Origin of the sequence: Acidovorax sp. JHL-3 (assembly GCF_000526295.1) — a bacterium.
GTDB lineage: Bacteria > Pseudomonadota > Gammaproteobacteria > Burkholderiales > Burkholderiaceae_C > Acidovorax > Acidovorax defluvii.
This window is the reverse complement of sequence record NZ_JAFU01000001.1, coordinates 1-57671: the sequence shown is the minus strand read 5'-3', so window position 1 is coordinate 57671 and position 57671 is coordinate 1. Positions and strand designations below refer to the sequence as shown.

Below are 57671 nucleotides of genomic sequence, written 5' to 3'. Positions count from 1 at the left end.
CGGCGGCCAGAAAATCGCCAATGGCTGCGCGCTCTTGCGGTTGCAGGCGCGCGGCAAAGTTTTCGATGGGTGGCAGCAGGCGGCTGCGGTCGCCTGTCAGGATGCCCAGCACACGCTGGTAGGTGCTGCTGGCCAGAAACTCGGCCTCCGCGTCGGTGGGCGCCGCGATCAGGGGCACGCCAATCACCACATAGGGCTTGGGCCAGGCCGCAGACGGGCGATAGAGGCTGCGGTACAGGTCAATGGCCTGGTGCAGCATGCGCGGCGCAAAGTGCGAGGCAAAGGCATAGGGCAGGCCGCGTTCGGCTGCCAGCTGCGCCGAAAACAGGCTGGAGCCCAGCAGCCAGATGGGCACGTTGGTGCCCGCGCCGGGCATGGCAATGAGGCGCTGGCCCGGCTCGGCAGGCGCCAGCAGGCGTTGCAATTCGGCCACGTCCTGCGGAAAGTCGTCGGCCGTCTCCACGCGGCTGCGACGCAGCGCGCGCATGGTGGTGGGGTCGGTGCCGGGCGCGCGGCCCAGGCCCAGGTCGATACGGCCGGGGTAGAGCTCGGCCAGCGTGCCAAAGGCTTCGGCCACCACCAGCGGCGCATGGTTGGGCAGCATCACGCCGCCCGAGCCCACGCGGATGCGCTGCGTGCCCCCGGCAATGTGTCCCACCAGCACGGCGGTGGCCGAGCTGGCAATGCCGGCCATGTTGTGGTGCTCTGCCAGCCAATAGCGTTTGAAACCGAGCGATTCGGCGTGTTGCGCGGTGCACAGGGCGATCTGCAACGCCTGGGCGACGGTGCCGCCTTCGCGCACGGCGACCAGATCGAGCATGGAAAGAGCGGGGCGTGGGGTGGTAGTCATGGCCTGATTGTCGGCGCGGCGCGCAATGGCTGCTGCCGCTGCTGCGGGAGCCGGGTCTTTGTGCAAGGTCGTCGGCCGCCGGTGCGACGCAGGTGTCATTTTTTGGTAGCCAAAACACCGGCGGGCAAACAAAATGTTTCAAATCCATTGCCGCCGAACCTGGCGCGATGTGTGGCGGACACCTTGCATTGGGGGAAACATGGGTTTTTTCAGTCGATTTTTCAGGATTCGTGAGCAGGATTCCTCCAGCCCCGAAACCACCTGGGCCGTGGAAGACAACGGCAGCGAACTGGTGCTGGATGAGGAGTACGCCTCCATGCTGATGACCGAAATCGACATCGACGCGGCGATCATCAGCCACGAAGGCTGGCGTTTGCAGTTGCAGGACATGGTGCACGGCCGCTCCAGCGAGGTCATGCGCCCCGAGCACATTTGCCAGGACGACCGCTGCGACCTGGGCCGGTGGCTCAACGGTTCCGGCCAGGAACGGCTGGGGCATTACCCGGCGTTTGGCATGCTGGTGGCGCGCCATCGCTATTTTCACCAGCAGGCTGCCGCCGTCATCACCTGCTTTCAGGCGGGAGACCAGGCCCAGGCCCTTCAGCTGCTCAACGGCCGCTGCCGCCATGCCTCCAACCAGGTGCTGTTGCTGCTCAAAGAACTCAAGCGCGGGATGGGGCAATAAGCCTTGTCGTCAGGTGCCATGGCCCCCTCAACGGCGGCGTCGGTGTTGCAGCGGGCGACGGATGGTTCAGGCAAGGCAGGATCTGCTCCTGCGGTTCGTCTGGAGGCTGGCAATGTCTGGCAGGGCTGTGCCGTGCCACTGTGCCGAGGGCTGTGGCGATGGCCTGCTTGCCGCAGGAGTACAACGCCCCGGGCTGCGGCAGGGGCCTGTTCAGTAGCTGCGCCCGCCCTTGTACATCGCGTGCTGGCGCCGCTGCAGCGTGGCGGCTTCACCGAGCCGGGCCATGGCCGCGCCGGCATGCGCGTGCGTGATGGCCATGCCCAGCGCATCGGCGGCGTCGGTGCCGGGCAGGCCCGGCAGCTGCAGCAGGCGGCGCACCATCTCCTGCACCTGGTTTTTGGCGGCGCGGCCATGGCCGACCACGGCCTTTTTCATCTGCAGCGCGGTGTATTCGGCCACGGGCAGGTTGCTGGCCACCAGGGCGGTAATGGCGGCGCCGCGCGCCTGGCCCAGCAGCAGGGTGGACTGGGGGTTGACGTTGACGAAGACGATCTCGACGGTGGCCACGTCGGGCTGGTAGCGCGCCGCCACCTCGCTGATGCCGTCGAACAGCACTTTCAGCCGGCCGGGCAGGTCGCCCAGGGCCAGCGCGGTGGTGCGGATGGTGCCGCTGGCCACATAGCTCAGCCGGTGGCCGTCCACATCGATCAGGCCAAAGCCCGTGGTCTGCAGGCCGGGGTCAATTCCCAGAATTCTCATGTGCTATTAAATTAGTAGCTGATTGCGCTTGATGGATAAGCGCTACAGCCCATTTTGTCTATAAAACAGTGTGGCGGCGCCCGGCAGCGACTCAACCGCAGGGCCGGCCCTCAGACATGTATCGCACAGGGCCAGCGTGAAGGCGATGATAGGGGCAGGTGCCGAACCCGCCCCGGCGCCGTGCCGACCTGCATGCTGGCATGCCAAAACTGCCGCCGCATTGAGTCACCCCGGACCAGGCCCGGTCAAATCCGTGAAAATCAGCGGTTTCCTGCATTCATTTCGCAAAGATTTTCATGACCGAAGCCCATACCGCTCCCCCGCTGCCCGACCACCTGTCCATCGACCCGCGCAGCCCGCACCATGTGGCTGCCGTTTTCGAGCACGACATCGGCATCCGCCTGAACGACAAGGACCGTTTCGACGTCGAGGAGTACTGCATCAGCGAAGGCTGGGTCAAGGTGCCCGCAGGCAAGACGCTGGATCGCAAGGGCAAGCCGCTGCTGATCAAGCTCAAGGGCAAGGTGGAAGCGTTTTACCGTTGATGGCGATGCCCGCCACGGCACCTGCCGGTGGCGTGGACGGTGCGGCCCGCGCGATGCATCCGGTGGCCGAATCCACCCCGGTCAGCCCCTGGATCATCTACTGCGACGGCAGTGCCATGCCCAACCCCGGCCGCATGGGGCTGGGCGTGGTGCTTTGCGCGCCCGACGGCACCTGCCACACGCTGGCGCAGGCAACCCACACCACCGGTTGCAACAACGAGGCCGAGCTGCGTGCCCTGCTGTTGGCCCTGGGGGCGTTGCGGGAGCGCGGCGCCAGCGCGCTAATGGTGTACAGCGATAGCAGCATTTTGGTGGAGCAGCTCGGCGGCACGCCGGTGGCGCCGATTGCGCGGCTGCAAGACCTGTTCGATGAGGCGCGCACGCAACTGCAGTCGTTTGCGGCGGTGAGCCTGCAGTGGATTCCGCGCCACCGCAATGCAGAGGCCGATGCCCTGGCCCGCGCTGCGCTGGGGTGCGCACCCAAGCCGCCCGCCGAGGCTTTCGGCAAGCGGCGCAAAAGCAAGAAATAGGCACCGGTTGCGCCACCCCGGGCCCACGGGGCGCTCCGGTTGGGGCGCACTGCACTTGCGGTGAGTCGTCGGTGCTGGCGCTTGCCTTTACGCCTTTTCAGGGCAACTCTGCGCTGCCCATGCGGGCCACGATGGTGCGCGTGCGCCCCGCCAGGTAGGCCGAGCCTGGCGTCTTTTCGAAGCGCTTGGGCGCGGGCAGCATGACGGCCAGGCGTGCGGCCTCTTGCGGTGACAGGCGTGCGGCCGGCTTCTTGAAGTAATGCTGGGCTGCGGCCTCGGCGCCAAACACCCCGTCGCCCCATTCCACACTGTTGAGGTAGATCTCCAGGATGCGCTGCTTGCTGAGCAGTTGCTCCAGCAGCAATGCCAGCACAAACTCCTGGCCCTTGCGCAGCAGTGTGCGCTCGCCCGAGAGCAGCAGGTTCTTGGCCAGTTGCTGCGTGATGGTGGAGCCGCCACGGATCTTGGGTGCGCGCACGGGCTTGTCGGGCGCCCGGGCCTGGGCCTTGGCGATTTGCGCCTCGGCCTGGGCGTTGCGTTCCCAGGCTTTTTCGATGGCGTTCCAGTCCACGCCGTCGTGGTTGACGAAACTGTCGTCTTCCGAGGCAATCACGGCGCGCTTGAGGTGGTCTGAAATCTGGGTGTAGGGCATCCACTGCTGGCGCCAGCGCACCTGCCCCTTGCTGGCCAGCTGCGTCCAGATTTCGGAACGCTGAAAGGCAGTGGATTCCGGGGCGACCACGGCCATCGCTGCGATGCGCGCCACAAAGAACAGCTGCAGGGCCACCACGGCAATGACCACCAGGCCCAGCCAGCGCAGTAGAGCTTTCATGGTGGTGACCCGCTCACACCGTGGCCTGCAGTTCTTTGAGCACTTGCGCCGATGGCGGGCGCACGCCGCGCCACAGGGCAAACGCCTCGGCGGCCTGCTCCACCAGCATGCCCAGGCCGTCGCGGGGAACGGCGCCGTGCTGGCGCGCCCAGTCAAGAAAGCCTTGCGCCGCCGGGCCATACATCATGTCGTAGGCCATGCTGCCGGTGCGCAGCACATGGGCGGGCACAGGAACGGCGTCTCCCGCCAAGCTGCTGGCGGTGGCATTGATGATGAGGTCGAAATTGGCCTCTAGCGCTTGTGGCGTAAGCGCAAGTAGCTCTGCTTTTTGTAGCGATGCAAGGCAGGCATGGGCCTGCACCAGTGCCTGGGCCCGGGCCAGCGTACGGTTGGCCACGGTGATGTGGCGCACGCCCGCCTGCAGCAGGGGGCCCAGCACGCCGGCGGCGGCACCACCGGCGCCCACCAGCAGCACGTCGCGCCCGGCCAGTGCCAGACCGGCGTTGCGCGTGATGTCGGCCACCAGGCCCAGGCCGTCGGTGTTGTCGGCGTGGATGCCGTCGGGCGCAAACACCAGGGTGTTGGCGGCGCCCGCCAACTGCACGCGTTCGCTGCGTTGCGTGGCCAGGGCGGCGGCTTCGATCTTGAAGGGCACGGTAACGTTGCAGCCGCGCCCGCCGCGTGCGATGAAGTCGCGCACGCCCTGGGCAAAGCCGTCGATGGGCAGCAGGCAGCGTTCGTACACCAGGTGCTCGCCGGTCAGCTCGGCAAAACGGGCGTGGATGGCGGGCGAGCGGCTGTGCGCCACCGGGTTGCCCATCACGCAATACAGGTCAGCGGAAGAACTCATGGAACGCGGTGTGAAGGGGTGGGTGCGGACAGGGCGCGTTGTTGTCTGGCGCGCCACTGACTGCCGGAGGCCGTCGGAGGCCGTTCCTCAGGGGCTGCGGCCTTCGGGGTTGGCTTCGAGATTGGTTTCGAGGGTCTGGTCACGCGTGAACTTGAAGCGCGCCACCATGGCAATCTGGTCGGCCTGGCGGCGCATCTCGGCATTGAAGTGCCCGAACGGGCCAGCGGCCCGGGCAATGGCCTCGGCCTGCCGGTCCAGCGCGCGGTTGCCCGAGCCTTGCACGATCTCGGTGCCCAGAACGCGCCCATCGTGGTTGACGGTCACAATCATCGTCAACTCGCCATACAGCTTGCGGCCGCCTTGCTCGGGGAAGTTTTCGGTGCCCTTGTCCTCCACCTTGCTGCGCAGGGCCGAGTAATAAACGGCATATGCCTCTTCGCGTGTGGCGGGGCTGATGTAGCGCTTCTTGGGGCGCGCATTTTCTTGGTTGATGCGCTTTTCAATCTCGGCCAGCAGCTTCACGAGCTGGCGGCGTTTTTCTTCTTCGGAGACCTGGCTGCCGCTTTGGCTGGGCTTGCGCAGATCGGGCTCGGGCAGGCTGGCCAGCTGCTTGCGCAACTGCGCCAGCAACTGGTTTTGCTGCTCTTGCAGAGAATCCAGCCGACGCTGCGACTCTTCGAAATCGTCTCCCACCGCCGTGAGGGCCGAGTAAGGCAGGGGGCTGGTGGCCCGGCCCTTGTCGGCCTCGCCACCCCCGGCCATGTTGGCCTGGGCAATGGCCTGGGCCTTGTCGGGCCGCTCGCTGGACTTGGCGTTGACCAGGATGACTTCGAGCGGAGTGTCCTGGAACACGCGGTTGAAGCCTTCGGGGTCGATAAAACGCACCGACAGCAGCGCTGCGTGCAGCGCCACCGAAATGCCCAGCGTGAGCTGCAGCGTGGTGAAGCGGGAGAGGAATGGCTGGGGTTTCACGGGGCTGGATTTTCGGGGCTGGCGGTGTCGGCCTCGTTTACATCGACGGCGATGGCGATGGGGCCGGCCACGGCTTCGTCGTCCTCGGCATCTTCTACCGGGCCGTCGTCGCTGCTGTCGTCGGGATCGTCCAGGCGATCGATCACGGTGCCGTGCAGGTCCAGCGTGATTTCATCCACCTCGCCCAGCTTGACCTTCAGGCGCGCGCCACGCGGCAGGTTTTGCGCGCCCAGCACGGGAAACACCAGCGGGAGTTCGTCCGCCCGCACCAGAAAGCTGCCGCCCGGGCCTTCCTTGAACACGGTGGCGTTGAGCTCAGTGATGCCGTTCTGCTCCACGTATTTGAGCGTCCAGAAGCGCTCCATGCCGGCCTGGTAGCCGTTGTAGGCGCTGTAGGCCGCGTCAAAGCTGCTGATGATGGAGAACAGCTCGGCGTCCTTGGGCTTGAAGGGGGCCGCCAGGGCCGCCGTCTTGCCATTGCGCACGCAGGCAATGATCTGCCACTGGTTCACCAGATCGACATAGCGGCGAAGGGGCGAGGTGGCCCACGAATAGCTTTTCACGCCAATGCCGGCGTGCGGCAGCGCTTTGGTGCCCATGCGCACCTTCACGCCCGGCGCCATGCTGGCCTGGCTGCGGTAGATGCCGGGCACGCCCAGCTCGGCCATCCAGCTGCCCCAGGTGCTGTTGGCCACGATGGCGGCCTCGGCCACGATCAGGTCGAGCGGTGCGCCGCGCTGGCGCGTGGTGATCTGCACGGTTTCCGAGCCGTTGGGTTCGGCCTTGTCGTTCCCCACCAGGCGGAAGTTGTAGTCGGGCCGGTTGAAGTTTTCGGGCTTGCCGCGCACCACTTCACGCTGGGCCTTGAGACTTTTGGCCAGGCGGTGCAAAAATGATAGCTGATCGCGCACATCCAGCAAGCGCTGCGGGGTGTTTTCTATCTGAATGGATGGGTCGGTCAGCCAGGCTTCGGTGACGATGTGGTCGAGCTGGTCGTGGCGCAGGTTGGCCACCACGGGCACGCGCTCCAGCCTGGTTTCGGTGCCGGTGATCTCCAGCGTGGCTTCGTTCACCGTGACATACAGCGACACCGCCGGGTTGGCGCGGCCTTCGTCCAGCGTGTAGATCTGCACCACCTCGTCGGGGAGCATGGTGATCTTGTAGCCCGGCATGTAGACGGTGGACAGGCGGCTGCGGCCCAACTGGTCCAGCGGTGTGCCCGGCACGATGGCCAGGCCGGGGGCGGCAATGTGGATGCCCAGCACCACGCTGCCCGTGCCCAGGCCCTGCACCGACAGGGCATCGTCGATTTCGGTGGTCTGCGAGTCGTCGATGGAGTAGGCCTGCACCGGGGCCAGTGGCAGGTCTTCGGGCGGCTGCGGCGCTGCCAGTTGCGGGAAACCCGTGCCTTTGGGGAAGTTGTCGAGCAGAAAGCGCTTCCAGTGGAACTGGTAGGCCGAATCGATGGCGCCCGCCTTTTGCAGCAGATCGAGCGGCGCCAGGTGCGTGGCGCGGCTGGCCTCGACCACGGCCTTGTACTCAGGCGCGTTCTTGTCGGGGCGGAACAGTATCTTGTAGAGCTGCTCGCGGATGGGTTGCGGGCATTCGCCACGACCCAGTGCCTCGGCCCAATCGGCGATCTGCTGCACGATCAGTTTCTTTTTCTCAATGGCGGCCAGCGCCTGTTGCAGGATTTCGGCGGGCGCCTTCTTGAAGCGGCCCTTGCCGGCGCGGCGAAAGTAGTGCGGCGCCTCGTGCAGGGCCAACAGCGCACCGGCCTGCTGGGTCAGCGTGGCGTTGTCCGAAAAATAGTCGCGGGCGAGGTCGGCAAAACCGAAATCGTCCTCGGGGGCGAATTCCCAGGCCAGCGGCAGCTCGATGGTCTGGGCAAGCGCCTGCGCCTGGGCCATCAGCTCCGACGGCGCGGGCTTCTCAAATTTCAACAGGAGGTTCGCGGCCTTGACCTTGACCCGCTTGCCCGAATCGAGCTCGACTTGGGCCGAGCTTTCAGCTTCGGACAGGATGCGACCGGCCATGAATTTGCCGGCTTCTTCAAACAATGCGTGCATGGGCGGCATTCTCCCATGGGCGCGGCGGGGCGGATTATTGGTGCGCCCGGACCTGCTCAGGTGTGCGGCGCGGTGCAGCCCACGCACCAGGGTGCGAAGGTGTGCAGGTTCTGAGGGCGATGACCGGGTGTGCACCTATGATCCGTGGCTTTCCACCGTGCCCTGGTTGTATTGACATGCGTCTGGATGCCATTGCTGCACCGCTGACCCTGCTGGCAGTGGCCTTGCCGTTTCTTTTTTCGTATTCCCACCCTCCCTCGTCCAATTTCTGGCCGTTGGTGGCTGCGTGGGCTTGCGGCGCTGTGCTGGCGCTGGTGGTGGTGTGCCGGGCCTGGCGGTTGCGCCGCTTGCCGGGTGCGGCCCTTGCGGCCGACGGCCGTGTTTTTGTGGCATCGCAGCTGGCCGTGGGCCTGCTGTTGGCGGCCCTGCTGGGGGGGGTGGTTGGGTTGTTGCAGTATTTTCTGGGCGACCCCGGACTGGCGCCCTGGGTGCAGCCTTCCGAGCCGGGGCAGGCCATCGGCAACCTGCGCCAGCGCAACCAGCAGGCATCGTTGATGAGCCTGGGCGTGTGGGCCCTGCTGTGGCTGGTGGTGCAGATGCAGGCGCGCATGGGCGCCGAAAGTGGAGCGTCGGCAACGCCCCTGCAGCGTGCCTTGCTGGGTGGGGGCCGTGCATGGCCGTCCTGGCTGGTGGGCCTGCTGCTGGTGTGGGCGCTCACGCTGCTGGCAGCGGGCAGCGCGGCCACGGCATCGCGCACGGGGGCGCTACAGTGGGTGCTGATGATTGTGCTCCTGGTGCTCTGGCGTGGCACCAGTGGGCGCCTGGCCGTGGGGCTGGCGGTGATCGGGCTGTTGCTTTATGCCCTGGCAGGCTGGATGCTGCCAGCCCTCTTGCTGGACTGGACGGGCTTTACCACCGATGGGGTGTTTGCCCGGCTCGCGAGCGATCCGCAGTCCATGGGCAGCCGGCGGGAGCTATGGGCCAACGTGCTGTATCTGATTGCCCAGAAGCCCTGGACGGGCTGGGGCTGGGGGGAGCTGGACTATGCGCACTACATCACCCTGTTTCCGGGCGATCGCTTTTCGGTGCTGCTGGACAACGCCCACAACCTGCCGCTGCATCTGGCCGTAGAACTGGGCCTGCCGGTGGCCGCCGTGGCATGCGGCGCCGTGGTGGCATGGGTGGTGCGTGCCCGGCCGTGGCAGGAGACGGATGCGGTGCGTCAGCTGGCCTGGGGGGCGCTGGCCATCATCGGCTTGCACAGCATGGTGGAGTTTCCCCTGTGGTACGGCCCTTTTCAGCTGGTCACGGTGCTGGCGCTGGCCCTTTTATGTCGGCGGGCGCTGCTGGGCTGGGTGCGTTCGCCGGCACTTTTGAGCGGTGCTGCGGTGGTCTGGGTGACCGCAGGCGTGGTGGGTGCAGGCATTGCCTGGGACTACTACCGCGTCAGCCAGCTCTACCGACCCATGGCATTTCGGGCGCCGTCTTACCAGGGGGAGACCCTGGCCAAGGTGTCCGGCACCCCGTTGTTCACCGACCATGTGGATTTTGCGCTGCTGACCACCACCGCGCTGACGCGCGAGAATGCGTCGCAGGTCCATACGCTGGCCACGGAGTTGCTGCATTTTTCACCCGAACCCCGCGTGATCGAGAAACTGATAGAAAGCGCGCTGCTGCTGGGGCGGGACGATGAGGTGGCGTTCCAGCTACGGCGCTACCGCGTGGCCTACCCCGAGGACCATGCGCGCTGGGCGCGCGCCCAGCGCCTCGCCTCGTCAACGCCGCAATGAACCTTTGGCCTATGCCAGTTGCAGAAACTGCGCTACGGCTGGCAGGTGGTCTTCGAAGTCACTGAGTGCATGGTCGCCGCCTTCCAGCAGCGTCTGCTGGGCGGCAGGGTAGCGTGCCACCATTTCCTGCCAGTCGAGCACCTCGTCGCCCTTGGCGATGATGGCCATTTCGCGGCCCACGGGCAGGGTGTGCTCTGCGGACAGCGCCTGCAGTTCGGCAATGTATTCGGGCAGAAAGAAAAAACGCTCGGCCGGGTCATGCCACGCCGTTTGCTCTCCAATATGGCGCGCAAGATCCCGCGCGGGGTGGACAGCGGGATTGAGCAGAACACTCGGGCAGCCCGTGTGGCGCGCGACCCAGCTGGCATAGAACCCCCCGAGCGACGAGCCCACCACGGCCATGGTGGCCCGTGGCCAGGTGGCAATGCCTTGAGCCACCAGGTCCATGGCGGCGCGGGGCGAGGGCGGCAACTGGGGGCACCACCAGTGCACCGCAGGATGGTGCTGCGCTACGTAAGCTGCCATCCGGCGTGCCTTGGCCGACTGGGGGGAAGAGCGAAAGCCGTGCAGGTACAGCAGGTGCGTGGTGGTCATGGCGATTTCGGTGGGGTGGGGGCAGGGCTATTACTGCCTTTGGCGGGCGTGACGCCAGCATAAGATGGGTGCCTTGGGGTGCCACGCCGTGCGGCGCCCAGTTCGCCTGCGCACACCATGTCTGATTTTGCCCCGCTTTCCACCGCCAAACGCCTGGTATTGGGGGCAGGGGACAAGCCGCCCCCTGCGCTGGGCCGTTTTGAACTGCTGCGCGAGCTTGGGCGGGGCGCCCAGACCAGCGTGTGGCTGGCCTTTGACCCGCGTCTGCAGCGCCAGGTGGCTATCAAGCTCATGCCTGCGGTGCAGCCCGAGGATGCTTCAGCGCTGGATCAGTGGCTGCGCGAGGCGCGCCATGTGGCGGCGCTGACCCATCCCTTCATCGTGCCGGTGCTCGAAGTAGACGTGCAGGGGCTCCAGCCCTACATCGTGTTCGAGTATGTGCCGGGCCGCACCCTGGCAGAACACCTGGCGCAGCAGGGACGGTGCGCTCCCCACGAGGCCGTGGCGCTGATGGTGGATGTGCTGGAAGGCCTGCAGGCTGCCCATGCGTCCGGTATCGTGCACGGGAATCTGAAGCCGTCGAATGTCATGGTGGACAACCAGCGCCATGCGCGGGTGATGGACTTTGGAACGGCAGCGCCCGTGCAGGCCGCGGCCAGCGCGCAAGGGGTTGTCGGCACGCCGTCCTATCTGGCGCCCGAGTCCGCCGGGGGCGCTGCACCGTCGCCCGCGATGGATGTGTATTCGGCCGCGCTCGTGCTGGTGGAGCTGCTCACGGGCCACCCCTTGATGCCCCGTCAAGATGCCTGGCAGGCGCTGTACCGCAGCGCCAACGAATTTGCGACCCTGCCGGACGACCTGGGCCCGGGAGTGGATGGCGCCTTGCGCGCCGTAGTGCAGCGCGCTCTGGCACGCAGCCCGGGGGCGCGGTATGCCACGGCCGGGGATTTTCGCGACGCCTTGCGCGGCTGGGCGGCACCCGTCAGCGCCCCCACTGCCGCCAGCAATGCCACCCTCGATTTTTTGCTGCGGCGCATGCGCCACAAAAGCGATTTTCCTGCGCTCTCGGACTCGGTGGCCCGCATCCAGCGGGTGGCCAATTCCGAAGACGACAGCATCAGCGACCTGACGCACGAGATCCTCAAGGATGTGGCGCTGACCAACAAGCTGCTGCGCCTGGTCAACAGCGTGCACTATGCGCACGCCAGCCGCGGCACGATCAGCACGGTGTCGCGCGCTGTCAGCCTGGTGGGGTTCAATGCGGTGCGCAACATGGCGCTCAGCCTGGTGCTGCTGGACCACATGGAAGACAAGGCACATGCCAGCCAGATGCGCGAGGAATTCCTGCGCGCCATGATGGCGGGTTCCGTCGCGGCCGAGTTGTGCAGCCCGGGGCAGGTGGCTGAGGAAGCCTTCATTGGCGCCATGTTCCAGAACCTGGGGCGCATGTTGTGTGAGTTCTATTTCCCTGAGGAAGCGCAGCAGGTGCGCAGTGTGGTGGCGGCGGGGCGGCTGCAAGGCGGTGAGGAATCGGCCGCCGTGCAGGTGCTGGGCTTGGGTTTTGAAGACCTTGGTGCTGGCGTGGCGCGGGTGTGGGGGCTGCCCGAAAGCCTTCAGCGCTGCATGCGCAAGCCCATGGGGGCACCCCCGATGCGCTCGGCCGAGCAGGGTGTGGAGCGTCTGCGCTGGGTGGCCATGGCGGCCAACGAGGTGGCCAGCACGCTGCTGCACAGCGGTGATGCGCAGACGGAGGACCGGCTGCAGCAGACCGCCGCACGCTATGCGCGCACCCTGGCGCTCTCGCCCGAGGCTATTGCCGAGGCCACCCTGCGCGCGCGCCACAAGTTGGTGTCGCTGGCCCAGGCGCTGGATCTGCAGGTGGCGCCGGGCTCCGCAGCGGCCCGGCTGCTGACGCTGCCGACGCCCCAGGCAGATGCCGCCGTGCCGCAAGACGCGCTGGCCCTGCTGGAGTTGCGCGCTGCTGAGCCGCAGCCCCTGCCCGCCGTGCTGGAGTCGCAGGCCGCAGGCACGGTGTCGGTGGCCCAGGTCAACGAAGTGCTGGCGGCGGGCATCCAGGACATCACCAACGCCATGGTGGAGAACTTCCAGCTCAATGACGTGCTGCGCATGATCTTGGAAACCATGTTCCGTGCCCTGGGTTTCCGGCGCATGGTTTTTTGCCTGCGCGAGGCACGCACCGACCTGCTGACGGGGCGCTTCGGCCTCGGCGAAGACAGTGAAAGCGCCGTGCGCGCCATGAAGGTGCCACTGAAAACGCCCGGCGACCTGTTTGCAGCGGTCTGCGTGCGTGGTGCCGACACCCTGATCAACGACGCCACGCAGGCGCGTATGCAGGCGCGCCTGCCGCAGTGGTATGTGCAGGGCATCAATGCACCGGCTTTCCTGTTGCTGCCCCTGCAGATCAAGGGACAACCGTTCGCCCTGATCTATGCCGACCAGTCAGCGCCCGGGGGCATCGTGGTGGATGACAAGGTGCTGGGGTTGCTGCGCACCCTGCGCAACCAGGCCGTCATGGCCTTTCGCCAGGCAGGCTGATGCGGCCTGTGCGCGCCGGATGTGCCCGGCTGGCCGGCCGGGCCCGATAATTGCGCCATGGCCGCCGTTTTTGACAAGCCCTCTATCGCCCAGCGTTTCGTGCCCCTGTTTCATGGGTTTGACTGGCCGCTCGTCCTGGTGGTGGCCGTGCTGGCCAGCGCCGGGCTGCTGGCCATGTATTCATCGGGATACGACCATGGTTCGCGTTTTGCCGACCATGCGCGCAACATGCTGATTGCCGGCTCCATTCTTTTCGTGGTGGCCCAGGTGCCGCCCCAAAAGCTCATGGTCTTTGCCGTGCCCCTGTATGCCGCGGGGGTGGCGCTGCTGGTGGCGGTGGCCCTGTTTGGCATTACCAAAAAAGGGGCCCAGCGCTGGATCAACCTGGGCATTGTCATCCAGCCCAGCGAGATCCTCAAGATCGCCATGCCCCTGATGCTGGCCTGGTGGTTCCAGAAGCGTGAGGGGCAACTGCGGCCGCTGGATTTTGCCGCTGCGGGGTTGCTGCTGGCCATTCCCGTGGGCCTGATCATGAAGCAACCCGACCTTGGCACCTCGCTGCTGGTGCTGGCGGCGGGCCTGTCGGTGATCTTTTTTGCCGGCCTGTCCTGGAAGCTGGTGCTGCCACCGGTGTTGCTGGGCGCCGTGGGCATCTTGCTGCTGGTGTCGCTGGAGCCCCAACTGTGTGCCGAAGGCGTGCGCTGGTCTATCCTGCATGACTACCAGCAGCAGCGCATCTGCACGTTGCTCGATCCATCGCGGGACCCGCTGGGCAAGGGGTTTCACATCATCCAGGGCATGATTGCCATTGGCTCGGGTGGCATTTTTGGCAAGGGGTTCATGGCGGGGACGCAGACCCATCTCGAATTCATTCCCGAGCGCACCACCGACTTCATCTTTGCGGCCTTTTCGGAAGAGTTTGGCCTTGCTGGCAACCTGTTCTTGATCGTATGCTTTTTGCTGCTGGTGTGGCGTGGGCTGGCGATTGCCGTGGGCGCAACGACCTTGTTCGGGCGGCTCATGGCGGGAGCGGTGTCGATGATCTTTTTCACCTATGCCTTTGTGAACATGGGCATGGTCAGCGGAATCTTGCCTGTGGTGGGCGTGCCGCTGCCGTTCATCAGCTATGGCGGCACGGCCATGGTCACGCTGGGGCTGGCGCTGGGCATTCTGATGTCGGTGGCGCGGGCCCAGCACCTCGATCCCAAGGACGCGCGGCCGGCGCTTTGACCGCCGCCTCCATCGTTTGCCCGTTTACCCGCATCCATCTTGCGCGATGGGGGCTTGCGGGTTACAACCCGGGTGCCAACTGTGTTTTGGCATTTATCCGGAGGTACTTCCCATGGCGTCTAGGTTTGAGCTGAAAAAATCCAAAAACGACAAGTTCGTCTTCAATCTGCTGGCTGACAACGGGAAGGTCATTTTGACCAGCGAACTCTACGACTCCAAGGCCAGCGCGCTCAATGGCATTGAATCCGTCAAGAAAAACGCTCCCGACGATGGCCGCTATGGGCGGCTGAGCGCCAAGGATGGATCGCCCTATTACACGCTCAAGGCAGGCAACGGTCAGGTCATTGGCCAAAGCCAGATGTTCTCGGGCGAAAAGGCCCGGGATGACGGCATCGAATCGGTCAAGAGCAACGCCCCCGGGGCGGTGACAGACGATCAGACGGCTTGATTTCGCCGCAGGGGTGGGGTGGCGCGCCGCGTGGGTATGCGCCCCAGCTCCGCCTGGGGCAGGGCGGCGCGCCTAAAATGGCCGCATGTCCTCACGCTCCCCCTCTGCCGCGCCCCAGCGCGCGCCCACCCTGCAACGCATTGACGTTGCTCGCCAGTTGCTCCTGACGCCTTTTGGTCTGGACGAAAGTCATCTGGCGCGTGCGCTGGCGGAAATTCGCACCCACCAGGTCGACGACGCCGACCTGTATTTCCAATACACCCGCAGTGAAGGCTGGAGCCTCGAAGAGGGCATCGTCAAGACGGGTTCGTTCTCGATTGACCAGGGCGTAGGGGTGCGCGCCGTCAGCGGCGAAAAGACGGCGTTTGCCTATTCCGACGACATCTCCGAAGCCTCGTTGCTTGACGCGGCGCGAACTGTACGGTCGATTTCATCTGTAGCCCAGGCAGGTCGTGCGCGAGTAGCTCCTAAAAAAATAGCTAACGGTCGCAGCCTCTATCCTGGCGTGGACCCCATCTCCACGCTGGACAGCACGGCCAAGGTCGCCCTGCTGATGCAGGTGGAGCAGCGTGCTCGCGCCAAGGACCCGCGCGTGGCCCAGGTCATGGCTGGCCTGGCGAGCGAATACGACGTGGTGCTGGTAGCCCGTGCCGACGGCACGCTGGCGGCAGATGTGCGGCCGCTGGTGCGGCTGTCCGTTACCGTGATCGCTGAGCAAAACGGTCGCCGTGAAATGGGCTCGGCCGGTGGCGGCGGTCGCTTTGGTCTGGCGTATTTCGATGCCGAGCAAATTGCCCAGTATGTGGACGAGGCGGTGAACGCGGCCCTGGTCAATCTGGAGTCGCGCCCCGCGCCAGCGGGCGAGATGACGGTGGTTCTGGGCCCCGGCTGGCCCGGCATCCTGCTGCACGAAGCCATTGGCCACGGGCTGGAAGGCGACTTCAACCGCAAGGGCTCGAGCGCATTCAGCGGCCGCATCGGCCAGCGCGTGGCGGCCAAGGGCGTGACGGTGCTGGACGACGGCACCATCGCCGACCGCCGTGGATCGCTCAACGTGGACGACGAGGGCCACGCCAGCCAGCGCAATGTGCTGATCGAGGACGGCATCTTGAAGGGCTACATCCAGGATTCGCTCAACGCGCGCCTGATGGGTGTGGCACCCACCGGCAACGGTCGGCGTGAGAGCTATGCCCACATTCCCATGCCGCGCATGACCAACACCTACATGCTGGGCGGCGACAAGGACCCCCAGGAAATCGTGGCCAGCATCAAGAAGGGCCTGTATGCCACCAACTTTGGCGGCGGGCAGGTGGACATCACGTCCGGCAAATTCGTTTTTTCGGCCAGCGAGGCCTACTGGGTGGAAAACGGCAAAATTCTCTACCCCGTCAAGGGCGCGACCATTGTGGGCAGCGGTCCCGATTGCCTCAAGCGCGTCAGCATGATCGGCAACGACATGAAGCTCGATAGCGGCGTGGGCACCTGCGGCAAGGAAGGCCAGAGCGTGCCTGTGGGCGTGGGCCAGCCCACGCTGCGCATCGACGGGCTGACGGTCGGCGGTACGGCCTGAAGCCCACGCGGGCGGCGCCGCGGGTGGTTGCCTGGGCACATCGTGGCACCCGGCGGGCCACGCGGGGGGCGACAGCCTGAAGAGGCGGGCGCACAATCACACCATGCCTGCGTCGCTTTCCAGTTTGCAGCAAACACTCCAGTCATTTGGCGATATCAGCCGTTTTCTGCGTGAAGGCGTGGCGGACGAGGATTCCCGCCAGTTGCGGGACAGCCTGGGGGCGCTGTCGATGCACATTGAGGAGGCGACGCGCCTGCGCCGATCCGGCGCCGATGCCGGTGCCATCACCCGCCGCGTGGTGGAACTGGCCCAGTGCGCACGCGAGCACCAGCTTTTCCTCACGGGTTTGGGCTCTGCTTGGCATGCGTTGTACGAGTTTGGCGCTTACCAGCGCGCGCTGCGGGAGTTGCGTGACGCCGTCGCCGCATGGCAGCAGGAGCTGGAGCGCCACAGCGCGCGCGAGAGCGCCTGCTTTCGCCAGTTTGAGCTGCTCGCCTGGCGCACGCTGGGTGAAGCATTGCTGCTCATCGACATGTACGAGCACGACAGTGGTCCGCAAAGCGATTTGCCCGATGCATTGCCACAGCGGCTGTCGGGCTGGCAGCGGGTGCGGGCCTGGTTTGGGCGCCTGCGGCGATAGCTGACTGTCGCCAGTTTTTGCAGTCCACGCGCACAGTTGCCGCCGCGCCACAATGCCCCGGGCTTGCTGCGCTGCGACAAACACTGTGCTACATTGATTCACATGCAAGTACGCAGCGCGTTTTATTTTTGGTTTTGGATCTCAGTCCCCGGCGGATGAGAGGACAGCGCGCAAGCCCACAAACCTCCCCATACCAACCGCCGACGCTGTAAAGCCCGGCGGTTTTTGTTTTTCTGACCTTCTCCCATTTCAATCCACGAGGAAGCAACCATGACGGCCCACGCCACCCCTGCCAGCGATGCCTGGTACCGCAGCGTCGAGAAAACCAGCCAGACCGACGACGAACGTATCAAGGACATCACCGTGTTGCCACCTCCCGAACACCTGATCCGCTTTTTCCCCATCAGCGGAACGCCGGTGGAAGCGCTGATCACCCAGACCCGCAAGAACATCCACCGCATCATGGCGGGCAAGGATGACCGCTTGCTGGTGGTGATTGGCCCCTGCTCCATCCACGACCCCGCGGCGGCGCTGGAATATGCCCGTCGCATGGCTGCCGTGCGTGCCCAGTACGCAGACACGCTGGAGATCGTGATGCGCGTGTATTTCGAGAAACCCCGCACCACGGTGGGCTGGAAGGGCCTGATCAATGACCCCTATCTGGATGAGAGCTATCGCATCGACGAAGGCCTGCGCATTGCGCGCCAGTTGCTCATCGAGATCAACCGCCTGGGCATCCCGGCGGGCAGCGAGTTTCTCGATGTGATCTCGCCCCAGTACATCGGCGACCTCATTAGCTGGGGTGCCATCGGCGCACGCACCACCGAAAGCCAGGTGCACCGCGAGCTGGCCTCGGGCCTGTCTGCGCCCATTGGATTCAAGAATGGAACGGATGGCAACATCCGCATAGCCACCGACGCCATCCAGTCGGCCAGCCGGGGCCACCATTTCCTGTCGGTGCACAAGAATGGCCAAGTGGCCATCGTCAACACCAAAGGCAACAAAGACTGCCACGTCATCCTGCGTGGTGGCAAGGCCCCCAATTACGATGCCGCCAGCGTCGCCGCCGCCTGCAAGGACCTTGAAGCCGCCCACCTGCCCGCCACCTTGATGGTCGATTGCAGCCACGCCAACAGCAGCAAGCAGCACCAAAAGCAGCTCGATGTGGCGCGGGATATTGCAGCCCAGATCGCTGGAGGTTCGCGCAGCGTGTTCGGTCTCATGATCGAGAGCCATCTGAACGCCGGTGCGCAGAAGTTCTCGCCTGGCAAGGACCTGCCCAGCGCGCTGGAGTATGGAAAGAGCATCACCGACGCCTGCCTGGGCTGGGACGATTCGCTGCAGTCGCTGGCCGAACTCTCGGCGGCCGTGGTGGCCCGCCGCGCGCTCTGATACGAAGTTCATACCGTCGGATAACCAGCATCGGATAACCAGAGGCAGGGAGCCCGCAGCCAGTGCTTTGTCAAGACGATCCAGCGAAGCTGGACGACTGGGGCAGTCCCTGTGACGCTGCACCGCTGTGGCGGTGTAAGCTCAAACCTTTGGCGGGGCGCACCGGGTGTGCCGCCCCGGCCCTTGCATCCCCATTGCGCCAGAAAGGCAAGCATCATGCACAGCGAAGTGTCGGTCCAACTGACTGGAAACCAGGAATTCCGTTTTGATCTGGAGGGCCAGGAGCCCATGACGCACGAAGGCGGGCGCCGCTGGCTGGACGATCAGTTCACGGCCCTCGATTGCGAACCCCTGCGCGCCAGCGGCAAGGTGCTGCTGGCCGACAAGGTCTTGACCGTGGCGCTTGCCGCAGGCACCGCGTTGTTCAACGATCCCGTGTGGTCGCGCGACTTTGCCCGTGCCGCCAGTGCTGCGCTGGCCAAACCCGTGGTGCGGGTGGACGTGCCAGCCATGGCTGTGTCCTTCTGAAAATCAGGTCAAAATAGCCGCTAGCCCTTATCTGATAAGCGGTGGTAGCTATATTTATGATAGTGCACGCAGCAAGCGGTCGTGCACCCCGCCGAAGCCACCATTGCTCATGCAGACGATGTGATCGCCCGGCTTTGCGGCCTGCTGCACCTGGCTGACCAGGGTGTCGATGTCTGGCGCGGTCTGTGCGCGCTGGCCGGGGCCTACGCCCAACGGCGCCAGGGCGTCGGCGGCATCCCAGTCCAGCCCGGCCGTGTGGCAAAAGGCCAGATCGGCGTTCTCCAGCGCCCAGGGCAACTGGCTTTTCATGGCGCCCAGCTTCATGGTGTTGCTGCGCGGCTCGAACACCGCCAGGATGCGTGCATCGGCCCCCAGGCTGCGGCGCAAGCCATCCAGTGTGGTGCGCAGCGCGGTGGGGTGGTGCGCAAAGTCGTCGTACACCGCGATGCCGTTGACGGTGCCGCGCAATTCCATGCGGCGTTTGACATTCTGAAAATTGGCCAGCGCCTGTGCGGCCTGCGGCACGGGCACGCCCACATGGTGGGCCGCTGCAATCGCTGCCAGCGCATTGAGCTGGTTGTGCACGCCCGTCAGGCTCCATTGCACGCGCGCTACCGCAGCACCCTGGTGCAGCACGTCAAAATCCTGCGGGTCGCCCACGGCAGAAAAATCGCTCACTGCGGCACCGAAGCTGCTCACCGTGCTCCAGCAGCCGGTGTGCAGCACACGGGCCAGGCTTTCTTCGAGCCCGTTGACCACGATGCGACCTGAGGGCGGCACGGTGCGCACCAGGTGGTGAAACTGGCGCTCGATGGCGGCCAGGTCATCAAAGATGTCGGCATGGTCGAATTCCAGATTGTTCAGCACCGCCGTGCGCGGGCGGTAATGTACGAACTTGCTGCGCTTGTCGAAAAAGGCGGTGTCGTACTCGTCGGCCTCAATGACAAAGAGCGGGCGGGTGTCGAGCGCCCCGTCGCCTGCGATGAGGCGGTGCGTGGCGCCGAGGCGGGCGGACACCCCGAAGTTCAGCGGCACGCCGCCAATCAAAAAGCCCGGCTGCAGTCCGGCACTTTCCAGAATCCAGGCCAGCATCGACGTGGTGGTGGTCTTGCCGTGGGTTCCCGCCACAGCCAGCACGTGCCGACCCTGCAACACCTGTTCGGCCAGCCACTGCGGGCCGCTGGTGTAGGGCAGGCCGGCGTCCAGAATGGCTTCCATGAGCGGAAACTTGGGGCTGCCGTCGGCCAGCCGGGCGCGGCTGACCACATTGCCCACCACGAACACATCGGGGCGCAGCGCCAACTGGTCTGCTCCGAACCCTTCGATCAGCTCGATGCCCAAGGCGCGCAGCTGATCGCTCATGGGCGGGTAAACACCGGCGTCGCAGCCAGTAACCTTGTGCCCGGCTTCCCGCGCCAGTGCGGCCAAGCCCCCCATGAACGTGCCGCAAATCCCGAGTATGTGTATGTGCATGGGCGCAGATTCTAAGGTTCAAGCACAAAAGGCCCTGCAGCGCTTGTGTGGTAAGCGCAAGAAGCTATTAAAAACATAGTGTCTGCCAGGGTGGCTGGAGTGCAAAGGCCATATCTTCGTCGGGCCATGCGGGGCGGCGTGGCGGCTTGTCACGGGTTGGCGCCACAATAGCGCCTCCCAACGCCATCCCATTGCGCCATGCCAACACCTTTGAGCGCCGAAATCGCCAGCACCACTGCCCGGCTGGTCGTGGAAGAGGGCCTGGAGTGGGGCCCCGCCAAACGCCGTGCCGTGCGCCAGCTGGGCCTGCCGGCACGCACCCCCCTGCCCGACAACGATGAGGTGGAAGACGCAGTACGGGAATACATCGCCCTGTTTTGCGCCGACACCCAGCCCCGTGAATTGCGTGCCCTGCGCCAGCTGGCCCTGGTCTGGATGGAGCGCATGTCCGCTTTTCGGCCCCATCTCGGCGGCGCGGTGTGGCGTGGCACTGCCACCCGGCTGTCGGATATTTATCTGCAGTTGTTCTGTGATGACTCCAAATCAGCCGAGATCGCGCTGATAGACCATAACGTCGATTACGAGCCGCGCACCGTACCAGGCTTTCACGGCGATTCTGTCGAGGCCCTCAGCGTGGGCAGCAAGTGCCCTGAACTGGGTGAAATGATCGGCGTGCATTTGCTGATCTACGATCTCAACGATTTGCGCGGAGCCTTGCGCCCCGATACCAAGGGACGATCGCCACGTGGTGACATCACCGCGGTGCGGCGCCTTCTTCAGGAAAATGCCCCATGACTCTGCCATCCCTGCCATCTGCTGAATCGTCTGTTTCCTCTGAGTCTGGTCATGGCGTAACGCCCGTAAGCCGGCGCAGGGCTTTGTATGCTGGTGTGGCTGCCGCTGCCGCGCTGGGTGGTGCCGGCCTGGCCTGGTGGCGCCTGCAGCCCCGCGCTGTGCAAGCGGGCGCCGAGCAGGCACTTTGGACCCAGGCATTCGACACGCCCGAGGGCGCCCAGCTGGCCATGGGGGCGTTTGCTGGCAAACCCTTGCTGCTCAACTTCTGGGCGACCTGGTGTCCGCCCTGTGTAGAAGAGTTGCCCCTGCTCAACACCTTTCATCGCGAAAACAAGGCCAACGGTTGGCAAGTGGTGGGGTTGGCGATTGATCAGCCTTCTTCGGTGCGGAAATTTCTGGCGCGGCTACCGCTGGATTTCCCGGTGGGCTTGGCAGGGCTGGGGGGCTCGGAGTTGGGGCGCTCCTTGGGCAACCTGACGGGTGGCCTGCCCTTCACCGTGGTGTTCGGCGCGGAAGGGCGCGTGTTGCATCGTAAAATGGGCCAGGTTACCCCGCAGGACTTGCAAAAGTGGGTTGCCCTGCGCTGAATATACTTTCCGTAAAAATAGCCAGTCAAAACCGCTGAAAGGGGCTATGCCCCCGCTGTCGATGGTGAAAAATGCGCTCTAAAGACTGAAGTAGGCTGAAATTGGAGTAAATTCGCGCCTTATTCAGTTTTATAGCCGTTGGAGCTTCCATGGATTTGCGAAAACTCAAAACCCTCATCGATCTGGTATCCGAGTCGAATGTGTCTGAACTCGAGATCACCGAAGCCGAGGGCAAGGTCCGTATCGTCAAGAGCGGCGGCGCTGTGGTGCAGCAGTATGTTCCGGCTCCCATGCCCGCTGCGGCTGCAGCAGCCGCGCCGGCCACCGTTGCCGAGCTGCCCGCACCGGTGGCTGCAGCGCCCACTGGCCATGTGGTGAAGTCGCCCATGGTGGGCACTTTTTACCGTTCGTCCAGCCCCGGTGCCAAGGCGTTCGTCGAGGTGGGCAGCCAGGTCAAGGAAGGCGAGACGGTCTGCATCATCGAAGCCATGAAGATCCTCAATGAAATCGAGGCCGACAAATCCGGCACAGTGACCAAGATTCTGGGTGAGAACGGTCAGGCCGTCGAATACGGACAGCCCTTGTTCGTGATCGAGTAATTCCTGCCCATGTTTAAAAAGATTCTTGTTGCCTTTGGTGGCGCCATGGTCAGCAGCGAGGCAATGCAAATTGCCCTGGCGCGTGCCAGTGTGCCGGTGATGAGCTGCGAGATAGCCTATGTTTAAAAAGATCCTGGTCGCCAATCGCGGCGTTCGTGCCAACGGCAAGGCAATGCATATTGCCCTGGCGCGCTCGAGCGTGCGGGCGATGGGCCGCGAGATAGCCTATGTTTAAAAAGATCCTGGTCGCCAATCGCGGCGTTCTTGCCGGCGGCAAGGCAACGCAAATTGCCCTGGCACGCGCCAGCGTGCGGGCGATGAGCCGCGAGATAGCCTATGTTTAAAAAGATCCTGGTCGCCAATCGCGGCGTTCTTGCCAGCGGCAAGGCAATGCAAATTGCCCTGGCACGCGCCAGCGTGCGGGCGATGAGCCGCGAGATAGCCTATGTTTAAAAAGATCCTGGTCGCCAATCGCGGCGAAATCGCCCTGCGCATCCAGCGCGCCTGCCACGAGCTGGGCGTGAAAGCCGTGATGGTCTACTCCGAGGCCGATCGTGATGCCAAGTATGTAAAGCTGGCCGAAGAGGCCGTCTGCATTGGCCCTGCGCCCTCGCCGCTGTCTTACCTCAACATGCCGGCCATCATTTCGGCGGCCGAGGTGACGGATGCAGAAGCCATCCACCCGGGCTACGGTTTTCTATCCGAAAACGCCGATTTTGCCGAGCGGGTGGAAAAAAGCGGTTTCCAGTTCATTGGTCCCACGCCAGACAACATCCGCACCATGGGCGACAAGGTGTCGGCCAAGCAGGCCATGATCCGCGCCGGCGTGCCCTGCGTGCCCGGATCGGAAGGCGAGCTGCCGGATGATCCGGTGCAGATCCGCCGCATTGCCAAAGCGGTGGGATATCCCGTGATCATCAAGGCGGCCGGCGGCGGTGGTGGCCGCGGCATGCGTGTGGTGCACACCGAGGCAGCGCTGGTGAATGCCGTGCAGATGACCAAGGCCGAAGCGGGCGCTGCGTTTGGCAATCCTGCGGTGTACATGGAGAAATTCCTCCAGAACCCGCGCCATATTGAGATCCAGATCCTTGCCGACAAGCACCGCAATGCCGTGTACCTGGGCGAGCGCGACTGCTCCATGCAGCGGCGCCATCAAAAGGTGATCGAAGAGGCTCCGGCACCCGGCATTCCCCGCAAGCTGATCGAACGCATCGGCGAGCGCTGCGTGGCTGCATGCAAGAAGATCGGTTATCGCGGTGCGGGCACTTTCGAGTTTCTGTACGAAAACGGTGAGTTCTACTTTATCGAGATGAACACGCGCGTGCAGGTGGAGCATCCGGTGACCGAATGGGTCACGGGTGTGGATATTGTGCGCACGCAGATCATGGTGGCGGCCGGTGAAAAGTTGCCTTTCACCCAGCGACAGATCGAGATTCGTGGCCATGCCATTGAATGCCGGGTGAACGCCGAAGACCCTTACAAGTTCATCCCTTCTCCGGGGCGCATCACCATGTGGCATGCGCCGGGCGGCCCGGGGGTGCGGGTGGATTCGCATGCGTACACCAACTATTTTGTCCCCCCGAACTACGACTCGATGATCGGCAAGATCATCGTGCATGGCGACACGCGTGAACAGGCCTTGGCCCGCATGCGCACGGCGCTCTCGGAAACCGTGATCGAGGGGATCAACACCAACGTGCCGTTGCACCGCGAGCTGATGGTGGATGCCAAGTTTGTGTCGGGCGGCACCAACATTCACTATCTGGAAGAGTGGCTGTCACAGCACAAGCGGTGAAATCCTCCCGCGCATGGTTCCATGCTGGCTCCTGGCAACGGGTGCCAGCATTTCATTTTTTCTGAGAGGCGTGTTTCATGTTTGAGCTGAGTCTGATGTGTCCGGAAGACCGCATTGAGGCGGTGAGCGATGCGCTGGATGCGCTGGATGCCCTGAGCGTGTCGGTGGAGGACGCTGACGCGCAGACCGATGCCGAGCAGGCATTGTTTGGAGAGCCGGGCATGCCTCCGCCCAAGGAGGGCTGGCAGCGCAGCCGGGTGGTGGCCCTGTTTGAAACCGAAGCCGCCGCGAGCGAGGCGCAGCAATTGCTGGCCGTGCAGGATTTCTTCACGGGGTGCAAGGTGCTGGGGCTGGCGCAGGTACCCGAGCAGGACTGGGTGCGACTGACGCAGTCGCAGTTTGCACCGGTCGACATCACTCCCGACTTCTGGATTGTTCCGACCTGGCATGAGCTGCCAGCGCAGGCCCTGCGCAGCATCCGGCTGGATCCGGGGCTTGCTTTTGGCACGGGCACCCACCCCACCACGCGCATGTGCCTGCGATGGATTGCGCGCCACGGCGCCACCAGCGCAGCAGCCGGCAATCCCCTCGGCCGGGTGCTTGACTACGGCTGTGGCTCGGGCATTCTGGCCATAGGTGCGGCCAAGTTCGGCGCCACCGATATCGATGCCGTGGACATTGATCCAGCCGCCGTCGAATCCACGATGCAGAATGCCCTGGCCAACGGCGTGCAGGTGCAGGCAGGCCTGCCGGACAAGGCCCAGGGGCTCTACCAGACGGTGCTGGCCAACATTCTTGCCACTCCGTTGAGGGTGCTGGCACCATTGCTGTGCGCGCATGTGGCACCAGGCGGACACCTTGTGCTGGCAGGCATTCTGGAGCGCCAGGCGCAGGAGCTGCAGGAAGCCTACGCGCCATGGATTCGCCTTGAGGTGGCAGATGCCGAGGATGGCTGGATCCTCATGACGGCCTCCCGCTGAGTTGTCCACGCCGCTGAAGTTTGTCGTTAAGGGGCGCTTACTACAATGGATCGCAGATGAGCCAGATTACACGCTGCCCTTCCTGCGCGACGAAATTCAAGGTGGTTGCCGATCAGTTGCGCATATCTGACGGCTGGGTGCGCTGCGGGCAATGCAAGGAAGTCTTCGATGCGTCGGCCCATCTGCTGCCTTCTGAGTCGCAGGCTCTGCTGCCGGACGTGTCCATGACCGCGTCGCGCCCACCACCGACGCCGGTGGTACGCGCCACCAGTGCAGTGCGTGCCTGGGGCGCCCCTTCTGCGGACACCCCCGCTGCTCCTTCGGCGCTGGGTGTGCCGCCTGCCAAGGCGCACGACCTGTCCTGGGATCATCCTTTGCCAGACAGCGTGCTGGATGTGCCAGTCCAGGCTGTGCCCTCGTTTCTTGTTGCGGGTAAGGCGACTTTCTCATCCCCTGGACAGGAAATGACCCTGCAGCCTACTGCTCCATTTGCCTGGAGATCGGTTGTACCCCCAGCCGGCACCGCTCTTGCTGACGGGGCGATGCCGGGGGCTGATCCCTTAGTTCCGGTGGCCGATGCGGTGCCGCCGCTCGTTCCCCTCCATAAAGGGCATTCTTCGGAAAACGCGTCCCCTGCGCTACAGATGGGTGAGAGCCTGCCAGGCTACGAATTGCCATATGACGAGTTCCGTGAAGAGTGGCCTGAGGATGAGCTGGCCGGAGACTCTTCTACTGCAGGCGCTGCCTTGTATCCGCCACTGGAGTTGCCGCGCAAGCAATCCCTGATTGAGCCGGAAAGAGGCGGCGACTTTGTGGATGAGCATGAGATTTCGCACACGCAGAAGGATTCACCAGGACGGGGTTCGGACACGTCATTCGATGAATCTCTCTCCCCGGAATCCTTGTCCAGGGACGGTATGGGGCGAACCGAAAATCTGCAGGATGGGGCGGTGGGCGTCATCCCGCGGGCGCAGGACGAAGATGACTCGCCCGAGGGCACTTCGGGTGCGGATGAAGTGAGTTTTGTCCGCGCCGCAAAGCGCAAGGCCTTCTGGCGGCGCCCTTTGGTGCGGACGGGGTTGGGGGTCATCGCAATGGTGCTGTTGTGCACCTTGGCATTGCAGATGGTGCTGCAGGAGCGGGACCGCATTGCGGCCATGGACGTCCGTGTTCGTCCTTGGCTTCAGAGGCTGTGCGAGCCCTTGCAGTGCACCTTGGCCCCGCTCAGGCAAATATCAGATGTCGTTATTGAAAGTTCTTCTTTCAACAAAGCACGCGGAGACAGCTACCAGCTGGTTTTTGTCATCAAGAACCGAGCAACGCTGCCCCTGTCCATGCCTGCGATGGAGTTGACCCTGACTGATACACAGGACCAGCCCGTGCTTCGGCGTGTATTTTTGCCCCAGGAGATGGGGGCTCCTGCGGAGCTTCCCGCACTGGGTGAATGGACCTCTTCGGTGGCGGTCGTCGTGACCACTGGCGGAGCGCGTGTGGCTGGCTATCGGCTGCTGGCGTTCTATCCCTGATTCTTAACCAACTTTTGCCATGGCTGTATTGATTTGTGGTTCCCTTGCGTTTGACACCATCATGACTTTTGAAGGGCGGTTTGCCGAGCAGATCCTGCCCGATCAACTGCACATCCTCAATGTGTCGTTTTTGGTGCCCTCCTTGCGGCGGGATTTTGGCGGGTGTGCCGGCAATATTGCCTACAGCCTGCAACTGTTGGGAGGCAAGCCGCTCCCCATGGCCATGCTGGGCAGTGACGGCGCTGATTACCTCTCGCGACTGAAGGAGCTGGGCATCAGCACTGCGCATGTGGGGCAGGCCCATGACACCTACACCGCGCAGGCCATGATCATGACGGACCGTGACAACAATCAGATCACGGCATTTCATCCCGGGGCGATGATGCAGGCCCATGTGAACCGCATCGAGCCTCAGGCCGACGTGAGACTTGGCATTATTGCGCCCGATGGAAGGGATGCCATGCTGGAGCACGCCGCCCAGATGGTTGCGGCAGATATTCCGTTTGTATTCGATCCAGGCCAGGGGTTGCCCATGTTCAACGGAGCCGAGCTGTCCCGGTTTGTCGAACAGGCCACCTGGGTCACGGTGAACGACTATGAAGGCAAAATGCTGTGCGAACGCACGGGCTGGTCTTGCGCCGAAATTTCACGCAAGGTGAAGGGTTTGGTTGTCACGCTGGGGGCGCAAGGTTGTGAGGTGTGGGTTGACGGAGAAAAGACCCTGGTGCCCGCAGTTGAACCCGCTGAGGTGGTGGATCCGACCGGGTGTGGGGACGCATGGCGCGGGGCGTTGCTTTTTGGGTTGGAGCGCGGCTGGTCGCTCGTGCGTTGCGCCGAACTGGGCAATCGTGTGGGGGCGCTCAAGATCGCACAGCGTGGGCCACAAAACTACACACTCGACTTCACACCTGCCTGATACCGTTTGCATGCCAAGACGTTTGGTCCATCTGCTCTCTCGGTAGCGGTTGGCGCGTCTGAATCCGCTTGTTTCCGGCATAAAAAAACCCGGTGCGCAAGCACCGGGCTGGGCACTGAAAGTGCAGGATTTACGGCTTGGTGCCGGTGGGGAAGGGCCAGGCCGCCTGGGGGTTCAGCGTGGTTTGCGCGGATGGTGCTGCGGCTGGGGCCTTCGCGGCTTTTTTGGCTGGGGCTACCTTCTTTGCAGGGGCTGCTTTTGGGGCGGGGGCAGCCTTCTTGGCGGCCACTACCTTCTTGGCAGGAGCGGCAGCTTTCTTCGCTGGCGCAGCCTTCTTGGCGGCCACTACCTTTTTGGCAGGAGCAGCAGCTTTCTTCGCTGGCGCAGCCTTCTTGGCAGCCACCACCTTCTTGGCAGGAGCAGCAGCTTTCTTCGCTGGCGCAGCCTTCTTGGCAGCCACTACCTTTTTGGCAGGAGCGGCAGCTTTCTTCGCTGGCGCAGCCTTCTTGGCAGCCACTACCTTTTTGGCAGGAGCGGCAGCTTTCTTCGCTGGCGCAGCCTTCTTGGCAGCCACTACCTTTTTGGCAGGAGCGGCAGCTTTCTTCGCTGGCGCAGCCTTCTTGGCAGCCACTACCTTCTTGGCAGGAGCAGCAGCTTTCTTCGCTGGAGCGGCCTTCGTAGCGACCATTACTTTCTTCGCTGGAGCGGCCTTCTTGGCGGCCGGTTTTTTCGCAGTTGCCATCATGTTCTCCTTGGGTCAATTTGCAAAGAGCACTCTCTGTCTGCAGTGGACAGAAAGCGATCCATGAGGATGGATAAGAACTCCATCTCCATGAACACGGAAACGACCCACGCGATGGCGCTCTGAGGCGTTGTCGGCGTGGGGCGTGGTGTAAAGATCCATGGTGGTGTGATGCGAAAGGTGCTAGTCCCAGGACAGCGCACCACCAGACTGGTATTCAATAACGCGGGTCTCGAAGAAGTTGCGTTCCTTCTTCAGGTCGATCATCTCGCTCATCCAGGGAAACGGGTTTTCTTCGTTGGGGAACAGCGTTTCCAGCCCGATCTGCGTGGCGCGGCGATTGGCGATGTAACGCAGGTAGCCCTTGAACATGGAGGCATTCATTCCGAGCACGCCGCGCGGCATGGTGTCTTCGGCGTAGCGGTACTCCAGCTCAACCGCCCTGAGGAACAGTGCCTTGATTTCTGCCTTGAACGCTGCTGTCCAGAGGTGGGGGTTTTCCAGCTTGAGCTGATTGATCAGGTCGATGCCGAAATTGCAGTGCATTGACTCGTCCCGCAGGATGTACTGGTACTGCTCGGCGGCACCGGTCATCTTGTTCTGGCGACCCAGCGCCAGGATCTGCGTGAAACCGACGTAGAAGAACAGACCCTCCATCAGGCAGGCAAAGACGATCAGCGATTTGAGCAGCGTCTGGTCGTTCTCGGGAGTGCCGGTATGGAAGTTGGGATCCATGATCGCCTCGATGAAGGGGATCAGGAACTGGTCCTTGTCGCGAATCGACTGGACTTCGTTGTAGGCGTTGAAGATTTCGCTTTCATCAAGACCGAGCGACTCCACGATGTACTGGTAGGCGTGCGTGTGGATGGCTTCTTCAAATGCTTGGCGCAACAGAAACTGGCGGCACTCTGGTGCTGTGATGTGGCGATAGGTGCCCAGCACAATGTTGTTGGCCGCCAGCGAGTCTGCGGTGACAAAGAAGCCCAGGTTGCGCTTGATGATGCGGCGCTCGTCATCCGTCAGGCCGTTGGGGTCTTTCCACAACGCGATGTCCCGCGTCATGTTCACTTCCTGCGGCATCCAGTGATTGGCGCAAGTGGCCAGGTATTTTTCCCACGCCCACTTGTACTTGAATGGAACCAGCTGGTTGACGTCGGTCTGGCCGTTGATGATGCGTTTGTCGGCTGCGTTCACGCGGCGGTGCGCTGCCGCAGCGGTGGGCGCGGGCACACCACCGCCGGCGCTGACTGCAGCACCTACGACTTGCGCTGAGGGGGGCTGGAAAGACAGAGGCGGTTGTCCCGCCAGGCGGTTGTGGTTCAGACCGCCGTCCAGTTGATTTTGCGATGAGGGCTTGACTTCTTCGTCCCAGGTCAACATAGATTTTCCAGTGTTCGGATTATGAAAGCAGTGCTGCAAAAAGAAAAGCACTGAAGCGTTGTGCAGCAAGGTTTTGTTGCTTCACAACACATGCGCAACGCATCGGACAAGGCCGATGCGTTGCCGTTGCCGTTGTTACTGACAGGCTTCGCAGCCGGGATCGTCGATCGCGCAGAACTTGATGTCCGTGGCCGGCAGTGCGGCACCGGGTGTTGCCGCGGCGGCCGCCGCGGTTTCGAGTGCGCTGGAGTGGGCCCGCGCAGGTGTCGATGCGCTGGTTGCACCACCTTCATTGCCCGACGAAACCGCGTTGAGCTGGCGCGTGGTCACCGTGCTCATCTCGACGTGTGTGGCACTTTGTGTGCGCAGGTAGTACGTGGTCTTGAGTCCGCGCACCCAGGCAAGTTTGTAGGTGTCGTCCAGTCTTTTGCCCGATGCGCCCGCCATGTAGATGTTCAGGCTCTGCGCCTGGTCAATCCACTTCTGGCGGCGCGATGCTGCCTCCACCAGCCACTGTGGGTCGACTTCAAACGCCGTGGAGTACAGCGCCTTGATGTCCTGGGGCACACGGTCGATCGGGTGGAGCGATCCCTTGAAGTGCTTGAGGTCCATGATCATCACGTCATCCCACAAGCCCAGTCGCTTGAGGTCGCGCACCAGGCCACCATTGATCACGGTGAATTCGCCTGACAGGTTGGACTTGACTGACAGGTTGCCGAACGAGGGTTCGATGGAGGCATCCACCCCAATGATGTTGGAAATCGTGGCCGTGGGGGCGATGGCAACGCAATTCGAGTTGCGCATGCCGTCCTGTGCAATCTTGTTGCGCAGGGCGTCCCAGTCCAGCGTGGACGAGCGATCCACTTCCACATAGCCGCCGCGGGCCGTTGACAGCATGTCGAGCGTGTCCAAAGGCAGGATGCCGCGATCCCATAGCGAGCCTTTGTAGCTGTGATATTTACCGCGCTCCCTGGCCAGATCACTGGAAGCCCAGTAGGCGTAATAGCAGATGGCTTCCATCGATTGATCGGCAAATTCCACGGCTTCTTGCGAAGCGTAAGGAATGCGCAGTTCGTACAGGCTGTCCTGAAAGGCCATGACCCCCAGGCCCACCGGGCGGTGGCGCAGGTTGGACTCCCTGGCCTTCTTGACGGCGTAGTAGTTGATGTCGATCACGTTGTCGAGCATGCGCATGGCCACCTTGATGGTCTTCTTGAGCTTGTCGTGGTCGAGTTTGCCGTCCTTGATGTGCTGCAGCAGATTGACCGAACCCAGGTTGCACACGGCGGTTTCGGTGTCGCTGGTGTTCAGCGTGATTTCGGTGCACAGGTTGGACGAGTGCACCACGCCGGCGTGCTGCTGGGGTGAACGCACGTTGCAGGCATCCTTGAACGTGATCCAGGGGTGGCCGGTTTCGAACAGCATGGTCAGCATCTTGCGCCACAGGTCGGTGGCCTGTACCGTCTTGGCAGGCTTGATTTCGCCGCGCGCTGCCGCCTCTTCGTAGGCGACATAGGCCTTTTCAAAGGCTGCGCCAAAAAGGTCGTGCAGGTCAGGCACGTCAGACGGCGAGAACAGCGTCCAGGTGCCCTTTTCCATCACGCGGCGCATGAACAGATCGGGAATCCAGTTGGCGGTATTCATGTCGTGCGTGCGGCGGCGGTCGTCACCGGTGTTCTTGCGCAGCTCCAGGAACTCTTCGATATCGAGGTGCCAGGTTTCCAGGTAGGTGCAGACGGCGCCTTTGCGCTTGCCGCCCTGGTTCACTGCCACGGCCGTGTCGTTGACCACTTTGAGGAAGGGCACCACCCCTTGCGACTCGCCATTGGTGCCCTTGATGTGGCTGCCCAGCGCGCGCACGCGTGTCCAGTCGTTGCCCAGGCCGCCAGCAAACTTGGACAGCAGGGCGTTTTCCTTGATGGACTCATAGATGCCATCGAGGTCGTCGGGTACTGTTGTGAGGTAGCAGCTGGACAACTGCGAACGCCGCGTGCCGCTGTTGAACAGCGTGGGCGTGCTGGACATGAAGTCGAAGCTGGAAAGAATCTCATAGAACTCGATGGCGCGTGCTTCGCGGTCGATCTCATTGAGCGAGAGTCCCATGGCCACGCGCATGAAGAAAGCCTGGGGCAGCTCGATGCGCGTTTTCTTGACGTGCAGGAAGTAGCGGTCATACAGGGTTTGCAGGCCGAGGTAATCAAATTGCAGGTCGCGGTCGGCCTTGAGGGCGGCGCCCAGGCGCTGCAGGTCGTACTGCAGCAGACGTTCATCCAGCAGCTCGTGCTCCACACCCTTCTTGATGAACTGCGGGAAATAGTCCACATAGCTTTGCGCCATTTCGGCCTGAGTGACTTCGCGGCCCAGCACCTCACGCACGATCGTGTGCAGCAACAGGCGCGCTGTGGCGTAGGTGTAGTCCGGATCCTTCTCGATGAGTGTGCGTGCGGCAAGAATGGACGCCTTGTAGACCTCTTCCATCGGTACACCGTCATACAGGTTGCGCATGGTTTCCGCCACGATGGGCTGGGCGCTGATGTCTGATCCCAGGCCGACGCACGCCGATGCAATGAGCGACTGCAGGCGGGCCAGGTCCAACGCCACGCGCTCACCGCCGTCCATGACATGCAACTGGGGGGCTGCGGGGGTTTGCTCTTCGGCTTGTCGGGCGCGCTCCTGGGTGCGGCGCTCGCGGTAGAGCACGTAGGCCCGAGCAATTTCATGGTGACCGCTGCGCATCAGCCCCAGTTCCACCTGGTCCTGCACGTCCTCAATGTGAAAGGTGCCGCCGCCGGGGCGTGAGCGCATCAGCGCGCGGGTCACATTCTGGGTCAGCATGTCCACCACCTCACGCACGCTGGCCGATGCGGCGCCTTGTGTACCGTGCACGGCCAGAAAGGCTTTCATCATGGCGACGGCGATCTTTTGCGGCTCAAACGGGACCACTGCGCCGTTGCGCCGGATGATCTGGTAGTGGGTCAGCACATTGGCCGTCGCGGGAGCGTGGGATGGCAGCGCCTGTGGCGTGGCGGCGAGGTTGTCGGGGGTGGTCAAAGCAGCTTGCATGGGTGTCCTCTTCTGTGGGCTGTACGGGATGGGCGGGCGGGCTGGGAAAAGCGGTCGCGGTGTTTTCAGTGTGTAACGGCGAAAATCTGTCGCACACTATAGATGGTGTGTCGATAGTATTCAAGACACTACCTGTAGTGTATCGCCTTGATAGGGGTCACAATCCGAGTTGCGCTGTTGCAGTGCGGCGCAGCGGGAAATCGAATGATCCCGCAGGCCCCATGCAGCCGATATGTGATGACTGAAATCAAGCAAAACCGGGCGTCGCAGGCGGTTTTTCTGGACCAGGCCGCGTGGGCGTTGACGCGGGGTTTTTTTCGCACCGCTGGGGGCGCGTTACAAACGGTGATGTTTGCGTGCTACAGCGGTGTCGCAGGCGTCACCGGTGCGGGTCCGGTATGCCTCGGGTTTCCGCAGGAAACTGCGTGAGGGGCCAGGCGAGCAGGCGCTGAAGCCTTGTCCAGTCAAATCCGGGGCCGGGGTCTTGCTTGCGTCCCGGTGCGACGTGTTCGTGCCCCGCCACATGGGTGACGGGGTAGCGCTCCCGGATGTCGGCGCACAGTCTGGCCAGCACCTCGTATTGCACCGGCTCAAACATCTGTCCTTCGAGCCCCTCCAGCTCGACACCAATCGAGTCGTCGTTGCACTGCGATCGCCCCCGGTAACTCGACTGGCCTGCGTGCCAGGCGCGCTCGTCGCAGTCCACAAATTGCCAGAGGGTGCCATCCCGTTCTATGAAGAAGTGCGCCGACACCTGCAGTCCCCGGATGCTTTGAAAGTAAGGGTGCGCGTCCCAGTCCAGGGCGTTGGCGAACAGTTTTTGTACCGACCCGCTGCCATAGCTCCCCGGCGGAAGGCTGATGGAATGGACCACGATCAGATCCACGGCAGCGCCACTGGGGCGCGGGCCAAAATTGGGAGAAGGTTGCCTGAGGGCCTCGTGATGCCAGCCCGCGTCCCACCGGGTTTGCGAGGGTGGCCCTTCAGCCAAGGTCGTCATGTGCGTCGTTGTCGCTCGGGGCGGAGATGTTCAACCGGGCAATGCGGTAACGGATTTGTCGCAGGCTGATTCCCAGCCGCGCCGCGGTGGCTGTCCGGTTGAAGTTGGCCTCGCGCAGCGCGCGCACCAGGATCTCCCGTTCCTGCTGGTCCAGCCAGGCTTGAAGATCGTTGGGCAGTGAAGTGCACGGTGTCAGTCCGCTGGTTGCCGCCATGCCGGGCGCGGCGTCGGCAACGGGCGCTGTTGTGGCCACTGGCTGGGTGGATGATGGGCGGGCGCCAAAGGCATCGGCGGCAGAGGTGGCGCACTCCACGTGCAGTTCATCCCCGTCGCTCAGTGCCACGGCCCGGTGCAGCAGGTTCTCCAGCTCGCGCACGTTGCCGGTCAGGGGGTGGCTGGCAATGGCATTCAGCGCCTGCTCCGTGAGTGCCGGTGTCTTCATTCCCGATTCCTGCGCTATGCGGGCCAGCAACGCCGTGCACAGCGCGGGCAGATCCTCTCTCCGCTCGCGCAGCGGAGGAATGACGATTTCGATCACGTTCAGGCGGTAATACAGATCCTGGCGGAACCGGCCCGACAGCACGTCGGCCGCGAGGTCGCGGTGGGTGGCGCTCACGATCCGCACGTCCACGGTTTCCTCCTGGGTCGAGCCCAGGGGCCGCACGCTGCGCTCCTGAATGGCGCGAAGCAGCTTCGATTGCATTGCCAGGGGCAGATCGCCGATTTCGTCGAGAAACAGTGTGCCGCCGCGTGCGGCCTGGAAATAGCCGTCGCGGTCCTGACCGGCCCCGGTGTACGACCCTTTGCGGGCGCCAAAGAATTCGGCTTCCAGCAGGTTTTCGGGGATGGCGCCGCAATTGACGGCAATGAGCGGGCCTTCAGACCGCTGACTGCTGGCGTGCAACGCCTGGGCCACCAGCTCCTTGCCGGTTCCGGACTCCCCGTGGATGAGCACCGGGGCCATGCTGCGGGCAACCTTGGCAATCCGCTGCTTGACATTGCAAATGGCCTCCGACTCGCCAATAAGGCGGTCCAGCGCGCTGCCGGTGCCTGTGGGCTCGGTCGTGCTGCCCGGGCGTGCCGGGCTGCGGCTGGAGCGCGGCGCGGGAACTCCCCCCGTCCCCTGCACGGCCGAAGCCACCACCGAACGGAACTGTTTCAGGTCTACCGGCTTGGTCAGGTAGTCGAAGGCCCCCGAGCGCAGCGCTTCGACCGCGTTTTCTGCAGACCCGTAAGCCGTCATGACCACACAACGTTCACGGCGCTGCTGGTTTCGCAGATCCAGCAACAGCTCCATGCCAAAACCATCGGGCAGGCGCATGTCGGTAATGACGGCGTCGAAACGGTGGTCTTTCAGTTGCTGGCGTGCCTCCTGAACGCTGGATGCGGTTTCCACGCGGTAACCTTCGCGCAGCAACGTGAGTTCATACAGGGTGCGCAGATCGGGCTCGTCGTCAACGACAAGGATGGAGGCGGCTGGGGCATTCATGGATTCAGGGGCCGTTCAGACGACGATGGTGTCAAACAGGGTGGCATTTTCAGCAGGGCGTGTATTGCGGCGGAAACCCACGGTAAAAGCATTGCCACCGATTTCGCCGCGTGGTGTGGTGCGCACCAGGCGCTGATAGCCAATCGAGGCGCCGTGGCGTTGGCACAGCTCCCGGCAGATATACAGGCCCAGTCCGCTGGATCGGCTTTCAGACGAAAAGAAGGGCTCGAACAGGTGGCGTTCCACCGATTTGTCCATGGGTGCCCCATCGCTCCATACCTGCAGGCTGATGGCCCCCGACGGGCTGACCCGGGTGGTAATGGCCAGCGAATCGTCGTGGGGGCCCTTGTAGCGCACGGCGTTGTCCAGCAGGTTGAACAGCACACGCCGCAAGTGCTCGGTATCAAACTCGATCTGGGCGTTGTGGCCCATCAGTGAAATGCTGGCGCGCCGCTGTGCCAGGTTCTGGTGCTGCCAGTCGGCGCAGATCTGGGCCACAGTGTCGTCCAGCAGCAGCGTGGAGGCGGGCGCGTGGCTGATCTGGTGCTGCACCCGGGCAATATCCAGCACCTCTTCGGCGATGCGCGCCAGGCGCTCTGCGTTCTGCCGCACCATCTGGGCGAGCCGTTGCTGGCCCGGGTCGTGCAGATCTTCTTCCAGCAAGGCATTGGCTTGAACGATGGCGGCCAGCGGGTTGCGAATTTCGTGGGCCACGGCAGCGGACATGCGGCCCATGGCTGCCAGTTTTTCTGTGCGCAAGCGCGCTTCCAGCTCACGCAGGTCGTGCAGGAACATCACGCACAGGCGCTCAATCGGCTCATTCAGGGACTCGTGGCGCGAGGCGGTCAGCCAGGTGCGCACATGCAGCCCGGTGGGGCTCTGGCCCGGATGCAGCAGGTCGGCATCGGCCGTGATGGGCTGTTCCTGGTGGAATGTGCGCTGCGCCAGCTTCACCAGTGGCAGCCAGGCGGGGTCCTCGTTCAGGGAGAAGGGGGGCGCCAGTGAGCCGGGGCCGCCCAGCAGCAGCAGTGCGGCCGGGTTGGCAATGCGCACGACATCCTGGCTGTCCAGCACCAGCACGCCATCGGTGAGGTGCTCGATCACCAGTGCGCTCACCTGGGACTGCACTCTCGCCGCCATCTGGCTTTTCTGGGCGAGCTGCTGCTCTCGCGCCAGCCGCACGGACAGCTGGTGCACCAGGTAAGTGATGATGAAAAAGCCCGTACCGGCCAGTGCGCTCTGGAGATAGCGCGAGGCGTCATCGCCGCCGCTGATCTGCCCTTGCCACCAGGCCAAGGCCAGCAGCAGCAAGGTGGCGGCTGCCGTCGTGCCCAGAGCCAGGGTCAGCGTGCCCAGCACTGCCGCCATCAGGATGGGCAGGCCGAACAGGGGCGTGTAATTCATGGAGCCGGCCTGCAGCAATTGCAAGGCGCACACCGCCGCCAGGTCCACGCCAATGAACGCAAGCCACCGGGGGCCCGCAGCGGGCGGCGGAGGGGCGCGGCCTGCAAGTGCGCGCTCGGCCAGCGTTACCGCGAGGTAGGCCACGCACACCGCCAGCGTGGCCGGCTCCGCCGCCAGGTTGATGAACTGCCCCAGGCCCTGCAAGAACAGCAGAGCCAGCGCCACCATGACGCGGCCGGTCAGGAACCCGCGCCACATGCGCACAAAAGGTGCATCTGCGGCAGACGGCGAAAGACCCGGCGGCAGGAACGGCATGGTGTCAGGCGCTGTGTTGGCGCCTGTGCTCGGCGCAGCAGTAGGCGTGCTGCCCCAACATCAGTGCCTCTGCGCGCGGTACATGCACGCCGCAGTGGCTGCAGGCCACCATGTCCTGGGGCAGTACTGGCGCCCGGGGGGCTGCCTTCTCGGGGCCGGATGCCGGGGGGCGGCGGCTTCGCCAGACACCCACGACCACCGCCAGCACAATCAGCAAAACCAGGTATTTCATGTGCTGCGACCCAAAACCACTTCCATCACGAAGCGCGAACCCACATACGCCAGCAGCAAAAGACCGGCGCCGGCGTAGAGTATTCGCACCGCATTGCGCCCACGCCAGCCAAAGCGTGCGCGGCCCAGCAGCAAGGTGGCAAAGGTGACCCACGACAGCAGCGAGAAAACCGCCTTGTGGTCCCAGCGGCCTGGATGCCCGTAAAGCGTTTCGCCAAACAGCCAGCCAGCGAGCAAAGTGGCCGTCAACAGCACAAAACCAGCCGTGACGAAGCGGAAGGTCAGTCGCTCCAGCGTGAGCAGCGGGATACCGCTTTGCGGGTCTTCTGCCTGGCGGATATGGTGCTCGGCACGCGTCATGAGCCAGGCATGCACGACTGCGGCGGCAAAAAGTCCGTAGCAGGCAATGCCCAGGGCCAGGTGCAGCGGCAGCCAGGGCGAGGCGGTTACATGCAAAGGCTGGCCAGAAAACACCAGGGACAGCAGCACCGCCCCCGCGCCCAGCAAGGCCAGTATCCAGCGCGCCCGCAACTGCGGAAAAAGCTGGCGTTCGACGGCATACACCGTGAGCACCAGCCACGCGGTCATCGACAGCGCGTGTGCAAACCCGAAGCGGGGGGTATCGCCCCACAGCCCCCACGCCAGCACGGCCGCATGCAGCACCCATGCCAGTAGCAGCACATTGCGCGCCGCCGCGGTGCTCAGGCGTGACGACGCAGCCGCAGAAGAGGCATACGCGGCTGCGGCCGCGAGGGCCAATAGCCAGCTGACAGGGGAAGCACTGGGTAAAATCATGGGTACAGTTTAGCCTTTCGCCCACCGCCAGCGCCCTGGCGGGTCCGCGCGCCACCGGCGCTTGCGGGCACTACCGGAATACCCTATGGCCTCCGCCCTTACCGACAAACTCACGCGCCTCGTCAAGGAGATGCGTGGCCAGGCCCGCATCACCGAGTCCAACGTCACGGACATGCTGCGCGAGGTGCGCATGGCCCTGCTCGAAGCTGACGTGGCGCTGCCCGTGGTGCGCGACTTCATTGCCCGCGTCAAAGAGAAGGCGCTGGGCCAGGAAGTGCTGGGCTCGCTCAAGCCCGGGCAGACGCTGGTCAGCATCGTCAACCGCGAACTGGCCGCCACCATGGGCGAGGGGGTATCCGACATCAACCTCGCCGCCCAGCCGCCCGCTGTGATCCTGATGGCCGGTCTGCAGGGTGCGGGCAAGACCACCACCACCGCCAAGCTGGCCAAGCACCTGATCGAAAAGCGCAAGAAGAAGGTGCTGACCGTGTCGGGCGACGTGTACCGCCCCGCCGCCATTGAGCAGCTCAAGACCGTGACCAGGCAAGCCGGTGCCGAGTGGTTCCCCAGCACGCCCGAGCAAAAGCCGCTCGACATCTCCCTGGCCGCCCTCGACTACGCCAAAAAACACTACTTTGATGTGCTGCTGGTGGACACAGCGGGCCGCCTGGCCATCGATGAGGCCTTGATGAAGGAAATCAAGGACCTGCACGCTGCGTTGAACCCGGTCGAAACCCTGTTTGTGGTCGATGCCATGCAGGGCCAGGACGCGATCAACACGGCCAAGGCGTTCAAAGAGGCGTTGCCCCTGACCGGTATCGTGCTGACCAAGCTCGACGGCGATTCGCGCGGCGGCGCGGCGCTGTCGGTGCGCCAGATCACGGGTGCGCCCATCAAGTTCGCTGGCGTGTCGGAAAAAATCGATGGCCTGGAGGTGTTCGACGCCGAGCGCCACGCGGGCCGTATCCTGGGCATGGGCGACATCGTTGCGCTGGTCGAGCAGGTGAGCGCGGGTGTGGACATGGAGGCGGCGCAGAAGCTGGCCGCCAAAGTCAAAAGCGGCGACGGCTTTGATCTGAACGACTTTCTCTCGCAGATTCAGCAGATGAAGCAGATGGGCGGCCTGTCCAGCCTCATGGACAAACTGCCCTCGCACCTCACAGCCAAGGCCGGTGCGGTGGACATGGACAAGGCCGAAAAAGACATCAAGCGCAAGGAGGGCATCATCCACAGCATGACCCCGCTGGAGCGCCGCAAGCCCGAACTCATCAAGGCCACCCGCAAGAAGCGCATTGCCAACGGCGCGGGCGTGCAGGTGCAGGAGGTCAATCGCATGCTCAAGGAATTTGAGCAGATGCAGGGCATGATGAAAAAAATGAAGGGCGGCGGCCTGATGAAAATGATGAAGAAAATGGGCGGCATGAAAGGCATGGGCGGCATGCCCAAGATGCCGTTCTGATTTTGGGGTATTTTTGGTCTCAAGCCCTTATAGAATAAGCGCTGTAAGCTATCAAAACAAAAGCAAAAAACCGGCGTGAAGCCGGTTTTTTGGGTGCGCCCAGCATCGGCGCACACCCGGGACCTGTGACATTCAACCCGTAGTATTGATTGATGACACGCCCTAGCACTGCTGCTGGTCAGCCCAACTCAGAGGCGGGAGGCGTTTAGCGTTCCGCCGTTTACGCCGTAGTCCGTTTGAATGATGTAGGTGCCTGCGGCGGGCGCGACGAATCGCAGGCCTTCTCCACATGCGACCGCCACCTGCTGGGAAAGGCTGGCATTGAACACCCGCAACTGCGCGTTGTTGGTGGATTCCGCACCCGACGCACAGCGGGTCTTCTGGGCCTGCGTGAGCGGCCTGTGCAGTTGAACACCCAAGACAAAGTTTTCACCCTGCGCGGCCTGTACCCAGTAGTAACTGTTAAAGGGGTCGCTGCCTATTGCATTGCCTGTAAGCGTACTGAGCTTCTTTGGGCGAGTGGGTGTGCCGTCGCCGCTGTCCGAAAATTGAACTGGAGAAGCTCCTACCAGCGACGCTGCGTTGACTGTTCCTCCTCCGTTCGAGGGGAACTCAAAGTTGAGCATGTACGTTCCGGGTGCCGCGAATTTGAAGGTGAGGTCCTCGCCGCAGATTCCACCGACTCGCAGTCCGCGCGAGTCGTAGATGTGAACCTGCGATGAGTAGCTGCTAGGAGCGGAGCCGGTCCCTAGGTTGGAGGCGCAGCGGGCGGACTCGGTGTCTGACAACGGCACCGCAAGGTTAACCCGAACCACGAGCCGTTCGCCAGCCGATGCGACGTAGGTGAAGTTGTTAAAGAAGGGGTCCGTGCCAATCGTGTTGGAGGACTCAGAGCTGAGGGACTTCGGCGAGCTCGTCGAGCCGCTTGCAACCGGAGTACCGGGAGTGCCGGGAGTGCCGGGCTCCGAGTCGCCGCCCCCGCCGCATGCAGAGAGAGCCAACAGGGCCAGCATGTAAGGCAAAAATCTGGAAGTCATGAAATCCTTAAGAAAGAAGGGTGGAAACTTGGAGCGGGGCACCGGTACGAAGGCTATGAGTCAGCCCGCGCCCTCGAATTCTACGTTTTTCGTAGAGACAGCATATGGCAGTCTGGCGACCATGCCCAGGTGGTCAAACAAGCCGTCCATTCCCCCTGCTGCTTCGGCGCACGCCTGCGCCAAGCACGTGAGCGGATGGGCTTGCCCCAAGATAAGCTGGGGGTGATGATCGGCTTGGATGAAGGCAGCAGCAGTGCACGCATCAGTCGCTACGAGACAGGCGTGCATGAGCCTGCTTTCAATATCGCGTGCAAGCTTGCCCAAGCTTTGCAGGTAGATGTTGCGTACTTCTATTGCGAAGACGATTGGCTGGCAAACGCTGTCCTACGACTGCAAAATCTGTCCCAAGCGCAGAGAAGTGATCTCGATGCTTGGCTAGCAGGCATTGTTCCCGCTGAGCCTTGTATTAACTGACTGCGGACACTCCAATTTGCGTGTTAAGCCTTTTGGGGCTCCAGCGCTTGTGTAGCAGGCTCTGGAAGCTATCGAAACAAAAGCAAAAACCGGCGTGAGGCCGGTTTTTTTGTGCGTGCTGCACTGTGTAATAGCTATCTTCTAATTAGCTTTTAGCGCTTATCTATAAATGGTTTCAAATATAAATCGAACTGAAGTGTAGATAAATCGTGCGCTGGCGGCTCACTTTTTTGTAGTGAACCCATCACGCCACGGCGCGTACCAGCACCTCGCCACGCAGTGTGTACGCCTTGGCTTCGGTGACGGTGACATCCACCATCTGGCCCACCAGGCGGGGCTGGCCCACAAAGTTGACCACGCGATTGCACTCGGTGCGGCCCATCAGCTCCGTGGTGTCGCGCTTGGAGGCGCCTTCCACCAGAATGCGCTGCACCGTGCCCACGCGGCTTTCGCTGATGGTCTTGATGTTGGCGTTGATGACGGCCTGCAGCTCGTGCAGGCGGCGCAGTTTCACATCGTGCGGGGTGTCGTCGTGCAGGCCGGCCGCGGGCGTGCCGGGGCGGGGGCTGAAAATGAAACTGAAGCTGTTGTCAAAGTGGATGTCGTCGATGAGCTTCATCATCTTGCCGAAATCTTCTTCGGTTTCGCCAGGAAAACCGACGATGAAATCGCTGCTCATGGCCAGATCGGGGCGGATGGCGCGCAGCTTCTTCACCGTGCTCTTGTATTCCATGGCGGTGTAGCCGCGCTTCATGGCCATGAGGATGCGGTCCGATCCATGCTGCACCGGCAGATGCAGGTGGTTGGCCAGCTTGGGGATGCGCCCGTAGGCCTCAATGAGCCGGGGCGTGAACTCGTTGGGGTGGCTGGTGGTAAAGCGCAGGCGCTCGATGCCCGGAATGTCGGCCACGTATTCAAGCAGCAGCGCCAGGTCGGCCACTTCACTGGTGTCGCCCATGGGGCCTCGGTAGGCGTTCACGTTCTGGCCCAGCAGGGTGATTTCCTTGACGCCCTGATCGGCCAGGCCCGCCACTTCCACCAGCACGTCGTCGAACGGGCGGCTCATCTCTTCGCCGCGCGTGTAGGGCACTACGCAGTAGCTGCAGTATTTGCTGCAGCCTTCCATGATTGACACAAACGCCGATGCGCCCTCGACGCGCGCGGGTGGCAGGTGGTCAAATTTTTCGATCTCGGGAAAGCTGATGTCCACCTGTGGGCGGTCCTGCCGATCGCGCTCGTTCAGCATTTCGGGCAGGCGGTGCAGGGTTTGGGGGCCAAATACCACGTCCACGTAGGGCGCGCGCTTGATGATCTCGGCGCCTTCCTGGCTGGCGACACAACCGCCCACGCCGATCTTCACGCCCTTGGCTTTCAGGTGCTTGATGCGGCCAAGGTCGCTGAAAACCTTCTCCTGCGCTTTTTCGCGCACCGAACAGGTGTTGAACAGAATCAGGTCGGCCTCATCCACATTCTGGGTGGGTTCATAGCCCTGGGCGGCGTTCAGCACATCGGCCATCTTGTCCGAGTCGTACTCGTTCATCTGGCAGCCGAAGGTTTTGATAAAGACTTTTTTGGACATGGCGATTTCTCAAACGGGAATGCACGCCATGGCGCACAGGGGCGCGTGGCGTGAACTGCACACCACCGGGCAGGCCGGTGGTTGCGGCGGTTATCTGGGGGTTGTGTCCGAATCGACGCGGAAGTTGCGCCCGACGGAATCGCTGGCCTTGCGTGGCTGGCTTGCCTCTGCCTTGGTGAGGATCCAGGCCGAAATCAAGAGGCCCGTGCTGGGCTCGATGACGTAGTTCACCTTGAAACGCTGCCCCAAAACCGTGTGGGCCATGACCAGCGTGTTCTGTGGGCTGAACAGCCGCATTCCGGGGGCCATGCGGATGGCGTTGCCGTTCAGGGTGGCGTCGGCTGTGCTGTTGACGGTGAGTTCGCCGCGCAGCGCGGCATCGGGGAAGTTGCGCACCGACCCCATGCCCGAGGGTACCTGGGCGGTGGCAGGGGTGCTGGCCAGCACCAAGGCAGTGCCCAGCGCAGCCGCGAGGGCGCGCCAGAAGCTGTGGGGTGATGTTGTGGCCGAAAACGGGGTGGCGCGGCAGCGGGTCATGGTGTGTATCCAGAGGCTGGGGTGAAAGGGACGCTCATTTTACGCGGCTGCCCCTGGGCCGGGGTGGCGGGCGTCCGGTGTTCGAAAAATCTGCCGTGAGAGAGCGGCTGGTGTGAAGACATCGCCCATGGAAAAAGCCCGCAACAGAGAACTGTTTGCGGGCTTTTGAATGGTGGTGGTGATAGGTGGATTTGAACCACCGACATCAGCATTATGAATGCTGCGCTCTAACCAACTGAGCTATATCACCGCAGAACAAAATTATAGAACAAATTTACTGGTGGGTGAAGTTCGCCGTGCGCTTGTTGACGAAGGCGTCCATGCCTTCCTTCTGGTCCTGGGTGGCGAACAGCGCATGGAACAGCCGACGCTCGAACATCACGCCGTCAGACAGTGAGCCTTCGAAGGCCCGGTTCACCGACTCCTTGGCGGCCATCACCGCAATTTGCGAGAAGTTGGCAATGACCAGGGCTGCGCCCAGGGCTTCTTCCATCAATTTGTCCAGAGCGACCACGCGGCTCACCAGGCCTGCGCGTTCTGCCTCCACGGCGTCCATCATGCGGCCGGTGAGGGCCATGTCCATGGCTTTGGATTTGCCCACTGCGCGCGGCAGGCGCTGTGTGCCACCCGCGCCGGGGATCACCCCGAGCTTGATTTCGGGCTGGCCAAACTTGGCGTTGTCGGCGGCGATGATGAAGTCGCACATCATGGCCAGTTCGCAGCCGCCACCCAGTGCAAAGCCGCTCACGGCCGCGATCACGGGTTTACGGATGGCGCGGATCTGCTCCCAGTTGCGGGTGATGTAGTCGCCCTTGTAGGCGTCGGCGAAGCTGTATTTGGCCATGGCGCCAATGTCGGCACCGGCGGCAAACGCCTTTTCGCTGCCCGTGATGATGGTGCAGCCAATCTTTTCATCGGCATCAAACGCCTTGAGCGCCTCGCCCAGTTCGTTCATGAGCTGGTCGTTCAGGGCATTCAGTTGTTTGGGGCGGTTCAGCGTGATGACGCCAACCTTGTCCGCTTCGATGCGAACCTCAATGGTTTCGTAGGCCATGAAATCTCCTGGGTTGATGGGTTATTCAGACAACCTGGGGGACTATACCGAAGCACAAAGTCGGGCCGGTTGTGCTCCGCCATGGCGCTGGCGCTCAGGCCAGCCAGCGTCCCAGCGCAGTGCTGTCGGTTGCGGTGAGGTTGATGGTGTCTGGCGTTGCTGCAGTGGCCTTGCGGCTGCGCCGCCCTGCCGGTTTTGACTTGCCGGGGGCAACAGCCGCCTGTGCAGCCGGCAGCGCCATGGGCAACTGCAGCAGGCGGCCATCGCGTGCCACCACGGCGGTGACCTGTGTCGCCGCTCCCGCATAAAACGCCACATCCTCCAGCCGGGCAATGCGCCAGCCCTGGCCTTGCACTTGCAGGCCCAGCCACTCATCCCCCGCGGCCATGCCCGCCTTTTCGGCGGGGCCGCCACGCAGCACGGTCTTGAGCTGCACGCTGTGGTTTTCGGTGACGCGCAGGCCCAGGCGCTGCGCCAGCTGGGGCTGCTCGGGCTTGAGTGCCACTCCATGAGCGGCCAGCAGCTCGGCCAGGGGGAGTTCGGCGGTGCTGTGCACCCACTGGTCCAGCTCGTTGTCAAAGGACCGCCCCGCTAGCGAGGCCAGCTCGGCGCGCAGGTCGGCCTCGGTCATGGGGCCGCCGGCGCAGCGCTTCCAGAGGGCGCGCATCACGTCGTCGAGTGTGGTCTTGCCTTCACGGCGCAGCGTGAGATCCAGGCACAGGGCGACCAGCGAGCCCTTGGTGTAGTAGCTCACCGTGGCGTTGGGGGTGTTTTCATCCTGGCGGTAATACTTCACCCAGGCATCAAAACTGGCCTGCGCCACCGTCTGCACGCTGCGGCCCGGTGTCTGCAGCACCTGGTTGGTGGCCTTGCCCAGCAGCTTGAGGTAGGTGGCATCGTCGATCAGACCCGCACGGCGCAGCAGCAGGTCGTCGTAGTAGCTGGTGAAGCCCTCAAAAAACCACAGCAGCTGGGTGTAATTCTCCTGGCTGTAGTCGTAGCGGAAAAACTCTGCCGGGCGCAGGCGCTTGACGTTCCAGGTGTGGAAATACTCGTGGCTGATGAGGCCGAGCAAGGTGGTGTAGCCATCGCTGGCGCGCGCTTCGCCCGTGCGGGGCAGGTCACGCCGGCCGCAAATCAGGGCCGTGGAGTTGCGGTGTTCCAGGCCGCCATAGCCGTCGTGAACGGCATTGAGCATGAAGAGGTAATTTTTGATTGGCGGCTTGCCCTTGCCGTGCCAGAAGCGGATGGCGGTCTCGCAGATTTTCTGGGTGTCGGCCAGCAGGCGTTTGCCGTCAAACGATGGCGCGGCACCCGCCACCACGAAGCGGTGGGCCACGCCGCAGGCGGTGAATTGCCCGCTCCAGAAGGTTCCCATTTCGACCGGGCAGTCCACCAGTTCGTCGTAGTGGCTTGCCGCATACACGCCAAAGCCCCTTTTGTCGATGGACTGCGGCGTCAGCCCCGTGGCGACAGACCAGTGGGCGGTGGCCGCAGTGCTGGCGACTTCGAGTGCATGGGGTGCATCCTCTTGGCCATGCACACGCAGGCACACGCTGGTGCCATTGAAGAAGCCGCGCGAGGCATCCAGCCAGGCCGTGCGCACCGAGCTGTCGTAGGCACACACTTCGTAGGTAAGCACCAGGGGGCGGTCGGTGCGGCAGGTGGCGCGCCAGCGGTGCTTGTCCAGCTGCAAGAGGGGCACACGCCGGCCTTGTTGTGCACTCAGGCGCTGCAGATTTTTGGAAAATTCGCGCACCAGATAACTGCCCGGTATCCAGACGGGAAGCGACAACTCCTGTTGTTCCTGCGGGTGCGCCACGGTCAGTGTGACGGTGAACAGCCGGGCATGTGGGTCGGCGGTTTCGATGCGGTAGTGAACGGGGGCCTGGGTGGCCTGGCTGGCTTGGCTGGAGGGTTTGCGGGAGGTACGGAAGGTGGGCATGGGTGCGGCGTCGTGCAAGGCGGGTGCTTAGGAGGCTGTCGGACTCGGAAAACGTCGGCTGCAAACGGGCCGCAGCGGTCTTTTCATTTACCTTATTTTTGCCCCATAACCGTGCCATGAAGCTGCAAAGTCGGCAAAGACTGTCCTCGCTGGGGGCCATTTTCGCTTTCGACGCCCCAGGTCTGACGGCCTCCTGGCTCCGATGCGCGCTTCACCCGCCGGGGTCTCGGGGGCTGGGAAGGCGCGGGGAGTGATGTCCCCGCAGGCGTTCAGTTGCTGCTGGGGGCGCTGCCGGCCTCTGCAAGGCGCTTTTCCACATCCTGGGCGTTGATGGCGCCCGGAACGCGTGAGCCGTCGGTGAATATCAGCGTGGGGGTTCCGGTGATTTTGTATTTTTTGCCGAAGGCAAGATTGCGCTGAATGGCGCTGGTGTCGCAGCTGGCGGTATTGGGTGTCTTGTCGCGCAGCATGAAGTCGTGCCAGGTGGCGGCCCGGTCTTTGGCGCACCAGATGTTGCGGGATTTTTCTGCCGAGTCGGGGCTGAGGATAGGGTAGAGAAACAGATAGACCGTGATGTTGTCCACGTTCTGCATGTCCCGCTCGAAACGCTTGCAATAGCCGCAGTTGGGGTCTTCAAACACCGCCACCTTGCGTTTGCCATCGCCACGCACGATGGTGAAGGCATCCTTCAGGGGCAGGGCAGAAAAATCCACCGCCGTGAGTTTGTTAATGCGGTCTTCGGTCAGGTTGCGGCGCGCCTTGGTGTCGATCAGCTCGCCCTGGATGACGTAGTTGCCTTTGGCGTCGGTATAAAAAAGATCGGTGCCGATGCGCACTTCATACAGGCCAGGCATGGCAGTGGTGCGCACCTCGTCGATTTTTTCCATTTGCGGAATGCGTTCGGCCAGCGTTTTGCGGATGGCGGCCTCCTGGGCGGAAGCGGTGAAACTCAGGGCGAAAGCGGCCGTGGCCAGCAGGGTGGGAATCAATTGCATCGTGTTCTCGTTCAGTGGTGTCGCTGCGGCTGCCTGTGCAGCCACCAAATTCAGTGGGTTCCCATGGCCTGGCGAGCCATCCATTCCTTCAGGGGGCCGCTGCGCTCGAAACCTTTCATGCCCCAGTTGCGCAGCGCCTGCCATGGCCCTTCGGTCCGCGCAAAAAGCTGCTGCAGACTGTCGGTTGCCAGCCCCATGGGCAGCATGTCCGCCTTGCGCTCGCGCTCGTAACCGCGCAGCAAGCGCAAATCCGCCACGCTGCGCCAGTAGTCGCGTCCGTGCAGCACGCGGGCCAGGACCTGCGCATCTGCCAGCCCCATGTTCAGCCCTTGTCCTGCCAGCGGATGCACGTTGTGCGCAGCATCACCGGCGAGTACCCAGCTGCGTGCCTGGCCGCCCTGCATAGGCAGAGCCCCGCACCAGCGGTTGGCGCGCGCCTGCTGCAAGGGCCAGGCCGCACGCTCACCACTCAGTTGCAATGCGCCGAGTGCGCCATGACTGGCATCTTGCAGGCGCTGGGCGAATTCCTGCGGTTCCAGCGCCAGCAACTCGGGCACCCGTTCCTTGATGACAGACCAGACCACTGCCACGGAGTTCCCCTGCGCACCGTCCAGCGGCAAAAAAGCCAGGATGCCGTCGGGAAAAAACCACTGGCGGGCAACCTGGCCGTGGGGGCGTTCGCACGTCAGCCGCGTGGCAATGGCGTGCTGTTCGTAGGCCGTCACCTCGAAGTCCACCCCAAACTCGCTGCGGGTGCGGCTGGCCCGGCCTTCGCACACCGCGGTAAGGGCCGCGGGCACTGGCTCTGGCACCACCTCCACTTGCGGCTGGTAGCGCACGGCTTCTGCCAGGCGGGCTTCCAGCGCTGGCACATCCACAATCCAGGCCAGTGCGTCCGCGCCCTGGGTGGCGGCGTCAAAGTGCACTGCGCCACCCTGGTCGCCAAACACCAGCATTTGTGTCACTGCCGTGGCATGGGCCGGGTCGGGCCAGCTGCGCAACGACTCGAGCAACTGGCGCGAGGTCGCATTCAGTGCATAGGCTCGCACATCGCCAGTGGGCGCAACCGCGGGAGCGGGTGCGGCCACCAGGGCTACGCGCAGCCTCTCGCGGGCCAGCAGCAAGGCCAGGGTGCGGCCCACCACGCCGGCGCCACGGATACAGATGTCAAAGGTTTTTGCCATGGCGGCATTGTAGGAGGGCCCTACGGACCGGAGGGCGGGGCAAAATGGCGCACCCGGCCCTTGCGGCCGCTGTCAGGAGCTTTGCGGCGTGACTTCTTTCCCTGAATCCGATCTGTCGGGCACGATCTCGCGCCTGTTTGTTTACCCGGTCAAATCCTGCGCGGGCGTGGAGGTGCAGGAGGCATTGCTCACCGAAACCGGCCTGGACCTGGACCGTGCCTGGATGGTGGTGGATGCCCAGGGCGTGTTCCTGACCCAGCGCGCCTTGCCCCGCATGGCGCTGATTCGCCCCCAGATCAAGACTTCGGAACTGGTGCTGCGCGCCCCGGGCATGCTGGCGCTGCATTTGGCAGTGGATGCCGTGGAGGGCCCGGCCACCGTCACGGTATGGAAGGACACCGTGCCTGCCTGGGACATGGGCCCCCTGGCTGCGCAATGGTTCAGCGATTTTCTGGGGCAACCCTGCCGTCTGGTGCGGTTTGACCCGCACTACCGCCGTCTGTCGAGCACAGACTGGACCCAGGGGGTCGAGGCGCTCAACCAGTTTTCTGACGGATTTCCCTTGCTGGTGGTCAGCGAGGCATCGTTGGCAGAGCTCAATGCACGCCTGGTGGCCGCCGGGCAGGAGCCCGTGGGCATGGAGCGTTTTCGGCCCAACGTGGTGCTGGCGGGGGTGCAGGCGCACGACGAAGACCGCGTGGACATGGTGCGCGTGGCGGTGGGGCAGCAAGAGGTGCACTTGCAGCCCGTCAAGCCTTGCGCGCGCTGCCCCATTCCCAACATCGATCCGGCCACCGCACACAGCAGCCCGGTGGTGGCGGACACCTTGCAGGCCTATCGGCAGGACCCGCGTGTAGGGGGCGCCATCACCTTTGGCATGAACGCCATCGTGCGGCAGGGGGTGGGGCAGGTGCTGCGCGTGGGGCAGCCCATTGGCGCAGATGTGCGTTTCGACTGAACGTCGCGGTGCGCGAAAACCGGGCCAGGCCACAGGCCCGTAAAATCAGTGGTTTGTCTCCAGAACACCAGAAAGCCCTGCCATGAGCCTCCAATGCGGCATCGTGGGCCTGCCCAACGTCGGCAAGTCCACCCTCTTCAACGCCCTGACCAAGGCCGGCATCGCCGCCGAGAACTATCCCTTTTGCACCATTGAGCCCAATGTGGGCGTGGTGGAGGTGCCCGACCCGCGCCTGCAGCAGCTGGCCGAGATCATCCAGCCCGAGCGCATCGTGCCGGCCATCGTCGAATTTGTGGACATCGCAGGCCTGGTGGCCGGTGCCAGCCAGGGCGAAGGCCTGGGCAACCAGTTTCTGGCCCACATCCGTGAAACCGATGCCATCGTGAACGTGGTGCGCTGCTTCGAAGACGACAACGTGATCCACGTCGCCGGACGCGTTGATCCGATCTCGGACATCGAAGTCATCCAGACCGAGCTGTGCCTGGCCGACATGGGCACCGTGGACAAGGCGCTCAACCGCTACACCAAGGCCGCCAAGTCGGGCAACGACAAGGATGCCGCCAAGCTGGTGGCGCTGCTCACGCGCATCCAGGCCGCGCTCAACGAAGGCAAGCCCGCCCGCTCGGTGGCAATCACCAAGGAAGAGCAGCCCCTGCTCAAGTCCTTGTGCCTGATCACCGCCAAGCCCGCCATGTTTGTCGGCAACGTCAGCGAAGACGGCTTTGAAAACAACCCCTTCCTGGATCGTCTGAAGGAATATGCTGCCAGCCAGAATGCTCCCGTGGTGGCCATTTGCGCCAAGATGGAAGCAGAAATGGCCGAGATGGGCGACGAAGACCGCGACATGTTCCTGGCCGAGATGGGCCAGACCGAGCCGGGCCTGGCCCGCCTGATCCGTGGCGCCTTCAAGCTGCTGGGCCTGCAGACTTACTTCACCGCCGGCGTGAAGGAAGTGCGCGCCTGGACCATCCACATTGGAGACACCGCCCCGCAGGCTGCCGGCGTGATCCACGGCGACTTCGAGCGCGGCTTCATTCGCGCGCAGACCATAGCGTTTGATGATTTCATTGCCTACAAGGGCGAGCAGGGCGCCAAGGATGCCGGCAAGATGCGCGCAGAAGGCAAGGAATACGTGGTGAAAGACGGCGACGTACTGAACTTCCTGTTCCATTAACAGGTTCGCCGAGCAAGACCACAGTTGACTGAAAGCGCCTGTATGGACACACTCACAATGTTTCCATACGGGACTCTCAATGCTCGAAGGGCCGTCGATCTACACGCTTCCTATCTTCCGCAACACTAAAGTTGCTGCAGAGCAGGGCTCTCGACACATTCTGGTTGACCACCTGGTTAAGGGCGAACGAGTCAGGTACTGGCGAGAGCTACGCGCCTCGAAGTTGATCAAGTGGGAAACGTTCCCTAAGTTCCCTCTAGTTCTGAACGCCGATGGGTCGCCGTGGGCACCGGCCTGCCTGTGGTTATTAGATAGAGCGCGAGCCAACCCTCTCAAAGCATCTTCGCTGAACCCCCTTGCACAGGGGCTGCGGGCATATTTGAGGTTCCTCGATGAGGTAGGGCTTGACTGGGACGATTTCTCTGCGGTGGACAAATATCTTCGTCCCACCTATCTCTATAAGAATCACCTTCAGGATTTGATCAACAGCGGCGCTATAAAGCGCAGTACTGCCAGCGGCCGTATGCAAACGGTGGTGAGTTTCTATCGGTTCCTCAAGGACACCGAAAGGATGGCCTTCTGGCCCCAGAACGCCCCTTGGGTTGACGCAGCCGTTGGTCTTGAGTACCGCGACACCCAGGGCTTCAAACAGGTGAAGGTGGTTCAGTCAACTGACTTATCAATCAAAGTTCCAAAGCGAGACTATGCCTGGGACCGCGGAATTCATGATGGAGGGAACTTGGTACCGCTATCTCAGAATGAGCAAAAGGTGTTGGTCCATGCGCTAAAGAAGCTCGGGAATCGCGAATATGAACTCATGCATCTGATCGCTCTCCTTACAGGCGCCCGGATTCAGACTGTTCTCACACTGCGTTGGGGTGACTTTGCAGTGCCGCCCAGCCAAGTCAACCAGTGGCCGTTTAAGCTCCGATGCGGGCCGGGGACCGGTATTGATACCAAGAACAACGCGACTGGCGTGTACCTCGCTGTGCCGCAGGACCTCTATAAATGGCTCCATACCTATGCGGTGTCCGAAAAAGCTCGGGCGAGGCGCGTCAAGTCCGACCATAAGGAGTCTCCTCAAAACTATTTGTTCCTCTCCAATCGGGGTGGCCCATATTACGAGTCGAAGGACGATCTCAACGCAGCGCGTAACTCCCATGAACTGCTGAAGCGCTCGTCCCCGACCGGGCAAAACCTCAGGAGCTTCATGACTGACTACCTCATCCCAGAGGTACGGAAGACTATTCCGAATTTCTCCTTCAAGTTCCATGACCTCAGGGCCTCCTACGGGGTCAACTGGGTTGATGCCGTTTTGCAGGGTGAAGACACCCACCAGCGCTACAACTGGGCTCGGGATCAACTGCGTAAACTCCTGTGGCATGCGAATGCAACCACGACCGATCGCTATCTCCAGTACCGCCAGCACATGCACCAACTTGAACAGGCCGATGTCGACTGGAACTTGCATCTGCTTGAACTGATTCGCTCGGCTTAATCTCGAAAGTGCTTGGCTATTATTTTGCGGCTGTTAGTAGAGTGGACATCGTGCGTGTTCCAGTTGTTCCGGTCAGCAAGTCCGGTAGGTGAATCAACTAGTCTTTGACGGTCCGATAGAACGACTGCTAAATAATCCGTTCACACCGTTCCTTTTTATCGAGTGGGAAGGACGGCGTCGATAGGCAGACAATGGGTCGTTGTTATCATCGAAGACTATCGTGTTGTAGCTTTCCCGTGCTTGCTCGAAGCGGTCCGTAGCCAAGCGCAGGCACTTCGACGAGCCCCGCTATACAAAGGCCGTCCACGGCAAGGAGGGCAGCAGGCGGCGGTTTAGCCGGTCAGTATTCGTCGGCCAATACGCTCGTGGCTATGGATCAATTGCGTTCGGCGATTGCCCGGAGGCAGTTCTTGCCGGAGCCCGTGAATGGTGTTTCAGTGTTCTTGCAACCATCTATCGCGCCGATGTGGGCCAAGTTGGCAGTACGTCCCTATGCGCTTCGCAACGTGTTCGTAGATGGGTTTCTTGGACAAGTTGGGCAGGGCCTCCACATACCTCGCACACCCGCTTTGAAAGCGCCTCTACGTAGGCCAACATCGATGCGTCTGCAGGGTCGAGTCGGAAAAAGCGCAGATTAAGAAATCCCCACTTTTCCCGAGCAAGCAGTGCTACGGGTTGCACGTTGCGTATTCCAGTTGTTCTGGTCGGCAAGTCCAGCAGGTTGATCACGTAGTCCAGAGAACGTGACCACCCCGACGTTGAATGAGTAAAGGTGATAGGTCCGTCGGTGGATAGGCGCGGAATCCCTTCGCTCCCTCTTCTTTCAGCCACCAACAAGTTGAGCGGTGCTAAATGATGGCAAGCACCAAACTTTTTAGGTCTAGTCATCCCCGTTACAATGGTGCGATGCACAACCTGCTGCGACTCTCCCTGCACAGCTCGGGCACTGCCCGATGCACGGAGTTGCCGCGCGGTTTTTTCTGCTCCGTGACACCGCCATAGCGCTGTGTTTCCGGTGGCCCTAGGCACCCTTCTGGCGTGCCTTGCGGTCCTTTATTTCCCTGCACACTTTTTCGCTTTGCCGCTTCAAGCGTTCTTGCCTTTCGGGCTGGACTACGCATTTTGCGTCGGCACGTTAACTGCTTTGCGTGGCGCCTAAACCAATCGGTTCTCGTGGTCGCTGCGCGTCGTCTTTCTATTTTTGCTTCTGCCTATGAATCTCTCCTCAATCCGCCAAACATGGTTTTCTAACATCCGCGGAGACCTCCTCGCGGGCATCGTGGTCGCCCTGGCGCTCATCCCTGAAGCTATAGCGTTTTCGATCATCGCAGGCCTGGACCCCAAAGTCGGCTTGTACGCATCTTTCAGCATCTGCGTGATCATCGCTTTCGTCGGCGGCCGGCCCGGCATGATCTCCGCCGCTACCGGCGCCATGGCGTTGCTCATGGTCACGCTGGTCAAGGAACACGGGCTGCAGTACCTCCTGGCGGCAACGATTCTCACCGGAGTCCTGCAAATCCTGGCAGGAGTATTGAAACTGGGTCTTTTGATGCGCTTTGTGTCGCGCTCAGTCGTCACCGGGTTCGTCAATGCGCTGGCCATCCTGATCTTCCTGGCTCAGTTGCCGGAACTCACCAATGTGGGGCTGGCAGGTGTATGCCATGACAGCTGGGGGCCTTGCCATCATCTATGGCTTCCCATACATCACCAAAACCGTTCCCTCTCCACTCATCACCATTGTTGTACTGACGGCCATCTCCATGGCAATGGGCATGGACATCCGGACGGTGGGTGATATGGGAGAACTGCCCGACAGCCTGCCGGTGTTTTCTGATCCCGGACATCCCGCTGAATTTGGAAACGCTGAGAATTGTTCTTCCCTACTCTGCCGCGCTGGCAGTGGTGGGCTTGCTTGAGTCCATGATGACTGCGGCAATCGTGGATGACCTGACCGATACCCCCAGCAATAAGAACCGCGAATGCATGGGCCAAGGCGTGGCAAACATTGCTACCGGCTTCATTGCGGCATGGCGGGCTGCGCAATGATCGGTCAATCGGTCATCAACGTGAAATCCGGCGGCCTCACCAGGTTGTCCACACTCTCTGCGGGCATTTTCCTTCTCTTGATGGTGGTGTTCCTCGGCCCATGGGTCAAGCAGATTCCCATGGCAGCGCTAGTGGCCGTGATGATCATGGTGAGCATTGGCACCTTCAGCTGGGACTCGGTGCGCAACCTACGCCAGCACCCGCCGAGCTCATCCATCGTGATGATTGCCACCGTGGTGGTCACCGTGTCTACGCACGACCTGGCCAAGGGTGTGTTTGTGGGTGTGCTGCTGTCGGGCATCTTCTTTGCGCACAAGGTGGGCCGTGTGCTGCGCGTAGACAGCAGCAGCGAAAACGAGGGCCGTGAACGTGTTTACAACGTCGTAGGCCAGGTGTTCTTCGCGTCTTCAGAAACCTTTTTGGGCGCCTTTGACTTCAAGGAAGCGGTACAGAAAGTGCGCATTGACGTGAGCCGCGCCCACTTCTGGGACATCACCGCGGTGAGCGCACTGGACAAGGCCGTTCTCAAGTTCCGCCGCGAGGGCACCGAGGTTGAAGTGATCGGCATGAACGAAAGCCAGCGCCACGCTGGTGGACCGTTTTGCCATTCACGACAAGCCCGGCGCTGTCGAAAAACTGATGCACTAACAATCAAGGAGACAACACATATGAACAAGGTATACGCCTGCATTGATGGCATGGCAGCCACCGCCGCCGTGATCGACTGGGCCGCTTGGTCTGCCCTGCGGCTGGATGTGCCGCTGGAGTTTCTCCACGTTTTGGAACGGGACCCTGACCGCTCTGCCGCTACCGACCTGAGCGGGGCCATCGGGTTTGGCGCACAGGAATCCCTGCTGGGCCAAATGAGCGAGATTGATGCCCAACGCGGCAGGCTGGCCCAGGAAGCCGGCCGCCAGATGCTAGCCAAAGCCCAGGAACGGGCGCGCGTCGTCGGTGTGCAATGGGTGGATGCACGCATGCGCCACGGCGAGGTGGTGGATGGCGTTTTAGACATGGAGCCGGATGCGCGGCTGTTTGTGCTGGGCGAGCATTTCCACGCTACCGGTTTTGCCAAGCTGCACCTTGACCACCATGTGGAGCGTGTGGTCCGAGCCGTCAAGCGCCCCGTGCTGGTGGTCACCTCCGAGCACTTTGCCGAGCCTGATCGCTTTGTGGTCGCCTACGATGGCAGCGCCACCGCCCGAAAAATGCTTGAGACTCTGGCTCGCAGCCCCATGCTCAAAGGCATTCCTGCGTTGATCGCCATGGCGGCAGCAGACACACCCGAGTCCCACGTGCAACTGCAGGAGGCCCACAAAGTGCTGACTGAGGCGGGCTTTATCGCCGCCACAGTAATGCTCCAAGGCGAGCCTGAGCAAGTGCTGCCAGAGTTGTTGGAGGCGCAGGGCAACACCCTGCCTGGTCATGGGCGCCTACGGCCACTCCCGCATTCGCCAGTTGGTGGTGGGCAGCACCACAACAACGCTGCTGCGTTTAAGCAAAGCACCGGTACTCATCTTGCGCTGACGACCAAACCCGCCGCCCCACGGTGTGGGCTGGCACACCACTCAAGGAGGGCTCCGTTTGCATCGTTTTAAAACCTGGTGGTTAGTCTGCGTGGCCGCAGTAGTCGGAAAGCTGCTCTGGGCATCTCTATCTTCAGAAACCTTGTTCGCAGTGATGCAAGAGGACGGATTTGTCGAGTCGCTTACTCTTGGCCTCTATGCGGCAGCGTTTGGGACAGTGGCAATAGCGCCAGGCAGGGGAGCCGACATTGGACGTCGTCGCGCCTGGCGCTGTTGATCGTTATATTGGGGCTTGGCCGCCCGCGAGTGGGATGCGCACATCCGACTCACGGGGTCCAGCGTCTTACGAGTTTCCTACTATCTCAATGGGCCGCTCGCAGTTGAAAAACTGTGGGCGCTGAGCGCAGTGGCTTTGTTTGCGGCAAGCCTGTTGTGCCTTGCGTGGCACTACACCCGCGCACTGCGTCAACAGGCGCGCGGCAACGACGCGATCCGTTCCGCAGTGATTGCATTCATTGCAACCGCGCTGATCGCCAAAGTGCTCGACCGGCCGTCAACGTCTTGGCGCAAGACTTTGAATTTGTGATACCAGTGACTTTTGCAATGCTGATGTTTGTCCATCGAGGAGACGCTTGAGCTTGCTTTGCCATTGATTGTGGTGGCCGCCGTATGGCAACACGCCCGCACTGTATCCCCACGCGTATCTCGCACACGACCGTTGGGAAGCACAGCCCAATCCGGTTGAACGCTTGAAGCATCGGCGTGCTTCTTTCTAATATTGACAGCCCAACAGTCCAACTCGCTTGCATCGATCAGTCCCATGTAGTGCCTCACACCTCAGGTCGGCCCCTCCCACGGAGGGTACTTACAAACCCGCCGAGCCATGTCTTCGGCCAGGCTTGCACCTGATGTGATACCGCGCCGCCTCGGCGCCCTTTCCGAGGCTGTCAGCTTGTCTCCCATGTAGTGGCCGCTTGGCTTGCGCAAGATCGCGCGGGTCCATACAGCTTGGCCTATGAAGGAGTGTTGACATGCGTTTTCGAACGAACTTACAAGCTTTTCTGGAGGGCGCCTACCTTGGGAAGCCAAGGCGAACGCCATGCCAGGCAAAAGGGGGAAGCGATGACCGCAACCTACCTTGAATCCACTGCCTTGATGAATCTTTGGTCTGGCTCCATCGGCTACCTCGGATACCCTTCGCACCCCACAGAGATCCATGCACGCGAAGCTTCACTGCGCGGTGCGCGGTCGAGGCCACGGTTTCTTGGGCCGATGCAGCAATGCGCCTATCCCTGTGCTCATTCACGGAGAGGAGCGCGGCATCTTGCCAAGGCAACGAATTGCCGGACTGGTTTCATAACCGACTGGGGCGGGCATGTCCGCGAGGGGCAACGTCTACTGGTTCGCGTCGTCAACATTCGCTCAGACGGGGTCGCATTGGTTTTCCATGCGACCCACCTTGCGTGGATGGCCCGCCGAGGGGCCCGTCCAATGGACATCAGAAGCTGAATCGCAGGGCATTTGCATCCGCTGGGGCACCTACTACCTTGCTTTACCGTACCTCTTATTACGGGTCAATCTGGCGATTTTGGTGCTACGGCTTATCTGGGGTACTACGATGTGGAAGGACGTATGTATGGCTTCCGTGTGCTCCCCAACTGTCGCCAGAACTCGATGACTTCTGAAGAATTGATGAACGTGGTCCAGACCTACCGGTATCGCGATGCTGTGGTTCGTGATCGTGGACTCACTGCCAATGCCATTTCAGGAGAGCTTCGTGGGGTTCCTCCGTGGATCGGCGGTGCCCGTGGGTGATGGCCTCAATCGATATGCGTTTACTTCCGACTTCGAGCGTTGGCTGGCGACCTGCCCACTAGTGCACAAAGCGCAGCCATGATGCGAAGACTACAACTGGCCGCCATGGTCACCGGGCTGACGTAGGCCAGGTTGGCCGCTGCTCGATATGTGCGTTGCAGCGCGTGCGGTGCCATGGCTCGGTGATCAGCGTGCCCGGTGCGCCACACACTTCGCAGATATGCATCGACAACTTTTCTACGTACACAAACCATTGCCGCGTCAGCCGGGTCGAGAGGAAAGAACCGCAGACTGAGGCGGCCCATTTCTCTCTCGTAACAAGTGGCGCGTGCCTGGACGCCCCCAGAGAGTCAGCCCGCGCCTGCAATTGTTCCCAACAGCACTTCGAGCAGTGCTACCCCAGCCAGGTCCTCCACACGGGTGGCAATGCGTGTAGATCAAGGGATACTTTGTTTCGAGG

Annotated in this window: 49 protein-coding genes, 1 tRNA gene and 1 pseudogene (1 of these 51 running past the window's edge); 27 read left to right on the top strand and 24 right to left on the bottom strand. The window is 62.7% G+C overall.

Going from position 1 to position 57671, the window contains the following annotated elements; translation table 11 throughout:
• A protein-coding gene (locus tag K226_RS0100265; RefSeq protein WP_024812870.1) for an LLM class flavin-dependent oxidoreductase crosses the window boundary here: on the bottom strand, window positions 1–850 show its 5' portion. It extends 182 nt beyond the left edge of the window; the window shows 850 of its 1032 coding nt (coding positions 1–850); the start codon lies at window positions 848–850; the stop codon falls past the left edge of the window.
• A 199-nt stretch (window positions 851–1049) separates the two neighbouring features.
• On the opposite strand from K226_RS0100265, the gene K226_RS0100260 reads away from it, so the two are divergent.
• A complete protein-coding gene (locus K226_RS0100260; protein ID WP_024812869.1) occupies window positions 1050–1535 on the top strand; it encodes a CZB domain-containing protein in 486 nt (161 codons plus the stop codon).
• Window positions 1536–1745: 210 nt separating this feature from the next.
• Here the strand turns inward: K226_RS0100260 and ruvC are convergent, their stop codons facing one another.
• On the bottom strand, window positions 1746–2294 hold the full coding sequence (gene ruvC, locus K226_RS0100255) for a crossover junction endodeoxyribonuclease RuvC (RefSeq protein WP_024812868.1): 549 nt from the start codon (window positions 2292–2294) through the stop codon (window positions 1746–1748).
• Between the two features lie 296 nt (window positions 2295–2590).
• On the opposite strand from ruvC, the gene K226_RS0100250 reads away from it, so the two are divergent.
• Together K226_RS0100250 and K226_RS0100245 are read left to right on the top strand one after the other, a co-directional pair.
• On the top strand, window positions 2591–2839 hold the full coding sequence (locus K226_RS0100250) for a DUF3297 family protein (RefSeq protein ID WP_024812867.1): 249 nt from the start codon (window positions 2591–2593) through the stop codon (window positions 2837–2839).
• 53 nt (window positions 2840–2892) lie between these two features.
• On the top strand, window positions 2893–3369 hold the full coding sequence (locus tag K226_RS0100245) for a reverse transcriptase-like protein (RefSeq protein ID WP_024812866.1): 477 nt from the start codon (window positions 2893–2895) through the stop codon (window positions 3367–3369).
• 97 nt (window positions 3370–3466) lie between these two features.
• Here K226_RS0100245 and K226_RS0100240 read toward each other — a convergent pair whose 3' ends face one another.
• The 4 genes from K226_RS0100240 to K226_RS0100225 form a co-directional block, all read right to left on the bottom strand.
• Window positions 3467–4201 carry a transglycosylase domain-containing protein gene (locus K226_RS0100240; RefSeq protein ID WP_024812865.1) on the bottom strand — a complete coding sequence of 245 codons (735 nt, stop codon included), beginning with the start codon at window positions 4199–4201 and terminating at the stop codon, window positions 3467–3469.
• A 13-nt stretch (window positions 4202–4214) separates the two neighbouring features.
• Window positions 4215–5051, bottom strand: coding sequence for a shikimate dehydrogenase (gene aroE, locus K226_RS0100235; RefSeq protein ID WP_024812864.1), 837 nt, complete (start codon window positions 5049–5051; stop codon window positions 4215–4217).
• Window positions 5052–5138: 87 nt separating this feature from the next.
• Complete coding sequence (locus tag K226_RS0100230) at window positions 5139–6023, bottom strand: energy transducer TonB (protein ID WP_024812863.1); 885 nt, start codon at window positions 6021–6023, stop codon at window positions 5139–5141.
• Entirely contained in the window at window positions 6020–8092 is a 2073-nt protein-coding gene (locus K226_RS0100225) for a ribonuclease catalytic domain-containing protein (RefSeq protein WP_024812862.1), read from the bottom strand. The genes K226_RS0100230 and K226_RS0100225 overlap by 4 nt, the downstream gene beginning before the upstream one ends.
• Before the next feature lie 176 nt (window positions 8093–8268).
• Between K226_RS0100225 and K226_RS0100220 the strand changes: the two genes are divergently transcribed.
• Window positions 8269–9882: a Wzy polymerase domain-containing protein gene (locus tag K226_RS0100220; protein ID WP_024812861.1), complete on the top strand. Its 1614-nt coding sequence runs from the start codon at window positions 8269–8271 to the stop codon at window positions 9880–9882.
• Between the two features lie 9 nt (window positions 9883–9891).
• On the opposite strand, the gene K226_RS0100215 is transcribed toward K226_RS0100220, so the two are convergent.
• Complete coding sequence (locus K226_RS0100215; protein WP_024812860.1) at window positions 9892–10476, bottom strand: YqiA/YcfP family alpha/beta fold hydrolase; 585 nt, start codon at window positions 10474–10476, stop codon at window positions 9892–9894.
• Between the two features lie 117 nt (window positions 10477–10593).
• Between K226_RS0100215 and K226_RS0100210 the strand changes: the two genes are divergently transcribed.
• The 7 genes from K226_RS0100210 to K226_RS0100180 all read left to right on the top strand — a co-directional run bounded on the left by K226_RS0100210 (window position 10594) and on the right by K226_RS0100180 (window position 18840).
• Complete coding sequence (locus tag K226_RS0100210) at window positions 10594–13032, top strand: serine/threonine protein kinase (protein ID WP_024812859.1); 2439 nt, start codon at window positions 10594–10596, stop codon at window positions 13030–13032.
• Between the two features lie 57 nt (window positions 13033–13089).
• On the top strand, window positions 13090–14262 hold the full coding sequence (gene rodA, locus K226_RS0100205; RefSeq protein WP_024812858.1) for a rod shape-determining protein RodA: 1173 nt from the start codon (window positions 13090–13092) through the stop codon (window positions 14260–14262).
• Window positions 14263–14374: 112 nt separating this feature from the next.
• Window positions 14375–14710 (top strand): YegP family protein, encoded by a 336-nt coding sequence (locus K226_RS0100200; protein WP_024812857.1) that lies wholly within the window; start codon window positions 14375–14377, stop codon window positions 14708–14710.
• A gap of 85 nt (window positions 14711–14795) precedes the next feature.
• Window positions 14796–16280: a metalloprotease TldD gene (tldD, locus tag K226_RS0100195; protein ID WP_024812856.1), complete on the top strand. Its 1485-nt coding sequence runs from the start codon at window positions 14796–14798 to the stop codon at window positions 16278–16280.
• A gap of 103 nt (window positions 16281–16383) precedes the next feature.
• Entirely contained in the window at window positions 16384–16920 is a 537-nt protein-coding gene (locus tag K226_RS0100190; RefSeq protein ID WP_024812855.1) for a hypothetical protein, read from the top strand.
• A gap of 270 nt (window positions 16921–17190) precedes the next feature.
• Window positions 17191–18312, top strand: a complete 1122-nt coding sequence (locus K226_RS0100185) for a 3-deoxy-7-phosphoheptulonate synthase (protein ID WP_024812854.1) — start codon at window positions 17191–17193, stop codon at window positions 18310–18312.
• 216 nt (window positions 18313–18528) lie between these two features.
• Window positions 18529–18840, top strand: coding sequence for a hypothetical protein (locus tag K226_RS0100180; protein WP_024812853.1), 312 nt, complete (start codon window positions 18529–18531; stop codon window positions 18838–18840).
• A 54-nt stretch (window positions 18841–18894) separates the two neighbouring features.
• On the opposite strand, the gene mpl is transcribed toward K226_RS0100180, so the two are convergent.
• A complete protein-coding gene (mpl, locus tag K226_RS0100175) occupies window positions 18895–20313 on the bottom strand; it encodes a UDP-N-acetylmuramate:L-alanyl-gamma-D-glutamyl-meso-diaminopimelate ligase (RefSeq protein WP_024812852.1) in 1419 nt (472 codons plus the stop codon).
• 198 nt (window positions 20314–20511) lie between these two features.
• Between mpl and K226_RS0100170 the strand changes: the two genes are divergently transcribed.
• From K226_RS0100170 to K226_RS0100130, 7 genes are all read left to right on the top strand, one after another.
• Window positions 20512–21108 (top strand): hypothetical protein, encoded by a 597-nt coding sequence (locus tag K226_RS0100170; protein ID WP_024812851.1) that lies wholly within the window; start codon window positions 20512–20514, stop codon window positions 21106–21108.
• A complete protein-coding gene (locus tag K226_RS0100165) occupies window positions 21105–21695 on the top strand; it encodes a TlpA disulfide reductase family protein (RefSeq protein WP_024812850.1) in 591 nt (196 codons plus the stop codon). Before K226_RS0100170 ends, K226_RS0100165 begins: the two co-directional genes overlap by 4 nt.
• Before the next feature lie 149 nt (window positions 21696–21844).
• A complete protein-coding gene (gene accB, locus K226_RS0100160) occupies window positions 21845–22294 on the top strand; it encodes an acetyl-CoA carboxylase biotin carboxyl carrier protein (RefSeq protein WP_024812849.1) in 450 nt (149 codons plus the stop codon).
• Window positions 22295–22739: 445 nt separating this feature from the next.
• A complete protein-coding gene (gene accC / locus K226_RS0100145) occupies window positions 22740–24089 on the top strand; it encodes an acetyl-CoA carboxylase biotin carboxylase subunit (RefSeq protein WP_024812848.1) in 1350 nt (449 codons plus the stop codon).
• Window positions 24090–24166: 77 nt separating this feature from the next.
• A complete protein-coding gene (prmA, locus tag K226_RS0100140; protein ID WP_024812847.1) occupies window positions 24167–25069 on the top strand; it encodes a 50S ribosomal protein L11 methyltransferase in 903 nt (300 codons plus the stop codon).
• A gap of 56 nt (window positions 25070–25125) precedes the next feature.
• On the top strand, window positions 25126–26595 hold the full coding sequence (locus K226_RS19365; protein WP_024812846.1) for a DUF3426 domain-containing protein: 1470 nt from the start codon (window positions 25126–25128) through the stop codon (window positions 26593–26595).
• Between the two features lie 19 nt (window positions 26596–26614).
• Entirely contained in the window at window positions 26615–27511 is an 897-nt protein-coding gene (locus tag K226_RS0100130; protein WP_024812845.1) for a carbohydrate kinase family protein, read from the top strand.
• A 130-nt stretch (window positions 27512–27641) separates the two neighbouring features.
• On the opposite strand, the gene K226_RS0100125 is transcribed toward K226_RS0100130, so the two are convergent.
• From K226_RS0100125 to K226_RS0100090, 8 genes are all read right to left on the bottom strand, one after another.
• Window positions 27642–28253: a hypothetical protein gene (locus K226_RS0100125; RefSeq protein WP_024812844.1), complete on the bottom strand. Its 612-nt coding sequence runs from the start codon at window positions 28251–28253 to the stop codon at window positions 27642–27644.
• A 183-nt stretch (window positions 28254–28436) separates the two neighbouring features.
• Window positions 28437–29633, bottom strand: coding sequence for a ribonucleotide-diphosphate reductase subunit beta (locus K226_RS0100120; RefSeq protein WP_024812843.1), 1197 nt, complete (start codon window positions 29631–29633; stop codon window positions 28437–28439).
• A 135-nt stretch (window positions 29634–29768) separates the two neighbouring features.
• Window positions 29769–32696 (bottom strand): ribonucleoside-diphosphate reductase subunit alpha, encoded by a 2928-nt coding sequence (locus tag K226_RS0100115; protein ID WP_024812842.1) that lies wholly within the window; start codon window positions 32694–32696, stop codon window positions 29769–29771.
• Between the two features lie 379 nt (window positions 32697–33075).
• Entirely contained in the window at window positions 33076–33696 is a 621-nt protein-coding gene (gene ampD / locus K226_RS0100110) for a 1,6-anhydro-N-acetylmuramyl-L-alanine amidase AmpD (RefSeq protein WP_024812841.1), read from the bottom strand.
• Window positions 33680–35185 carry a sigma-54 dependent transcriptional regulator gene (locus tag K226_RS0100105; protein WP_024812840.1) on the bottom strand — a complete coding sequence of 502 codons (1506 nt, stop codon included), beginning with the start codon at window positions 35183–35185 and terminating at the stop codon, window positions 33680–33682. Before K226_RS0100105 ends, ampD begins: the two co-directional genes overlap by 17 nt.
• 15 nt (window positions 35186–35200) lie before the next feature.
• Complete coding sequence (locus tag K226_RS0100100; RefSeq protein ID WP_024812839.1) at window positions 35201–36904, bottom strand: sensor histidine kinase KdpD; 1704 nt, start codon at window positions 36902–36904, stop codon at window positions 35201–35203.
• A gap of 4 nt (window positions 36905–36908) precedes the next feature.
• On the bottom strand, window positions 36909–37136 hold the full coding sequence (locus K226_RS0100095) for a PP0621 family protein (protein ID WP_024812838.1): 228 nt from the start codon (window positions 37134–37136) through the stop codon (window positions 36909–36911).
• Window positions 37133–37930: an inner membrane protein YpjD gene (locus K226_RS0100090; protein ID WP_024812837.1), complete on the bottom strand. Its 798-nt coding sequence runs from the start codon at window positions 37928–37930 to the stop codon at window positions 37133–37135. The genes K226_RS0100095 and K226_RS0100090 overlap by 4 nt, the downstream gene beginning before the upstream one ends.
• Window positions 37931–38015: 85 nt before the next feature.
• Between K226_RS0100090 and ffh the strand changes: the two genes are divergently transcribed.
• The gene (gene ffh / locus K226_RS0100085) at window positions 38016–39389 is read left to right on the top strand and encodes a signal recognition particle protein (protein WP_024812836.1); all 1374 of its coding nucleotides are present in this window, start codon (window positions 38016–38018) and stop codon (window positions 39387–39389) included.
• 188 nt (window positions 39390–39577) lie between these two features.
• Here the strand turns inward: ffh and K226_RS0100080 are convergent, their stop codons facing one another.
• Entirely contained in the window at window positions 39578–40426 is an 849-nt protein-coding gene (locus K226_RS0100080; protein WP_155886481.1) for a hypothetical protein, read from the bottom strand.
• A 195-nt stretch (window positions 40427–40621) separates the two neighbouring features.
• Here K226_RS0100080 and K226_RS19360 point away from each other — a divergent pair, with 195 nt between their 5' ends.
• Window positions 40622–40900, top strand: coding sequence for a helix-turn-helix transcriptional regulator (locus K226_RS19360; protein ID WP_202899890.1), 279 nt, complete (start codon window positions 40622–40624; stop codon window positions 40898–40900).
• Window positions 40901–41144: 244 nt separating this feature from the next.
• On the opposite strand, the gene miaB is transcribed toward K226_RS19360, so the two are convergent.
• The 7 genes from miaB to K226_RS0100040 all read right to left on the bottom strand — a co-directional run bounded on the left by miaB (window position 41145) and on the right by K226_RS0100040 (window position 48194).
• Entirely contained in the window at window positions 41145–42479 is a 1335-nt protein-coding gene (gene miaB, locus K226_RS0100070; protein ID WP_024812833.1) for a tRNA (N6-isopentenyl adenosine(37)-C2)-methylthiotransferase MiaB, read from the bottom strand.
• 90 nt (window positions 42480–42569) lie between these two features.
• The gene (locus K226_RS0100065) at window positions 42570–43016 is read right to left on the bottom strand and encodes a hypothetical protein (RefSeq protein ID WP_024812832.1); all 447 of its coding nucleotides are present in this window, start codon (window positions 43014–43016) and stop codon (window positions 42570–42572) included.
• A gap of 173 nt (window positions 43017–43189) precedes the next feature.
• Window positions 43190–43266, bottom strand: a tRNA-Met gene (locus K226_RS0100060).
• 24 nt (window positions 43267–43290) lie between these two features.
• A complete protein-coding gene (locus K226_RS0100055; RefSeq protein ID WP_024812831.1) occupies window positions 43291–44070 on the bottom strand; it encodes an enoyl-CoA hydratase in 780 nt (259 codons plus the stop codon).
• Between the two features lie 94 nt (window positions 44071–44164).
• Window positions 44165–46015 carry a M61 family metallopeptidase gene (locus K226_RS0100050; RefSeq protein ID WP_081739389.1) on the bottom strand — a complete coding sequence of 617 codons (1851 nt, stop codon included), beginning with the start codon at window positions 46013–46015 and terminating at the stop codon, window positions 44165–44167.
• 269 nt (window positions 46016–46284) lie between these two features.
• Window positions 46285–47010 (bottom strand): DsbC family protein, encoded by a 726-nt coding sequence (locus K226_RS0100045; RefSeq protein ID WP_024812829.1) that lies wholly within the window; start codon window positions 47008–47010, stop codon window positions 46285–46287.
• Between the two features lie 50 nt (window positions 47011–47060).
• The gene (locus tag K226_RS0100040) at window positions 47061–48194 is read right to left on the bottom strand and encodes an FAD-dependent monooxygenase (protein ID WP_024812828.1); all 1134 of its coding nucleotides are present in this window, start codon (window positions 48192–48194) and stop codon (window positions 47061–47063) included.
• 88 nt (window positions 48195–48282) lie between these two features.
• On the opposite strand from K226_RS0100040, the gene K226_RS0100035 reads away from it, so the two are divergent.
• The 7 genes and pseudogenes from K226_RS0100035 (at window position 48283) to K226_RS19735 (ending at window position 55982) form a co-directional block, all read left to right on the top strand.
• Window positions 48283–49152 (top strand): MOSC domain-containing protein, encoded by an 870-nt coding sequence (locus K226_RS0100035; RefSeq protein WP_024812827.1) that lies wholly within the window; start codon window positions 48283–48285, stop codon window positions 49150–49152.
• Between the two features lie 82 nt (window positions 49153–49234).
• Entirely contained in the window at window positions 49235–50326 is a 1092-nt protein-coding gene (ychF, locus tag K226_RS0100030) for a redox-regulated ATPase YchF (RefSeq protein WP_024812826.1), read from the top strand.
• Between the two features lie 79 nt (window positions 50327–50405).
• Window positions 50406–51824, top strand: coding sequence for a tyrosine-type recombinase/integrase (locus K226_RS0100025; protein ID WP_024812825.1), 1419 nt, complete (start codon window positions 50406–50408; stop codon window positions 51822–51824).
• A 1213-nt stretch (window positions 51825–53037) separates the two neighbouring features.
• The gene (locus K226_RS20105) at window positions 53038–53619 is read left to right on the top strand and encodes a SulP family inorganic anion transporter (RefSeq protein WP_238324183.1); all 582 of its coding nucleotides are present in this window, start codon (window positions 53038–53040) and stop codon (window positions 53617–53619) included.
• Window positions 53616–54949: pseudogene (locus tag K226_RS20095) on the top strand (SulP family inorganic anion transporter); the annotation flags it as partial. The gene K226_RS20105 and the pseudogene K226_RS20095, both read left to right, overlap by 4 nt.
• Window positions 54950–55295: 346 nt before the next feature.
• Entirely contained in the window at window positions 55296–55397 is a 102-nt protein-coding gene (locus K226_RS20415) for a universal stress protein (RefSeq protein WP_369795458.1), read from the top strand.
• A gap of 291 nt (window positions 55398–55688) precedes the next feature.
• Window positions 55689–55982: a hypothetical protein gene (locus tag K226_RS19735; protein WP_155886480.1), complete on the top strand. Its 294-nt coding sequence runs from the start codon at window positions 55689–55691 to the stop codon at window positions 55980–55982.
• The last annotated feature ends 1689 nt before the right edge of the window (window positions 55983–57671 follow it).

Coding starts and splice junctions, on each gene's coding strand:
- K226_RS0100260 (WP_024812869.1), top strand. CDS start 1,050: ATGGGTTTTTTCAGTCGATTTTTCAGGATTCGTGAGCAGGATTCCTCC.
- ruvC (WP_024812868.1), bottom strand. CDS start 2,294: ATGAGAATTCTGGGAATTGACCCCGGCCTGCAGACCACGGGCTTTGGC.
- K226_RS0100250 (WP_024812867.1), top strand. CDS start 2,591: ATGACCGAAGCCCATACCGCTCCCCCGCTGCCCGACCACCTGTCCATC.
- K226_RS0100245 (WP_024812866.1), top strand. CDS start 2,893: ATGCATCCGGTGGCCGAATCCACCCCGGTCAGCCCCTGGATCATCTAC.
- K226_RS0100240 (WP_024812865.1), bottom strand. CDS start 4,201: ATGAAAGCTCTACTGCGCTGGCTGGGCCTGGTGGTCATTGCCGTGGTG.
- aroE (WP_024812864.1), bottom strand. CDS start 5,051: ATGAGTTCTTCCGCTGACCTGTATTGCGTGATGGGCAACCCGGTGGCG.
- K226_RS0100225 (WP_024812862.1), bottom strand. CDS start 8,092: ATGCACGCATTGTTTGAAGAAGCCGGCAAATTCATGGCCGGTCGCATC.
- K226_RS0100220 (WP_024812861.1), top strand. CDS start 8,269: ATGCGTCTGGATGCCATTGCTGCACCGCTGACCCTGCTGGCAGTGGCC.
- K226_RS0100215 (WP_024812860.1), bottom strand. CDS start 10,476: ATGACCACCACGCACCTGCTGTACCTGCACGGCTTTCGCTCTTCCCCC.
- K226_RS0100210 (WP_024812859.1), top strand. CDS start 10,594: ATGTCTGATTTTGCCCCGCTTTCCACCGCCAAACGCCTGGTATTGGGG.
- rodA (WP_024812858.1), top strand. CDS start 13,090: ATGGCCGCCGTTTTTGACAAGCCCTCTATCGCCCAGCGTTTCGTGCCC.
- K226_RS0100200 (WP_024812857.1), top strand. CDS start 14,375: ATGGCGTCTAGGTTTGAGCTGAAAAAATCCAAAAACGACAAGTTCGTC.
- tldD (WP_024812856.1), top strand. CDS start 14,796: ATGTCCTCACGCTCCCCCTCTGCCGCGCCCCAGCGCGCGCCCACCCTG.
- K226_RS0100190 (WP_024812855.1), top strand. CDS start 16,384: ATGCCTGCGTCGCTTTCCAGTTTGCAGCAAACACTCCAGTCATTTGGC.
- K226_RS0100185 (WP_024812854.1), top strand. CDS start 17,191: ATGACGGCCCACGCCACCCCTGCCAGCGATGCCTGGTACCGCAGCGTC.
- K226_RS0100180 (WP_024812853.1), top strand. CDS start 18,529: ATGCACAGCGAAGTGTCGGTCCAACTGACTGGAAACCAGGAATTCCGT.
- mpl (WP_024812852.1), bottom strand. CDS start 20,313: ATGCACATACACATACTCGGGATTTGCGGCACGTTCATGGGGGGCTTG.
- K226_RS0100170 (WP_024812851.1), top strand. CDS start 20,512: ATGCCAACACCTTTGAGCGCCGAAATCGCCAGCACCACTGCCCGGCTG.
- K226_RS0100165 (WP_024812850.1), top strand. CDS start 21,105: ATGACTCTGCCATCCCTGCCATCTGCTGAATCGTCTGTTTCCTCTGAG.
- accB (WP_024812849.1), top strand. CDS start 21,845: ATGGATTTGCGAAAACTCAAAACCCTCATCGATCTGGTATCCGAGTCG.
- accC (WP_024812848.1), top strand. CDS start 22,740: ATGTTTAAAAAGATCCTGGTCGCCAATCGCGGCGAAATCGCCCTGCGC.
- prmA (WP_024812847.1), top strand. CDS start 24,167: ATGTTTGAGCTGAGTCTGATGTGTCCGGAAGACCGCATTGAGGCGGTG.
- K226_RS19365 (WP_024812846.1), top strand. CDS start 25,126: ATGAGCCAGATTACACGCTGCCCTTCCTGCGCGACGAAATTCAAGGTG.
- K226_RS0100130 (WP_024812845.1), top strand. CDS start 26,615: ATGGCTGTATTGATTTGTGGTTCCCTTGCGTTTGACACCATCATGACT.
- K226_RS0100125 (WP_024812844.1), bottom strand. CDS start 28,253: ATGGCAACTGCGAAAAAACCGGCCGCCAAGAAGGCCGCTCCAGCGAAG.
- K226_RS0100120 (WP_024812843.1), bottom strand. CDS start 29,633: ATGTTGACCTGGGACGAAGAAGTCAAGCCCTCATCGCAAAATCAACTG.
- K226_RS0100115 (WP_024812842.1), bottom strand. CDS start 32,696: ATGCAAGCTGCTTTGACCACCCCCGACAACCTCGCCGCCACGCCACAG.
- ampD (WP_024812841.1), bottom strand. CDS start 33,696: ATGACGACCTTGGCTGAAGGGCCACCCTCGCAAACCCGGTGGGACGCG.
- K226_RS0100105 (WP_024812840.1), bottom strand. CDS start 35,185: ATGAATGCCCCAGCCGCCTCCATCCTTGTCGTTGACGACGAGCCCGAT.
- K226_RS0100100 (WP_024812839.1), bottom strand. CDS start 36,904: ATGCCGTTCCTGCCGCCGGGTCTTTCGCCGTCTGCCGCAGATGCACCT.
- K226_RS0100095 (WP_024812838.1), bottom strand. CDS start 37,136: ATGAAATACCTGGTTTTGCTGATTGTGCTGGCGGTGGTCGTGGGTGTC.
- K226_RS0100090 (WP_024812837.1), bottom strand. CDS start 37,930: ATGATTTTACCCAGTGCTTCCCCTGTCAGCTGGCTATTGGCCCTCGCG.
- ffh (WP_024812836.1), top strand. CDS start 38,016: ATGGCCTCCGCCCTTACCGACAAACTCACGCGCCTCGTCAAGGAGATG.
- K226_RS0100080 (WP_155886481.1), bottom strand. CDS start 40,426: ATGACTTCCAGATTTTTGCCTTACATGCTGGCCCTGTTGGCTCTCTCT.
- K226_RS19360 (WP_202899890.1), top strand. CDS start 40,622: ATGGGCTTGCCCCAAGATAAGCTGGGGGTGATGATCGGCTTGGATGAA.
- miaB (WP_024812833.1), bottom strand. CDS start 42,479: ATGTCCAAAAAAGTCTTTATCAAAACCTTCGGCTGCCAGATGAACGAG.
- K226_RS0100065 (WP_024812832.1), bottom strand. CDS start 43,016: ATGACCCGCTGCCGCGCCACCCCGTTTTCGGCCACAACATCACCCCAC.
- K226_RS0100055 (WP_024812831.1), bottom strand. CDS start 44,070: ATGGCCTACGAAACCATTGAGGTTCGCATCGAAGCGGACAAGGTTGGC.
- K226_RS0100050 (WP_081739389.1), bottom strand. CDS start 46,015: ATGCCCACCTTCCGTACCTCCCGCAAACCCTCCAGCCAAGCCAGCCAG.
- K226_RS0100045 (WP_024812829.1), bottom strand. CDS start 47,010: ATGCAATTGATTCCCACCCTGCTGGCCACGGCCGCTTTCGCCCTGAGT.
- K226_RS0100040 (WP_024812828.1), bottom strand. CDS start 48,194: ATGGCAAAAACCTTTGACATCTGTATCCGTGGCGCCGGCGTGGTGGGC.
- ychF (WP_024812826.1), top strand. CDS start 49,235: ATGAGCCTCCAATGCGGCATCGTGGGCCTGCCCAACGTCGGCAAGTCC.
- K226_RS0100025 (WP_024812825.1), top strand. CDS start 50,406: ATGCTCGAAGGGCCGTCGATCTACACGCTTCCTATCTTCCGCAACACT.
- K226_RS20105 (WP_238324183.1), top strand. CDS start 53,038: ATGAATCTCTCCTCAATCCGCCAAACATGGTTTTCTAACATCCGCGGA.
- K226_RS20415 (WP_369795458.1), top strand. CDS start 55,296: ATGGGCGCCTACGGCCACTCCCGCATTCGCCAGTTGGTGGTGGGCAGC.